Source organism: Chryseobacterium sp. (genome assembly GCF_029240215.1).
Taxonomy (GTDB): Bacteria; Bacteroidota; Bacteroidia; order Flavobacteriales; family Weeksellaceae; genus Chryseobacterium.
Genome location: NZ_JARBTK010000005.1, coordinates 115,343 through 173,013, shown reverse-complemented (window position 1 = coordinate 173,013; position 57,671 = coordinate 115,343). Strand labels below are relative to the sequence as shown.

Below are 57,671 nucleotides of genomic sequence, written 5' to 3'. Positions count from 1 at the left end.
AAGAAACTCGATATGGTTGCACGACTTGGCGGAAACTGGTATTCGAGAAATAATGAAAACAATCTTTTTGAAGTTCCGAAACCTTTGGTTACAAAAGGGATTGGTTTTGATCTCCTTCCTGATGCTATAAAATACAGCAAAGTATTCACAGGAAACGATTTGGGAATGCTTGCCAACGTGGAAGTTTTACCTTCAGAAACTTGTCATGATGATGAAAATATTCATCTTGAAGCTCAGAAATTTTTGCTTGAAAGTAAAATTGAAGAAGCTTGGAAATTATTAATCAGATAAATTTCAAAATTAAAAGGAGTGAAAATTTTCACTCCTTTTTTATTCTTAATACCAGACTTTTAGTAACAACATTTCCAACGTCCTTGAGAATCTACCACTTCTGTACCTAAATTAGGCGGTGCGCAGGGAGGTACAACACATCCACCTTGTCCATTACTAAAATAATTATCAAAGCAACCACTTAAGTTACATTGTAAAACCTTATCTCCTCCTGAAATGTTTTTTTGTGCTTCTCTGCTTAATTTTTGAGCATTTTTTAAGTTTAATTTCTTCATAATAAATTTGTTTTGGTATTTGTTTAACGTATTGACTAAATTATTAAAAATAATTGAAAATCAAGTCAGATTACAAATGTTTTTCCCAAATGATTGAAAAATAAATATTTTTAATTTATTCATTCACAATTTTATCATTAATAAACCCAATACATTTCTCAACCACAGCATTCAAATCTACAGGCAAATTATCTTCTATCCACGGTTCTTTGGCACCGAAAACATGATTTCCATTTTCGATTAAAAATAATTCTGAATTGGGATGTAAAATATGAAGATGTTCGGCATTTTTCATATTCACACCTTCATCATTTGTTCCATGAATAATTAAAACATGAGCTTTTGCCATTTCCATTGAACGCTCAACATCAAAACGGTGTTCATTATTTTTAAAATCTTCATAAAACTGATAATAATGTGGCATTTCCTGTTTTGTTCTTGCATTTTCTACATAATAAACCCCTTTATTTTTCCACTCTTCAAGACCGTCACCTTTTGGGAATCTTTCTAAAGTATCTACACTTGCTAAAGTGATCAGAGCGTTGATCCTTTCATCTTCACAAGTTTTCACGATAGAAACCCCTCCGCCTCTGCTGTGACCCATCAAAATAATTTTCTGATCATCAACTTTCGGGTCTTTTGTAAAATGATTGATCACAAAACCCAAATCTGAAAGTTCTTTTGAATAATTATTTTCACCAAAAGCTTTCAGATCATCAAATTCTGTTGGATTTACAATTGTGGTTCCGTTGTGCGAAAAATTAAATTTAACAAAGAAAAAACCTGCTTCCGCAAGCTTTTCCGCCATTAAATTCCACGCACCCCAATCTTTGTAGCCTTTATAACCGTGAACGAAAATCACCAAAGGAAATTTGCCATCAGTTTCAGAATAAAATGCATCGGCAAGAAAATCTTTGGTGTCGGGATTTGAGAGTTGTATGTTGAGGTTTTTTGTGATGTTCATATTTTTTTATGTAATGTTAATATCCATTTTTTGTCATTCCGGAGGAATCTAGATTATTTTTTAAACTAAAATTGCTGCTTAGATTCCTACGGAATGACAAACTTTACGCATAATCAGTAGAACATTAAACAATTTTTTCAGCTTAAAAATAGGATAAATAGAATTAAACACAAAGTAAAATCTTATTTTTGCGGTATGTTGGATTTAAGAACGGTTACAGTAATACGATACATTCTTCCTTTGAGAGAAGGTGGTTCGCTGCCTGCTTTGGCGGAAGCTGATGACGATTTTAAGTATGTTTTAAAATTCCGTGGTGCCGGTCATGGAGTAAAAATGCTGATTTCCGAACTTTTAGGAGGAAAAATCACAGAAGCCTTAGGCTTAAAAATTCCAGAGCTGGTTTTTGCAAACCTCGATGTAGATTTCGGAAGAACGGAAGCTGATGAAGAGATTCAGGATTTGCTTAAATTTTCTGAAGGTCTCAACTTAGGTTTGCATTATCTTTCAGAATCTATTGCATTTGATTCAAGCATTAAAGTTGATCCGCTTCTCGCTTCAAAAATTGTCTGGATGGATGCATTTATCACCAATATTGACCGTACTTTCAAAAATACAAATCTTTTGATGTGGCATAAAGAATTGTGGGTGATTGATAACGGTGCATCATTTTATTTTCATCATTCGTGGCAGAATTTTGATACGGCTGCAAAAACGCCTTTTAAATATGTGAAAGATCACGTTTTATTACCTCAGGCGACAATGCTTGATAAAGCGGAGAAGTTTGCCCATGAAGTTTTAAATGATGAAATTTTCAGAACAATTGTTAATCTGATACCTCAAGATTGGCTGCATTGGGACGATGCTGAAGAAAGTCCGGATGAAATTCGTGAAGTGTATTTTAACTTTATGAAAACACGATTAGAAAATTCCCAAATCTTTGTAAACGAAGCCAAAAATGCAAGAAGATAAAATATACGAATACGCCGTAATACGCTTGGTTCCAAAGGTTGAAAGAGAAGAATTTTTCAACATTGGGTTGATTATGTTTTCTAAAAAAGAAAAATATATCAGAGTAGAATTTTATTTATGTCCGGATAAATTCAGGCTGATCAAAAGTAAGCTAGATTATGATGACATCATTCAAAATTTAGAAAGTTTTCAGAAAATTGCCAACGGAGCCAAAGATGGCGGTCCTGTTGCACAGATGGATATTCCAGACAGGTTCCGCTGGTTGACGGCGGTGCGAAGTGCAGTAGTGCAAACTTCAAGACCTCATCCGGGAAAATCTAAAGACCTGGAGAAAACTTTTGGTAAACTTTTTGAAGAGTTAGTAAAATAACACCTTTTCAAATTTATTTATGAATTTATCAGCTAACAACACTCATATCTGCAGGTTTTTTATAAACCTGTTTTTTATTCTCTTCATTTCAACATTCATCTTTGCACAAAAGCCAAAAAGTGAACTTCTGCAAGAAAAAACTGAAGTCACTGAAGACGTCAGTTATAAAAAGGATGGTAAGGGAAATTCTATTTTACTCGATATTTACCGACCTAAAAATTCTTCACAAAAAAAACTTCCGGTTGTCGTCTATCTTCACGGTGGAGCTTGGGTAGAAGGTGATAAATTGATAAATGCTGATAATTATATAGAAAAAACAATTTTAAAACTTGTAGAAAAAGATTTTGTCGTCATCAGTGCCAATTATCGTTTGGTGCGTGAAGATATTCATTTCCCCGGTCCTGTGGAAGATACCAAAGATGTCGTGAGATGGATTCGGAAAAGTGCCGAACAATACGGATTTGATCCTGACAATATCGGTTTTTGGGGAGTTTCTGCAGGTGCTCATCTTTCTCTTTTATCGGCTTATACTGAGGATAATGAGTTTATAGGCGATCCTGAACTTTCGAAATATTCAGGAAAAGTTAATTATGTGGTTGATAATTTCGGCCCAACTGATATGAACAGACTTCTTCACACAAGAGCCCCAAAACCTTTACTTTTTATTGTCGGTTTAATTTCAAAAAAAATAATTGATATCCGAACCAAACTGGCAAAAGGAATCACCGGTTATGATATCAGAACTAACAGAAAAAAAGTGATTGAAGTTTGTAAAACAATTTCACCGCTTAATTATACTGAGCATACGGTTCCAACCTTAATTTTACATGGAAACAAAGATAAAATTGCCCCAATAAGACATTCGAAAAGGCTAAGAAAAATGCTTAAAAAAAACCAGACCGAAAACTCTTTAATTGTCGTTAAAAAAGGAGATCATGGTTTTAAAACTACCGATGTTACTTATCAGAATGAACTAAATGACGCAATGGTCAGTTTTATTATTGCCCACAAAAAATAAATCCGTTTTTCTATTAATCGTTAAAAAAAGCAATTTTAATATTCAGGAATTAACTAATTACAATTTTGCACATCTAAAAATCATAATTAAAACTAATTCCATATGAATCTTAAAAATTTACTTTCAGCTTTTATAGTTTCTATTGTGTTTGTATCCTGCAGTTCGGATGATTCTGCAGAGCAACCTCAACCACAAAATCCGGAAACCACAGAGTCTATGTATTTTCCGCCATCCAACAGCAATGACTGGGAAACAAAATCTATCAGCAATTTGGGCTGGAATCAATCTAAAGTTCAGGACTTACTGAATTATCTTCAGACTAAAAATTCAAAAAGCTTTATGATCCTTCAAAACGGAAGAATCGTGATGGAAAATTATTTTGATTCTCACACTTCCACATCCACATGGTATTGGGCAAGTGCAGGAAAAACCTTAACCTCAACTGTCACAGGAATTGCTGAGCAGGAAGGATTTATCAACATCAATAATAAAGTTTCAGATTACATCGGAAACGGCTGGACAAGCGAACCCCTCGCCAAAGAAAATCTGATCACCTGCAAAAATCTCTTAACCATGACTTCCGGACTTGATGACAGTTTGGGAGATGATGTAACCCCTGCTAACCTTCAGTATAAAGCTGATGCAGGAACAAGATGGGCTTATCACAATGTGTATGTAAAATTGCAGGATGTCGTTTCGCAGGCTACAGGAAAATCATGGTCTGAGTATTTTAATGTAAAACTGAGAGACAAGATCGGAATGACCGGAAGCTGGGTTCAAAGCGGAGACAACAGTGTTTACTGGAGCACAACGAGAAGCATGGCCCGTTTCGGATTATTAGCTTTAAATAATGGAAACTGGAATGGTTCTCAGATCATCAATACGAATTATTTCACTAATGCAACCAGCACATCTCAGAACATTAACCTTTCTTACGGCTATTTATGGTGGCTCAACGGAAAAACGAGCTATCATATGCCACAATCTCAATTACAGTTTCCGGGAAAACTTATTCCGAACGCTCCTGATGATATGTACTGTGCTCTGGGTAAGAATGATCAGAAAATATATGTTGTTCCAAGCAGAAAAATAGTAATTATCAGAATGGGAAATGCAGCGGATAATGTAAATCTTGCACTTTCTGATTTTGATGATGTTTTATGGCAAAAAATAAATGCGGTTATTAATTAAAAACTATCCATTTTAATTTCATTATTTTACAAAAAAAACAGATTTAAAGTTCATTATAAAAGCAAATATAGTTTCATAAAGAAGCATAAAAATAAATATTTAATTTTCAGTGAATTAAATAATTAAATAACTCAAATAAAAGAACTTTGCTAAATTGATATACATATTATTAAAATTTATTCTTAAAATAAGTACCTTGGTCAAATCTTTAAATTATTTTCAAAGAAAAGATTAAATAACCCAATATTTATTCATATAAAAACAAAAAATAATATGGAATTTCTAAATGGAATTAATGCATTGACATTGGTATTCACTTCGATACTGATTTTTGCAATTGCGTACCGCTTTTACGGAATTTATTTAGCCAATAAAGTGCTGCGTTTGAACGACAAAAACACAACTCCCGCACTGGAATTTGCAGACGGTAAAGATTACGTTCCAACCAACAAAAATGTACTTTTCGGACATCACTTTGCCGCAATTGCTGCAGCAGGACCTTTAGTCGGACCTGTTTTGGCAGCACAGTTCGGATATTTGCCGGGAGCAATGTGGATCTTAATCGGGTGCGTTTTAGGAGGCGGAGTTCATGATATGGTGGTACTTTTTGCTTCAGTACGACATAAAGGGCAAAGTTTAGCAACAATTGCCTCAAAAGAAATCGGAAAAACCACAGGAACAGTTGCCGGTTTTGCTATTTTATTTATTTTAATTTTAACTCTTGCGGGACTTTCACTTGCCTGTATCAATGCAATGCATGAAGCATCTTGGTCATTATTTACAGTGGTCATTACAATGCCGATTGCTATTATTATGGGATTAATAATGCGCTACAGAAAAAATTCGGTGACGTTTGCAAGTATTTTGGGAGGTATCTTATTGATTGCAGGAATCATCGGCGGACACAGTCTGATGCAGAATGAAACGATGAACAATATGTTTTCGTGGGATCTTACAACAATCTCCATTGCTATTCCTTTATACGGATTTTTAGCTTCTGTACTTCCGGTTTGGTTGCTTTTGGTTCCGAGAGATTATCTTTCAACATACCTTAAAATCGGAACGATTATTATGTTAGCAATTGGTGTGATATTTATTCACCCGACTGTACAGATGCCTGCTTTGACGGAATTTATTCACGGTGGAGGTCCCGTAATTGGAGGTCCGGTTTTACCATTCATTTTCATCGTTATTGCTTGTGGAGCTATCTCAGGCTTTCACGCAGTCATTGCAACGGGAACAACACCAAAAATGCTGAATAAAGAAAGAGAAATTCTTTTTGTAGGTTACGGTGCAATGCTTGTTGAAGGTTTTGTAGCCTTGATGGCATTAATTGCTGCATGCACATTAATGCCGGGAGATTATTTCGCAATCAATACTCCGAAAGATACTTATGACGCATTCTTGACTGCGCATCCTTCGCTACACGGAGTTGACATTAATTATTATTCAGAAAAAATAGGAATTGATCTTCACGGAAGAACTGGTGGAGCCGTTTCGCTTGCAGTAGGTATGGCTCATATTTTCAATAAAATTCCTTATATGGATCAACTGACTGCTTATTGGTACAATTTTGCGATCATGTTTGAGGCAGTATTTATTTTGACTGCGATTGATGCAGGAACAAGAGTCGGAAGATTTTTCTTACAGGAAATGCTGGGTTCTGTCATTCCAAAATTCAATGATAAAAACTGGATTCCCGGAATTATTATCAGCAGTTTACTATTTACTTTTGCTTGGGGATATTTAGTCTTCACTGGAAATGTAAGCAGCATTTGGCCATTATTTGGAATCAGTAATCAGCTTCTCGCAGCTTGTGGATTGATTGTCTGCACAACGATGCTCATACGTCTTAATCGAGGAAAATATGCACTTTGCTCAGCAATTCCGGGAGTTTTTATGGCAATCATTACTTTCTGGGCAGGCTATATTCAGGTTACAGATATTTATATTCCGAAAGGACAGTATTTACTGGCAAGTTTGGCTGTTGTTGCGATGGTTTTAATGTTGATTGTATTCGTAGGAGCTTTTAGAAAATGGTATCAATTGCTGCAGGTTAAAACTTCACACACTGATTTCTATGGTGAAACGGTGAAAGAATTAGTAGAAAGATAATTTAGATTAATACAATACATAAAACAGGCACAATATTAATTGCGCCTGTTTTGTTTTTAAGCTTTTTTAAATTTTAAAAATTCAATTTTTCTTAAGTTTCTCAACCCTCTTAATTTCATTTAAAAGTAACGGAAAAGCAGGATGAGCCATTCCGCCATGATCGAAACCATCAAGTTCGTATAAAACTGTTTCTTTATGACCTTTCAGCTTCATCATTCTCCACATGTAAGCATTTTCTTCATATCTTCCAAGTAATTCTTTCTCACGATCACCAGTTATTAAAAGTAAAGGTGGTGCATCGGAACGGATAAAATGAAGTGGTGCCATATCATCAATTCTTGCATCCAATTCATCAATTCCTTTTTCTTTTCTCGTTGTAAAATGAGAAATCATTTGTCCGCTGAAAGGGATAATTCCGGCTAATTGATTGGCATCGATTTTATACTTATTTAAATAAGATTTATCCAAACCAACCATGATGGCAAGATAACCTCCCGCAGAATGTCCGGTAATAAAAATTAACTTTTCACTTCCTCCGTATTTTTTGATATTCTTAAAAACCCAGGCTGTTGCAGCGGCTGCATCTTCAATATATTTCGGAGCATTTACTTTTGGTGACAATCTGTAGTTTACACCAATCACGGCAACTCCTTTATTTTTTAATTCTTCGGGAATATCTTTTTGTCCGCCAGTCAATCCGCCACCGTGAAACCAAATTATTGTCGGGAAATTCTTTATATTTTTTGGAACATAAATATCCAAAACACATCTTTCATTAATATAAGCATCTGATTTGTTAGTTTGCTCATCGTAATAATGAAGATTGGAAATAGTTTGATATTCCTGGGAAAAAAGTGGATATGAAATTATTGTGATAAAGAGAAAGATAAGAAACTTTTTCATTTTAAATATTTTGGAATTTAAAGATATGAATTTATAAAAAAACAGACTTTATGAAAAAGTCTGTTTGATAATTTATGATGAAATTTTTAATCTTAAATCTTCGTCAATTTAGCATATTTCAAGATCAGATTCTTCTCGCCTTCGTGTAAGAAAACAACTTTCGCTTTGATATTCTGCGGATCGGTTCCATCCAGGAATTTCACTTCACCGATTCCAAAACGGTCGTGTCTCACTTTATCTCCTACTTCAATATCCTGTGAAGAAGCTCCACTCGGATTAATGATTTTTGCTGTACTTACGGGCTTTAATTTTCTCGGCTCTGCAATCGGCTTATCATTTTCAGACTTAGAAATCGTTTTCTTTTCAATTTTTTTAAAGCTTTTCATTTCAGAAGGATGCTCATCAAAAATATTGGAAGTAATACCTGCATTGTTGATAAATCTTTTTTCGATCGCCGGATTTAAAAATTCAATATACTCTTCATTAACTTCACTTAAAAATCTTGAAGGTTCTGCATCTGTAATTTTACCCCATTGAAAACGGGAAACTGCATATGAGAAAAATGCCTGCTTTTCAGCTCTCGTTAATGCAACATAAAATAAACGTCTTTCTTCTTCCAAATCTTCTCTTGTCGCCGAACTCATGAAGCTCGGGAACAAATTTTCTTCCAAACCAACCAAATGAACGACTGGAAACTCCAGACCTTTTGAAAGGTGAATCGTCATCAAAGAAACCATATCTTCTTCATCATCTTTTCTTTGAGTGTCAGCAGAAAGTGCAATGTTTTCAAGAAAATTCGGTAAACTCGGGTCTCCATCTTCAATTTGCTGCTGCTCTTCGATGAAACCCTGCATTGAGTTCATCAATTCCTGAACGTTTTCTACTCTTGAAATTCCTTCCGGAGTTTGATCGTCTTTTAAAAATTTAATCAAACCGCTTCGCTTTGCCACTTCCATTGCAACACTGTAAGCTGTTTCTGTTTTAAGCAACACCTTAAATGCTTGGATCATTGACCAGAAATCGCTCAATTTAGTTAAAACGCCATTATTGAATTTCAATTGCGGAGCATACATTCCTAAATTGTCTAAAACTTTTGAAACCGGAATATTCTGCGAATCTGCAAAAACGATCAATTTATTTTGAGTCGTTTCACCAATTCCTCTTGTCGGATAATTGATGATTCTCATCAAAGCTTCAGAATCATTTTCATTGACTAAAAGGCGAAGATAGCCGATGAGATCTTTTACTTCCTTTCTTTGGTAGAAAGACAAACCTCCGTAAACTTTATATGGAATATTTTTACGCCTTAAAGAATCTTCGAATGCTCTAGTCTGAGAATTGGTACGGTATAAAATTGCAAAATCGCTGAATTTTTTCTGCTCTCTGTTTCTTAGTTCCCAAATATTTCCGGCTACGAAATTGGCTTCATCAGCATCAGAAAGTGAACGGTAAACCTTGATTTTTTCGCCTTCTTCATTTTCACTGAAAACATTTTTCTTAAACTGTTGCAGGTTTTTCGCAATCACAGCGTTAGCAGCATTCACAATATTTTGTGTCGAACGGTAATTTTGCTCCAATGAAACCGTCACTGCATCCGGATAATCTTTTTTAAAATTTAAAATATTGTAAATATTTGCACCACGGAAGGAATAAATCGACTGCGCATCGTCTCCTACCACACAAATATTTTCAAATTTTGAAGCTAAAGCTTTCACGATTAAATACTGAGAGTGATTCGTATCCTGGTACTCATCCACCAGAATATATCTGAATCTGTCCTGGTATTTTGCCAAAACTTCCGGAAATCTCGTTAACAATTCGTTGGTTTTCAACAATAGATCATCAAAATCCATTGAACCATTTTTGAAGCATGCTTCTACATATTTTTCATAAATTTTCCCGATAAATTTCATGTTGGCTTTTTCGTCAGCTTCTATTAATTCGGGATTGTTGTAATATGCTTTTACGGTAATCAGGTTATTTTTGTAATTGGAAATTCTTGCCTGAACTTTTTTAGGTTTATATAAATCTGCATCGATATTCATGTCTTTTAACACTTTTCTGATAACATTCAGAGCATCCTGCTGATCGTAAATCGTAAAGTTGGAAGGATAACCCAAGTAATGCGCTTCACTTCTCAGAATTCTTGCAAAAACCGAGTGAAAAGTTCCCATCCAAAGGCTTCTCGCATTGCTTTGACCCACCACTTTGGCGATACGTTCTTTCATTTCTTTTGCCGCTTTGTTGGTAAAGGTCAACGCCAGAATATTGAATGGATCTACGCCATTGGTAATCAAATGAGCGATACGCATCGTGAGCACACGCGTTTTTCCGGAACCGGCTCCTGCAAGTACCATCAGAGGTCCTTGTAAAGTGGTAACGGCTTCATATTGTGGTTCGTTGAGTCCTTTCAGATAATCCATACGGCAAAAAAAATTTGGGAACACAAAATTAGTGTATTATAAGGAGAATTCAAATTATCAATGTAAATGTTCAGAATTAGAATTTCAGTATAATTTCTTTAAAAATTTAAACAAAAAAATCAGCAAAAAAAATTCTGCTGATTGACTATATTGTAAGCTTTAAATTTATTTAGCGTAAGTTTTCAATCTGTCTACCATATCACCCAAATCGAAAGGTTTTGCAATAAAAGCATCTGCTCCTGCTTCTAGGGCTGATTGCTCTAATCCACGGCTCGCTGACATAATCAAAACCGGAATGTCTTTCAAATTTTCATCGGCTTTGATTTCTTTGCATATATCTCTTCCGTCTTCCCCGGAAAGCCACATATCCATTAAAATAACATTGGGTTTCGAATCTGCATTCAAAGTTTTCAGCATGTCTGAACCTTTATAAAATTTTTCAATCTCAAATCCTTCAAAATCCAGCATCATCTCTATCGAATCAACGATTGCAGGACTGTCGTCTACCACTAAAACTTTTGTTGCGTTAGGCATTTTGTTGTACTTTTTTACTTTTGGGGATTTCGAAGCAAAAATCAGACCCTTTTTCTTCGATTGATGACACGTAAATACGACCTCCTGTACGTTTGATGATCTCGGAAGATATATAAAGTCCCAAACCAAGTCCGGAAATTGTATGCTCTTTCGAACTGCTTACTCTGTAATATTGTTCAAACACCTTATTCTGTTTATCTTCGGGAATACCAATCCCGAAATCTCTAACGCAAAATTTGACATTGTTTCCGATCAGTTGAGTCGAAACGATCACTTCATCTGCATCGGGAGAATATTTTACAGCGTTACTTATAAGATTGCTCATGACTTGCGAGATCCGATGTCGGTCAGCAAAAACATTTCCTACCTCGGAATGATGAAAAGTGATTTTGTGTCTTGCAGTCATTTGCTGTTCGACAACAATCTCTTCTGCCAATTGATCGAAATCAAATTCAGATTCATTGAGCTGAATCTTTCCGTTCTGAATTTTTGTTACATCAAGCAAATCGCTGATCAGATTGGTCAGCAAATCAATCTGGTCATCCATTCTTCGGGCAACCTGTGCATTTTTGAGATCATTTTGTCTGACAAGATTTTTCTCGATAAACTGAGTATAAATTTTTAAACTCGTCAAAGGCGTTTTCAGTTCATGACTTGCAATTCCGAGAAAATTATCTTTCTGTGTCTGCAATTGTTTAAAATCATCAATATCGGTAAAAGTTCCGATCCACTGTTTGATGTTTCCGTTTTCATCATATGCGGGAACTGCCCTTCCCAAAAACCAGCGGTATACTTCAGGATGATCTGGATCTAAAAACTGATACTCCATTTCGAAAGATTTTCTCGTTCTCAGGCTTTCTTCCCAAACCACCATGACTTTCTCATAAACTTCAGGATTGATAATTCTTTTGATACCATCTGCCGGATCTTCATCTCTTTCAAAGCCTGTATATCTGTACCAGTTGTCATTCATATAGGTTATCTTGCCATCTTTGTCACAAGTCCATACGAACTGAGGCATAGAATCGGCGAGATCTCTGAACTTTTCTTCCCTTTCCTGAATTTCCTTTCTTGCACGAACCAAATCTGTAATATCAACCGCTACATTATAAATGGCATAGACTTCACCTTTTTGATTTTTTAAAGGCTTGTATGAAAAGTTGAAATAATACGTCTGAAGTTTTCCGTCAACTACCAAATCTACACGATCTTCTGTTGCAGTATAAGTTTTTCCGGTTTTAAAAATATCTTTAAGAATACCTATAAACGGCTGCCCTTCGAGCTCGGGCAAAGCATCTTCAAGTTTCATTCCTATCACAGAAGCATCTTTCCCCCATGTTTTGAGCATAAGGTCATTCGCAAGTTCTATATAAAGATCTTCTGAACGATAAATTGCCGTAGAATAGTCTGAGTTTTTTATTAAATCTTCAAAACGGTATTCACTTTCTTTCAACTTCCGTTCAGATATGACCTGATCTGTCATCTCTGTAGCAACTACACTTACCCCGATAATTTTTTTATCATCATTATAAACCGGCGAATAAATAAAGTCGAAAAAATGTTCTTCCAGATTCCCGAATTTTTCTAAAAAAATGGAAAGCTTATTACCTTTAAAAATTTCTCCTTTATGATATACATTTTCGAAGATTTCCACGAAACCCTGAGACTTGATTTCCGGAAGAACCTCAAACAGCGGCTTGCCAACAACGGAGGCATCTCTTCCCCAAAGCTCTATAATCTGAGGATTGGCATTCTCTATGATAAGATCATCACCTATCAGCAAACACATTGCTACAGGAGCTTGGCTGAATAAAGTGATCAATGATTCCTGTGAAACATTCTGCTCTAAAAAACTTTTCATGAAGTCTGTGTAATTGCGATTTAAAATTAATTCTAAAAATGAAAGAATTTTATGATTGAAATCAAATTCAGATTCCAACTTTTAAAACTACAAAATTTTCTTAAAAATCTGTAACATTTAATGTATTTTTGGCACTAATTGACAAAACAATTTCTATTTATGAAAAAACGACTTCTTAGTGCTGCAGCAGCTGCTTTTTTTGGAGTAATGCTAAATGCACAACAAATCAAATTCGAAGAGTATGATTTACCAAACGGTTTACACGTAATTCTTCATCAGGATAATTCTGCACCGGTAGTTACAACAGGGGTAATGTATCACGTCGGAGCAAAAGACGAGGTAATAGGAAGAACTGGTTTTGCTCACTTTTTTGAGCACCTTTTATTTGAAGGAACTCCAAATATCAAAAGAGGAGAATGGTTTAAAATTGTATCTTCCAACGGAGGACAAAACAACGCAAACACTACAAACGACAGAACGTATTACTATGAAACTTTCCCGTCAAACAACGAGCAGTTGGGGCTTTGGATGGAAGCTGAAAGATTACGCCATGCGGAAATTAACCAAATCGGTGTAGACACACAAAGAGAGGTTGTAAAAGAAGAAAAAAGATTGAGAATGGATAACCAGCCTTACGGAAATCTTTTCACAACAGTACAGAAAAACCTTTTCACCAATCACCCTTACAACTGGCCTACAATTGGCTCTATGGAAGATCTGAACGGTGCTAAATTAGAAGAATTCAAAGCTTTTTATAAAAAATATTACGTTCCGAACAACGCAACTTTGGTTGTAGCAGGAGACATCAAACCTGAGCAGACTAAAAAATGGATTCAGGAATATTATGGTGGAATTCCTAAAGGAACTGTTTATCCTAAAAACTTCCCGAAGGACGCTCCTATCACTCAGGAAAAAGAAGTAACAGCTACAGATCCGAACATTCAGCTTCCTGCTTATGTTTTCGCATACAGAACTCCGGCTAACAAAGAAAAAGATGCTTATATTCTTGATATGCTTTCTTCTTACTTAAGCAGCGGAAAATCTTCAGTTTTATACAAAAAATTAGTAGATCAGGAGAAAAAAGCGCTTCAGGTACAGGCTTTCAACCAAGGTCTTGAAGATTACGGTATTTTTGCATTCTTTGCGATCCCGATGGGAGCTACAACGAAGCAGACTTTGCAGGCAGATATTGATGCTGAAATCAAAAAACTTCAGACAACATTAATTTCTCAGGAAGATTATCAAAAACTTCAGAATCAGTTTGAAAACCAGTTTGTAAATGCAAACTCAAGCATTCAGGGAATTGCTGCTTCATTGGCAACAAACCACGTGTTGATGGGAGATACCAATTTGATCAATAAAGAAATTGACATCTACAGATCGATCACTAAGCAAGATCTTCAAAATGCTGCTAAAAAGTATCTTAATCCTAACCAAAGAGTAATCATTAATTACGTTCCTGAAAAAAAATAATCATTGAATAGATTATTAGATATTAGATTTCAGATAAAAGACTTTTCAACCCGTTTTTTATTAATCTCAATAAAATGATCAATTTAAATAAAGGATTATTAAAATTAAATTTTTACAAATGAAAAAGCAATTAACATATATAGCAGTAGCATTTTTATTCACAGGAATGCTTTCTGCACAAAAAATTGACCTTAATGCAATGCCGAAACCGGGACCAACTCCTGTGATCAACATTGCCCAGCCAAAAACTTTTCAGCTTAAAAACGGCTTGACCGTAATGGTGGTTGAAAACAACAAATTACCAAGAGTAAACATGAGCCTTTCTATGGACAGACAACCTTATTTCGAAGGTGATGTTGTAGGAGTAAGCGAGATCATGGCAGATCAGCTTGGTAACGGAACAACGACTTTAAGCAAAGACGAATTCAACAAAAAAATAGATTTCTTAGGAGCAAACTTAGGTTTTAATACCGGAGGAGCCTCTTCTAATTCACTTTCAAAATATTTCCCTGAAGTTTTAGGTTTGATGGCAGATGCGATTATCAATCCTAAATTTTCTGCTGACGAAATTCAAAAATCAAAAGAAAGATCTATTGAAGGAATTAAAAGTGAAGAAAAAAACGCTTCTGCTATCGCTTCAAGAGTTTCTAACGCTTTGATCTACGGAAAAAATACTTCAAGAGGAGAATTTGAAACGGTAGAATCTGTAAACAAAATTCAATTAGCTGACGTTCAGAATATTTACAAAAAATACTACGCTCCGGATAATGCATATTTGGTAATCGTAGGTGATGTGAAATTTGATAAGGTAAAACCATTGGTTGAAAAAGCATTCAGCAACTGGAAAAAAGCCAACACAACTTTCGCACCTCTTGAACCTGCTTCTAACGTTGCTAAGACAGAGATCAACGTAGTAGATGTACCTTCTGCAGTGCAATCTGTAGTTTCAGTAGGAAATATCAACACGTTGAAAATGAAAGACTCTAATTACTTCCCTGCTACAATTGCCAATTATATTCTTGGTGGTGGTGGTGAAGCCAGGCTTTTCATGAATCTTCGTGAGAAAAACGGATTTACTTATGGTGCATATTCAAGCATGAACGCAAGCAAATATTCTCCTGATTTCTCAGCAGAAGCAAGCGTAAGAAATGAAGTAACCGACAAAGCAGTAAAAGAATTCATGAATGAAATCAACGGAATTTCTACTGTGAAAGCTGACGAATTGGCAAACGCAAAAGCTAAATTAAAAGGAAGCTTCATCATGTCACTAGAACAGCCTGCAACCATCGCAAGATTTGCAGTAAGTCAAAAAGTGAATGATCTTCCTGCTGATTTTTATACAAATTACTTAAAATCAATTGATAAAGTAACTGCTGCAGATGTTTCAAACGCTGTAAAAGCTACTGTTTTACCAAACCAAAGCAGAATTTTCATCGCTGGTAAAGCGTCTGATATATCTGAAGGTTTAGAAAAATTAGGTTATCCTGTAAAATATTACGATACGGATGCAAATCCTGTTGCAAAACCAACTACTCAGAAAGTTGATGCAAGCGTAACGGTTGCTTCTGTTGTAGATAAATACATTACAGCAATCGGTGGAAAAGCAAACTTAGCTAAAGTTTCTTCTTACACGATGACAGCTTCAATGTCTATGCAAGGTCAAACTATTGATTTTAAAACGACAAAAGCTCAGGGAGGGAAAGAACTTCAAATTGTCTCAATGGGAGCAATGACTCTTCAGAAACAAATGTTTGACGGTAAAACTGGATATTCTGAGCAACAAGGACAGAAAGTTCAGATGACAAAAGAAGAAATCGCTGACAACCTGAAAAATACTGAACTTTTTGAAGAGTTAGGTTTTGCTAAATCTGCTGATTACAAATTAGCCGGAATTGAGAAAATTGGCGGAGAAGATTCTTATGCAATCAAAACTACCGACAAAACTTATTATTACAGTGTAAAAACTGGTCTTAAAACCGGAGAAACTGAAACTGTAAAAGCTCAAGGTCAGGAAATGACAGTTCCTACTGTGTATTCTAATTACAAAGATGTTGCAGGTGTGAAAATGCCTTACACAATCACTGTAAATCAGATGGGTATGGATATGACAATGAACGTAAAATCTTATGAAGTAAATCAGGCAAAAGACACTGATTTCAAATAAGAAATACACATATCATAAAAAAGCGGCGACAATTGTTGCCGCTTTTTGTTTTTAGTGAAATCTTTATTTTGCGGTTCTGTAAAAAAACATTAAATTTGCCCATTCAAAAAGATATTAGAATTAATGGATACTATATTTACACTATTGATGGTTCTTATTATGATTGCCAGCATTTTATTGGTAATCGTTGTTATGGCTCAAAACCCTAAAGGAGGCGGCCTTTCAAGTACATTCGGAGGTGCATCTTCTGCACAGTTTGGAGTACAGAGAACTAACGACTTTATGGAGAAGTCTACATGGACTTTAGGAGCGGTAATCATCGTTCTAATCTTAATCAGCGTAGTTGTTACAGGGAAACCTAAACAGGCTGCACCGGTAATTCCAACAGGTCCTACAAAAACTGAAGCTCCTGCTAAACAAACAGCACCTGCTTCTAAAACTACAGCTCCGGTAAATGTTCCGGCTACCAAATAAGAAATTATTTTTCAAGATAAAACAAAAGCAACTCAATCAATTGAGTTGCTTTTTTATTTGAGTTTGATAAGCTCTATTTTGTGTCTTAATCTTAAACCTGCTTTCAGAAATGAATATTGCAAGGGTTTTGCTTCACGGTAATATTTATCTATAAAAATCTGCATCGCTCCGTAAAATCTTTCGAGGTAAACTTCATCTTTTATGGTGCTTTCGCCTTTGTGATGTAAGATTGACACTTTGCCGTAATAATAATTCTGATAGCCATTTTTCAATAAAGTATAGCACAAATCGATGTCTTCACCATACATGAAATACTTTTCATCAAGTCCGCCTACTTTCTGATAAATTTCTTTTTTAACAAGAAAAAAAGCACCTGTGATGACTTCAATTTCTGCAATCTCAAATTCATCAACATCATTTCGATAATATGATTTTGAATTTTTCTTTTTAAAATTAGTAAACAGTTTTTCAAAAGAATTAAACATATCGGGAACTGAACGTTTGCTTTCAGGTAAAAAATTTCCGTTGGCATCGTGCATTCTTACACCAAGACAGCCGAAATTGTTTTTAGAATCAGCAAAATTTAAAATTTCATTTAAATAAAAACCTTCCAGTTCTGTATCGGGATTTAGGATCAAAAGATATTCTCCTTCTGCAGTTTGTATTGCTTTATTATTGGCTTTGGCAAAGCCTTCATTTTTTTCGGATGCAATAAATTTCACGTTTGGAAATTCCGGAATGAGATCACCCCACGAAGTGTCGGTAGATTTGTTATCAATCACAATAACTTCATAATCGGTTTCCTCTGCATATTTCTGAATAGAAAGAAGACAGTTTCTCAGGAGCTGAGTCACATTATAATTAACGATGATGATCGAAAGTTTCTGAGTCATTTTTAATCCTTTTCGTTATATGGAAGCCTGTTGGTGATTGATCTTCCGAGAGAAATTTCGTCAGCATATTCCAATTCGTCGCCTACAGAAATTCCTCTTGCAATACTCGAAAACTGAATGCCTGAATTCTTGAATTTCTTGTAAATGTAATAAGCAGTAGTATCACCTTCCATCGTTGCACTCAGAGCAAAAATAAATTCTTTGGCATGACCTTGCTGTAACTTCTTTTCGATACTTGGAATATTCAACTGATGAGGTCCTACTCCTTCCATCGGAGAAATTTTTCCGCCCAAAATCAAATATTTCCCTCTGTATTTTCCTGTATTTTCTATAGCAATAACGTCACGTACATCTTCAACGATACAAATCAGTTCATCACTGCGTTTATCGTTGCTGCAGATTTCGCAAATATCAAAATCGGAAAAGTTGTGGCATTCTTTGCAGTATTTGATTTCATTCACCAGATTGATGATAGAAGTCCCTAAACTTGTCGCTCTTGAATTGGGTTGTTTAAGTAAATGAAGTGCTAAACGCAAAGCCGTTTTCCTGCCAATACCCGGAAGTCCGGAGATTTCTTCAACTGCTTTTGCCAATACTTTACTTGGATAATCCATAAGGCAAAAATAAGAATTATAGTTGAGAGTTTTGAGATCGAAATATGTAGAAACAATACATTTTGATTTCAATTTTTCTTTTTAATTCTTTAATGTTTTCATCTTTAAATTATATAAAACCGTTATCTTTGATCAGCAAAATATTAAACAGAAAAAAATAAACTTAATGGCACTTAACAACCTCAATTATCCTCTGGATTTCAAATTCAAAATCACCACTTTAGCCAGCGACTTCAACATTACAGACAGACAAGGAAGCTCTGTAGCATATGTTCGTCAAAAAATGTTTAAACTGAAAGAAGACGTGATTGTTTTCAATGACGAAAGCAAAACCAAAGAGCTTTTCAGAATTCAGGCAAATCAATGGATTGATTTTAATGCCTCTTATTCTATTAAAGACACCATCGGAAAAAACTTCGGGAGATTAGCCAGAAAAGGAATGCGTTCTATCTGGAAATCGACTTATGATGTTTTGGATGAAGCTGATCAGGCTAAATTTACAATTACTGAAGACAATGCCTGGGTAAAATTTTTCGACGGAATGGTTGGTGAAATTCCGATTATCGGAATGTTTACAGGATATTTTTTAAATCCGACTTACACAGTAAAAGGCATTGATGGCAAAGAATATTTTAAGCTAAAAAAAATGCCGTCGATGTTTGGAAGAAGATTCCAGCTTGACAGACTTATTGATATTGATGACGAGGACGAAAGTTTGGTAGTTTTATCTTTATTAATGATGGTTCTGCTTGAGAGAGCAAGAGGATAAGCACAAAGTAAAGCGTTCAATTTTAAATAAATTTCAACAGATGAAATATCTTATTATCTTCTTTTCAGCATTATTATTAGTAGCCTGTAAGAAGGAGAAAGAAAACGTCTCAAATACAACTCCGACTGATTCTCTGAAAGTAGTAAAGGATTCTGTAAAAACAGATTCTACATCTGCAAATGTTTTGGTTGATGTATTTCCTTTTCCGAAAGAGATCAAAGAATGCTCTTGTTATTTTGCTAAGAACAAAGCAGATTTTGAAAACGAAAAATACATTTACGCCGATGATGCAGGAAAAACAGCTTACATGAAATTAGATGGTAAAAGACTCGCAATGAACCTCTTGTCATCAAGCGATATGGAAGCAGATGAAGAACTCACCAAAGAAATTGAAAATGAGAATTATAAAATTTCTGTAAAGGGCAAAAAAATAAAAAACGAAGAAGTGCTACTGTTTGAAGGAACACTTACTATTACAAAACCCGATGGCAGTGTTATCACAATGCCGATTTACGGTGAATGCGGATGCTAAACAGTTTCTAGCTTGCTTCTAACAAAAATAATGCTCCTGAATTTCGGGAGCATTTTTAATTTCGTAATTTTGATAAAAATAAATTTTATGGAACTATCAAACATAGAACCGCAGATCATTTGGAAGAATTTTTCCAAGCTGAATGCTGTTCCAAGACCATCAAAAAAGGAAGAAAAAGTAATTGCTTTTATCAAAGAATTTGGTGAAAATTTAGGTTTAGAAACTACGGTGGATGAAGTGGGAAATGTAATCATTAAAAAACCTGCAACCGCAGGAATGGAAAACCGTAAGTCGATTGTTCTGCAGTCGCATCTTGATATGGTTTGCCAGAAAAATAACGATGTAAATTTTGATTTTGAAACAGAAGGAATCAAAATGGAAATCGACGGAGACTGGGTAAAAGCAAAAGGTACAACTTTGGGTGCCGACAACGGTTTGGGAGTTGCCACAATCATGTCAATTCTTGAAAGTTCAGACATTCCTCATCCAGATCTGGAAGCTCTTTTCACCATCGATGAAGAAACAGGAATGACAGGAGCTTTAGGTTTAAAACCGGGACAGTTGACCGGACAAATCCTTTTAAATTTAGATACAGAAGAAGATGACGAAATCGACATCGGGTGTGCAGGTGGAATTGATGTAACAATAAGCCAATCATATGCTACAGAAACATCGAAAGGGCAAATCGTAAGAATCGAAGTAAAAGGTTTGCAAGGCGGACATTCCGGAATGGATATTCATAAAGGTTTTGGAAATGCCAATATAATCTTAGGGAGAATTCTTTATAAAGGTCTGGAAAATCAAAATATTCAGCTGATTTCTGTGGATGGCGGAAGCTTGAGAAATGCGATCCCGAGAGAATCTGTAGCACTTATTTCTGTAAGAAATGCCAATGAATTTATCGAGCAGGTAAGTAATGGGCTTAAAAAAGAAATTTTAGAAGAATTTGCTTCGATTGAAGCGGGACTTCAGATCAATATTGAAAACTCTACAAATTCTGAAAAGGCAATTTCTGAAGAAGATTCAAAGAAAATCATTTTGGTTTTAAAATCTCTTCACAATGGTGTTTACAGAATGAGCCCTGATGTAGAAAATCTTGTGGAGTCTTCCAATAATGTCGCAAGAGTAGAATTAAAAGGCGGGAATCTTAGAATTTTAAATCTTTCAAGATCATCCGTTGATTCATCAAAAGATTCTGTTTCGGAGCAATTGAAATCAGTTTCAGAATTGGCAGGAATGAATGTAGAATTCAGCGGGTCATATCCAGGCTGGAAACCAAAACCAGGTTCTGAAATTGTACTGCTGATGGAGAAGATCTATACAGAAAAATTCACAGAAAAGCCTCATGTTGTAGCTTGTCACGCAGGTTTGGAATGTGGTATCATCGGAGCCAACTATCCCGAAATGGAAATGGTAAGTTTTGGACCTACTATTAGAGGAGCTCACTCTCCTGATGAAAAGGCAAACATCCCTTCAGCACAGAAATTCTGGGCTTTTCTGAAAGATATTCTAGCGAATATTCCACAAAAATAAAAGAATAAAATATCCAAAGTCTTTTGATTTTGGATATTTTAATTAAATGATCCTATTTCATAAAATTACACTTGCTTAGATTCCTCCGGAATGACAAACATTGTGATAATTAGTAAAATCATTTGAGATATTTGTGTTTTTAAATACCAAAAAATTAAAATAATGAAAAGTATTACCGTATTCTGCGGATCGAGTTTTGGCTCGGAAGACATTTATAAAGAACAGGCAACTTTACTCGGACAGACTTTAGCCAAACAAAATATACAACTCGTTTATGGAGGTGCCAATGTCGGATTGATGGGTGCAGTTGCAGACGGGGTTTTATCTGAAGGCGGAAAAGCGATCGGCGTTCTTCCACACTTTTTACAATCAAAAGAAATTGCACATAAAGATCTTACAGAACTCATTCTCGTAGAAACCATGCACGAAAGAAAAACCAAGATGAACGACCTCTGCGACGGTGTAATTGTTCTTCCGGGCGGTTACGGAACTTTGGAAGAATTTTTCGAAATGATTACCTGGGCACAGCTCGGACTCCATAAAAAACCTATTGCTATTCTGAATATCAACGGATTTTATGATGATTTGATTAAAATGGTTCAGATAATGGTTGACAAAGGATTTTTAAAACAGATCAATCAGGAAATGCTTTTGGTGAGTGATACTATTGATGGGGTTTTAGAAAAAATGAGAAATTATAAAGCTCCGACGGTTGGGAAGTGGATTTCTAAGGAGGATGTTTAAATCCTTTATCTTTTAATAATAAGTATTTGACTTTTACAATTCATTTCCTTAATAAAAACTCAACTATGAAATATATTTTTACAGAAACAATTGAAAACTACTTAAATGAAAAGAAGAAAAATTATGGTAATACAAACTTCGCAATTAAATTTAAAGATGGTTTTCTAAAATCCATTGAAAGCAATATTTTAAATTCAAATCAATATAAAATAAAATCTTCCGTTGGCGGTGGTAATTGGGCAAATATTCCTTGATTGCTATTTTTGATAAGTTAGTAACTACTACCGCACAAAATGGCTATTATCCTGTTTTTCTTTTCAGAGAAGATATGACAGGTTTCTATCTATCTTTAAATCAAGGTGTTACTGAAATTTCTAAAACATACAAAAAAAGAAAAAAAGACGTTTTACAAATTAGATCTGAAAATTATCGAGCAAAAATAACTGTTAAGAATGATTTTAATTTAAAAAAAATTGATTTAAAACTTTCAAATAACCAACTACCAGCAAAATTGTATGAATATGGTAATATATATGCTAAATTTTATGATAGTAAAACTATTCCTGAATCTGATACTTTAATTAATGATTTAAATTATTTTTTAAGTATTTATCAAGAATTAATTTATAATGATAATGAAGAAATTAATGACATCTCGTCTAATAAAGTATTAGAGCACAAAAAATTAAAATATCATTATAGAATTGAAAGAAATCAGAGTATATCTAATAAAGTAAAAAAGATAAAAGGATATGTATGTGAAGCTTGTAATTTTGATTTTACAAATAAATATGGAGATCTTGGTCATGAATTTGTGGAAGTTCACCATTTAATTCCAATTTCTAGTTTAGATCCTGGTGAAGTTGAAATGGATTTAGTTACTGACTTCGCCACTTTATGTAGTAATTGTCACAGGATGATACACAGACTTGAAGATCCAAGTAAATTAGAAGAGCTAAAGCAATTAATAAAAAATGAATAAGATTAATATAAAAAAATAGAACTCCCGAAAATTGTTTTTTCGGGAGTTTATATTTTAAAGCTAAAAATTTCCTAAGGATAAGGAGCAATCGCCACCTCAAGACCTTCCATCGCATCTGCAATGTGAAGCTGACAACCCAATCTGCTGTTTGGCTCTACATGGAATGCTTCACCAAGCATAGCATCTTCCTCATCGCCCATTGGTTCAAGTCCCGGATCTTTAATGACGTAAACCTGACATGAGGCGCACATTGCCATTCCGCCGCAAACTCCGATGGTTCCTTCCTCTGCCAATTCGTACGAACGGATAATTTCCATCAGGTTCATTGACATATCTGTAGGAGCTACGATATCGTGGGTTAAACCTTCCCTGTCAGTAATTCTTATATTTATATCACTCATTTTTCTTGATGTTGTTAGTTGTTGGTAATTTGAAAAAATTTGCTGTAAACCGACAACCAAAATCCAAAAACTAAATTAATCTATTTTCTTCACAACCGCTTTCTCAGCTTCCTTACGGCTTCCGTCGAAACCGTCTACTCCACTTACTGTGGTATATTTTAAAACGTATTTTTTACCCGGATTTAATCTGTTATAAACACTTTGACACATTAAAGTCGCCTCATGGAAGCCACACAGAATCAACTTTAGTTTCCCTGGATAGGTGTTAATATCACCGATTGCATAGATTCCTTCGATATTGGTCTGATAATCTAAAGCGTTGTTGACAACAATGGCATTTTTCTCAATATTCAGTCCCCACTGAGCAATTTCTCCCAACTTAGGAGTCAACCCGAATAATGGAATAAAGTAATCTGTTTCAATATCAAAAGCTTCCTGACCGTCAACCTGAACTGTGATTGCCTCCACTTTTCCGTCCCCTTTTATAGCAGTAACTTCTGCAGGAGTAATTAATTTAATTTTCCCCTGATTTTTCAGATCCTGAACTTTTTCTACAGAATCCAAAGCTCCTCTGAACTCATTTCTTCTGTGAATTAATGTCACTTCACTTGCAACATTTGATAAGAAAACGCTCCAGTCAAGTGCAGAATCTCCGCCTCCCGCAATTACAACTTTTTTGTTTCTGAAATGTTCCGGCTCTTTTACGAAATATTCAAGACCTTTTTCTTCATAATCAGCAACATTCTCCATTGTTGGTTTTCTTGGTTCAAAAGTTCCCAATCCTCCTGCAATTGCAATCGCTTTACATCTGTGAACCGTTCCTTTGTTGGTGACAACTTCAAACCATTCATCATCCACTTTAGTATAAGAAACTGCAGTTTCCCCTAAAGTAAAACCAGGTTGAAACTGTTTAATCTGTTCCATTAAATTATCTACCAATTCACCTGCATTTACAGACGGATAACCAGGAATATCGAAAATAGGCTTCTTAGGATACAACTCTGCCAATTGTCCTCCAGGTTGAGGAAGAGCATCGATGATATGGCATTTCATTTTAAGCAAACCTGCTTCAAATACAGCAAAAAGTCCCGTTGGTCCCGCCCCAATAATCAATATGTCTGTCGTTATCATAATATAAAGATAATTTAATTGTATGTAGCTGCAAATTTACTAATTTTAATGCGAAGCATATTTAATTGAACTTAAATAAAAAACTGAGATTTATCAAATTCCCTACCTTTAAAACCTGCATTTTAATTGGCAGTGTTTTTGTAAAAATTTAAATTATGAAGAAATTATTTTATATAGCAGCGATATTTGTTTTCTTTTCAGGTAAAAGCCAGATCACAAATATTAATGATGGAGAATCTTTAACACTCCGAATTCACTACGGTTTTCTGACCGCAGGATCGGCAAACCTTACAGCAAAGAAAACCAACTATAAAGGCGTTCCTCACTTATATGTAAAAGGGACAGGACAGACAACCGGTGCAGTGAAAGCTTTTTTTAAAGTGGAAGATTTATATGAAAGCTACATCAATATGCAGACAGAGCTGCCAAGTTACTATGTAAGAAACGTAAAAGAAGGAAGCTATTCTCAACATTTGCAGACCGTTTTCAATCACGACAACAATACTTTGGTTTTAACGGATAAAAAAACACCTGCAAATGGTTCCAAAACCATAAAATCTGTAAAAGGTGTTCAGGATATGCTTTCATGCTTTTATTTTTTAAGAAGTAAAACTCCCGCAGAACTGAAGACCGGTACTGTTTTTAATATGAATGTGTGGATTGATGATGAGATGTTTCCTTTTCAGCTTAAAGTAATAGGAACTGAAAATTTAAAGACAAAATTCGGAACTATCAATGCTCTGAAAATTATTCCATCTGTAAAAAGCGGAAGAGTGTTTAAACAGAAAGAGGGTGTTACAATGTGGGTATCAAATGATGCAAACCATATTCCGCTGTTGCTGAAAGCTGAATTGGCTGTAGGCTCTTTAAAAGCAAGTATTGATAATTATAAAAATGTAAAATATCCTTTGAAATTTGTAAAATAATTGCAATTATAATTTAAATAAAACTTGATAAAAAAACAGAGCGGCTTCTTTGCAGAAGCCGCTCTTAAAATATTAAGGTTAATTATAGTAAAGTTTATTATTTGACAATCATTGAAAATTTGAATAAAAAATTCAGCTATCTGAATTTCTCCTGTATCTGTCACAGAGCATAAGAGCTCTGCGACTATACTAAGGATTACAACAGTTGTGTTTTTAGAATCTTCTAAATCATTTAGGGTTTGAGTATGATTTACAAAGCCTTTCAACTCTTGTAAAACAGCACTCTGTATTTTTCATTTGTGTTTCTACCTCCCCAAATTAAAATTCTACAGTTTCAATATTAATTTTTTTTCAAAATATCATTATGTTTATGAAAGATTAAATAGTAACATTTATCTTGAGACAAAAATACTAACATATCACTATATGATTACTTAAAATCATATAGATAAATGTCGCATTGATTGTAGATATTTATCTACAAAATTTAAAATGATTATTTGAATTAAGAAAAAATTCAGATAGGAACTTTAATGATGTTCTTTAACTAATTCAATCAGTTCCACAATATTTTCAACTTTCAATTTTTCGAATATGCGTTTTTTGATTGTACTTACGGTATTTTGTTTAAGATCAAGAAGGTTGGCAATTTCAAGGTTTCCATAACCTTTAGCATACAGCTCTGCAATCTGTAATTCTCTTTCTGCTAGAACAGACAGGGGATTAATAAGTTTTTGATCTCTAAAAGAATTCATCAGTAAAGCCTGGGTTGCAGCAGAAATATACTCTCCTTCTTCTTTTATTTTGAGAATAGCCCTTTTTATCTCTTCTTCTTCACTCAACTTACTTAGAAAGCCGTTTGCTCCGGCGTTGATGAATTTAAGAGAATGCGTACTTTCATCAATTCCTGTAAAAATAAGGATTTTCGTTCCCGAACGTATTTTTTTTATTTCCGGCAGAATATTAAGACTATTTCCATCAGGAAAATGAGCATCAATAATGGCAATATCAATGGGGTTTATTTTTATTATTTCCAGTGTCTGCTGTAGATTGGAAGCATGAAAAACTACATGCTCCAAAAACAAATCTTCCAATAGAAATGCAACTCCCTGTCTTATGAGGCTGTGATCATCCGCAAGAAGAAAGTTGACAGAAGTGCTATCTAAATGATTCATTTATTGATCTTTAAATTAAGAGAAAAAGAAACAGTTGTTCCTTCATTGAACTCACTTTCAACCGAAATATTGCCTGAGTATAGTTCCACAAGTTCTTTACACAGGCTCAAACCAAGACCTGCACCCAGATTTTCAACCTCATCAGAAATAACTCCCTGATAATAAGGTTCAAATATTTTTTCTAGATCTGATTTTGAAATCCCAACACCTGAGTCTGTAATATTCGTTACCAAAGCAACCGTATTTTCATCAACAGGTTCTGCTGAAGTTCTTACGGTAATCTCTCCGTTTTCTGTAAATTTATTAGCATTACCAAGAATATTCATAAAAAGCTGATTGATTTTTGTGTTGTCAGAATACACTACAAGATTCGGATTGATGTTTTTATGAATGATAAATTTGTTATTTCTTGTCTGAATATAAGGTTCTATTGAGTTTAAAATTGAATCAATCTCGTTGCTAAGATTAAAAACGACAGGGATTAATTTATTTTCAACATGCTGATTTTTGGTATATTCAAGAATCTGATTCGCCTGCATCAACAAAGTATTATTGGTAAAGCTTATTGACTTTAAATATTCTTTAATGCTTTCATCAGTAGTTTTCTTATTAATTCTGTTGATGAAAATTCCGATGATTTTCAATGGTGACCTCAGTTCGTGGCTCAACATCCCAAGAATTCTGTTTTTGAAATTTAAATTTTCTTTGATCTGTCTGTTCGCAGCATTCAGTTTTCTTTCATAAATAAATGCTATTCTCGTAAAATACATGATCAATATAGAAACGATGAACATCAGAATCATTAGTCCCAAAACCAGATACATCCTGATGGTATTACTTTCCGAATTTTGGTCTGCATATTCTTTTTCAAGATCAGCTTTAGAATCTTTCACGGCAAATTCATAAACATTCATCAATTCATTACTGTAGACCAAAAGATGATTAAAAGTTGTATAAAGATTGGTACTGTTGGTGTTGCTATTATTTTGCTTTTTGATAATATTATATTGTATCTTCTTAACTTCCTTAGAATAATGATTATTAACCAGATTCATCACACTGTCTAATTCCGTCTTCATCCTTGTAGCCATGGGTGTTGTACCGTTTTTCACAGTTACAACTATACTGTCTTTTCGTACGTTTTCTTTTCCTGCGATTGCATCTCCCAAACGTCCGAATAATCCTTTCTTTTTTATAGTATCTGTGTAAGTCTTTTTCTGTACTTCAAATTTATCAAAGTTAAAATCGTACTCAAATCTTTTGAGTTTGGGCATCTGATCACGGATTTTGAGATTTGAATTTGTTGATAATTGAGAAGTCGAATCAACAAGAAGCTTTAAATTCTTCACTTCTAAAGTATCTTTTTTAAGTGATATCAGAATATTTTTCAGTTTCGGATTTTTATATCTGAAATGATTGATACTGTCTAATTTTTTTGTAAGTCTGTTTATAGAATTAAAGTAAGATTTTAAATATTCATCATCATTGCTGATTACATATTTCTGAAAAAAAACCTGTGCATTCACAAGTTCTTTTTTCGAGGCATCTGTAAGATTCTCAAGTTGACGAAGTTCTTTTAACTGGTTTTCGATAAAAGTTAAATTTCTCCGGCTGACAAACTCGTTATAAAAAAAACCTGCTATGGTAATCTGTATTAATAAAATACATGAAATAAGAGAATAAAGAACAATTTTTCTCAACCTAAAATTCAACGTCTTTTTAAACATTCTTTGTGTAAATTATTCTTATAAAAGTAATAAAAAATTCCTGTAAAAAATCATTTTACAGGAATTCTATTTATTTAATTATAAATTGATTATAATGTCTTAAATTGTTCTAGTGTTCTTTTATCATTTTCGAAGAACATCCTGATATCGCTCATTTGGTAAAGAAGCATCGTAATTCTCTCAATACCCATTCCGAAAGCATAACCGGAATATTTTTCAGAATCTATATTTACGTTTTTTAAAACTGCGGGGTCTACCATTCCGCAACCCATAATTTCAAGCCATCCTGTTCCTTTTGTAATTCTGTAATCTGTCTCAGAATTTAGTCCCCAATACACATCAATCTCTGCACTTGGCTCTGTAAAAGGAAAATATGAAGGTCTCATTCTGATTTTTGACTTCCCGAAAAGCTCTGTTGTAAAAAACTGAATCGTCTGTTTCAAATCTGCAAAACTTACCTTTTCATCAATATACAAACCTTCGATCTGATGGAAAATACAGTGCGAACGAGAAGAAACTGCTTCGTTTCTGAAAACTCTTCCCGGAGACAAAATTCTGATCGGCGGCTGGTTTTCTTCCATATAACGGATCTGAACCGAAGAAGTATGTGTTCTTAAAAGAATATCAGGATTCTGCTCGATAAAAAAAGTATCCTGCATATCTCTTGCCGGGTGATATTCCGGTAAATTAAGTGCCGTAAAATTATGCCAGTCATCTTCAATCTCTGGTCCGTCTGCAACAGCAAAACCGATCGATTTAAAAATATCGATAATTCTGTTTTTTACTAAATTGATCGGATGTCTTGATCCTAAATCTAACGGAAAAGCAGGTCTTGTAAGATCTTCTTTTTCAAGAACAACAGAAGACTCGGAAGAGTTTTTAAAATCCTCCAGTTTTGCTGCAACAGCCTGTTTCAAAGAATTGATCTTTTGTCCGAAATCTTTTTTCTGATCGTTGGGAATGGTTTTTAATGTTTCATAAAAATCATTTAAAACTCCTTTTTTACCATTATACTTGATTCGGAAATTTTCAATTTCATCTTTGGATGTTGCGCTGAAGTTGTTTACTTCGATCAGTAATTCTTCTATCTTTTCTGTCATTATATTAACCCTTTCAAAAATGTATCTGCAAAAATAAGGTTTTCCAATTAAAAAAGTTTTGAAATTATCATAAAAAAATCTGCCTTTTCAGACAGATTGTAATATTTTTTGTGAAAATCACTTTTTCATTTTTCTTATAAAGCGAATGAGGAAATAAATTATCACCACCAATAATCCACATATGAGAAATGGCGCCAAAGAATATCCAAAATCATAAGTTCCTTCGTAAGAATTCATTTTAAATTATTTTTTTTCTAAAGCTTTTACATTAATCTGAAGAGTCACCTCATCTTTGATCACTCCATTTTCAGCAGGACTTTGAAATTTCACTCCAAACTCTTCTCTCATAATATCTTTAGGTTCCGTTGCAATGCTCACCATTCCTTCGTTTACAGAAACATTTGCTTTAAATTGAATAGGTTTTGTAATTCCTTTTATCGTTAAATTTCCATCCAAAAGTGTATTATAATCACCTTCTGCGGATGGAGTTACTTTTGTGATTTCGTAAGAAGCAGTCGGGAATTTTTCTGTTTCAAAGAAATCTCCGCTTTTCAGATGACCGTTTAGCTTTCCTAATTGATCTGCATCATCTTTTAAATCTACAGAAGTAAGAGAATTCATATCTGCAACAAATTTTCCACTTTCTAGTTTCCCGTCTTTTACAGTAACATCTCCGCTTTCAAAAGTTATCGTTCCAAAATGACTTGTATTTTCAGATTTGAAAACTTTATAACCCTTCCATTCTACCTTGCTGTTTAAAGTATCAAGCACATATTTGTTACCGTCTTTTGTGGTTGTAACATCACTACTCTCACCCGTTACAGGTTTTTCTTTCTGGCACGAAACTAATACAGCTGCAAAAAGCACAGGAATAGCAAGGGAAAATAATCTTCTTTTCATATTGTAAGGTATTTTTTTAAAGATTTAGAGATCGCATCTGCTTGTAGCAGGATAAAATTTCTCTGATGATGCGATTTTTTTATAATAATTTTAACGTTATGCTAAATTACTAAAAATATGCCAGTCTAATGTAAAACCACTATTTTTGTATAATGCTATTAGAGATAAACAACTTACATTTTTCGCATACCAAAGAAAAAACTTTGTTCCAAAATTTCAATCTCAAACTGGGTGAAGGAAAAACAATTGCATTAGCAGGAGAAAGTGGTTGCGGGAAATCTACTTTACTGAGTCTTATCTACGGACTTCTGAATTGGGAAGAGGGCGAGATCACTTTTGAAGGTAAAAAACTGATGGGCCCTAAAGGAAATCTTGTTCCAGGAGAAGCCGAAATGAAATTTGTTGCTCAGAATTTCGACTTGATGCCATATGCAACTGTAGCCGAAAATGTGGGGAAATTTATTTCAAATATTAATTTTGCAAAGAAAAAAGAGACTGTGAATGAGCTTTTGGATGTCGTTGGGCTATCGGAGTTTGCAAATGTACTGCCAAAAAACCTGAGTGGCGGACAACAGCAGAGAGTTGCCATTGCAAGAGCACTTTCAGTTTTACCTAAATTACTTTTACTGGATGAACCTTTCAGTCATCTTGATTTTGCACGTAAAATTGAACTTCGAGAAAAGCTTTTCCGATATGTAAAAGATAAAAACATTTCTCTGATTATTTCAACGCACGAACTTCAGGACATTATTCCGTGGCTTGATCAGATCGTGATTCTGGAAAATGGAAGATTGATACAGAATGACAATGCTGAAGAAACTTACAAAACCCCTTATAATATATATGTTGCTAAACTTTTTGGTGAGGTCAATATTTTTTCAGAAACCGAAAAATCTGAGTTTGGAATTTCAAATTTTGCCTATTATCCACATCAGATAAAAGTTGCAGATCATGGTTTTGATGCAGAAGTTTCGGAAAGCAGATTTGCCGGAAATCATTATTGGAATAAGATCATTTCTAAAGGTAAAGAGATCATCATTCATACCGATAAAGTATTGGAAGGAAGTTTAAAAATTACTTTTTAATTTAAAAATTAACATTTTATTCAGACTCTCAATGTTAGTTTGTGGATAAATTTAATTTAAATATCTTTCTGATTATCAAGCTATTTAATACATTTGTTATTACAACAGCATAAGGAAACTTTTGGTCAATTTTCTTCCGCCATTGAGACTGAAATTAGCATTTTTTCTCCTGCAATCAAGTTTCTGGAAGATAACACTGTCCAATCTTTTCCTTTTTTTATGAAAAAAATGCGTCCGAATGGGAACGCATTTTATTTTTTTAAAAGAAATATTTCTTAAGCCTTTTTTACAAATTCAGACTTCAGTGCCATAGAACCAAAGCCGTCAATTTTACAGTCGATATTATGATCGCTTTCAGGTCTTAGACGGATATTCTTTACTTTGGTACCTGCTTTCACCGGTTTCGGAGCACCTTTTACTGGAAGATCTTTCACTACAACTACAGAATCTCCATCCTGTAACTCATTTCCGTTAGCGTCAAAAATTTTCCCCGAATTATCATTTTCGGCAGCAGTTTCTTTTGGATTCCATTCATAAAAGCACTGAGAGCAAACCATCAAATCATCCTGTTCATAAGTAAACTCAGAACTACACTTCGGGCAAATAACTACATCACTCATATTTTTAAATTTTTGCAAAGATAATTTTTTTGAATTATAAGTTTCAAATTGAAATTGAGTAAAAAGAAATTCATTTTATAACAGATTAAATCTTAGTGATCTTGAAATTAAATTCAAAAACCAACATTAATATAAGTCATACGCATAAACTCTTAACTCTCAACTTAAATTCGTATTTTTGCAAGTTCAAACAGCATACTGCAACAATGGAATTAATACACAGAAACTTGGCCATCGGAATTCACGATGCTTTACAAGAAACTTTTTTTGAGAAAAATAAATACGCCGATAAAGTAATCGAAAGACTTTTAAAAGCTCATAGAAAGTGGGGAAGCCAGGACAGAGCAGTTGTTTCTGAGATTTTCTACAACATCATCCGTTGGAAAAGACGCCTTGAATATTATATGGGTGAAAGTGTAAAACCTGATAATGTCTATAAATTAATTGTTGCTTACTGTCTTTATAGCAAAACCAACTACAAAAGATTTGAAGAGTTTGAAGGCATCAAAATCGCTGACATTACTACAAAACTGAAAAAAGGAACAGTTCCTACAAAATCTATTGAATATTCAATTCCTGAATGGCTGGCTGAAACTTTAGAAAAAGAACTGGGCCCTATCTGGGAAAAAGAAATGAAGGCTTTGAACGAGCAAGCTCCGACAGTTTTAAGAGCAAATTCGTTGAAAACCTCAGCAAAAGAACTGATTGCAGATCTTGCGGTTGAAAACGTAGTGGCTTACACCGTAAAAAATTATCCTGATGCAGTGCAGTTAGAAGAAAAAAAGAATGTTTTTCTTACCAGTGCATTCAAAGACGGATTGTTTGAAGTACAAGATGCAACTTCTCAAAAAATCGGATATTTTCTTGATGTAAAAGAAGGTCAGAGAGTGGTTGACGTTTGCGCAGGAGCAGGTGGAAAAACACTTCACTTAGCAGCATTGATGGGAAACAAAGGTCAGATTATTGCTTTAGACATTTACGAATGGAAATTGGCTGAATTGAAGCGCCGTGCAAAAAGAGCCGGAGCTCACAATATTGAAACCCGTATGATTTCTGACAACAAAGTGATCAAACGTCTTCATGAAACTGCCGACAGACTTTTGATTGATGCGCCATGTTCAGGTTTGGGAGTTTTAAAAAGAAATCCTGACAGCAAGTGGAATTATTCTAAAATTCTTAAAAAAGGCGGAAAAATGGTGTATGCTACATGCTCAATTCTTCCATCAGAAAACAACGAACAGGTTGCCGAATTTTTGAAAAACAACCCTGATTTCAAATTGATCAAAGACGAAAAAATAATGCCAAGTCAAGGCTACGACGGATTCTATATGGCTCTTATTGAAAGATTGGCTTAAATTTATTTAAATATAACATACAAACTACTCTATTTTTGGAGTAGTTTTTTTTAGTAAACTAATGCAAACATTTACCTTTGTAAAAACCATCATTACATCATGATAAGAGCATTATTCATCAGTTTTTTTATTTTTTCATTTGCTTTAAACTTTGCGCAGACCTACGAAATTCAATACACAAGTTCGTACAACGGAAAAACTCAGCCCAATCAAAATCCTGTAATTGTTTGGGTGAATGAGAATGAAAATTACATTTTAAATACCAAAACCAAAGAACAAAAAAACGATTATCCGTTTGAAATCAGTAAAATAGAAAAACCTTCAAATACGATCATTTCTTACGGATTTTTAAAACCCGGAGAAATCATATCAACTTCTGATGCAGAATCGGTGAGTAAACAAAGCTTTGAATTCACTTCTGAAACTAAAAAAATCTTAGGCTACAACTGTAAAAAAGCAGTCACAAAAATAAATTCAAACACTATTGAAGTTTGGTACACAAATGATCTCAAACTGAAAGGCGGACCCTCGAGCCTCGGACAAAATTTAGGTTTGGTCTTAGAAATCGAACGAAACGGAAATTCTGCAACGACTGCAACTTCATTAAAAAAGATCAAAAAATCAGGCATCGAAAACATCATCAACAAGCCCATAACAACCACAGATCTTTTGAGTTATAAAGATTTACTCTGGAAAAGCAGATTCACCACTTTAAAAGTCTTTGAAAACGAAATCATTAATTTCTCAGATCAGTCAAAATCTGATGAAAACATAAAAAGATTTGCCAACGGAACGATCATTTTAAAGAAAATCAAATTCCCGAAGATTTCTGAGGGTGAAAATGTTTTTGTGGAACTGAAACAGCAATCCAACGGTGATGCTTACGACAGAACCGGAACGGTATTTTTTATTCCGGAAAACAAATCACAATCATTTTTTGATGGACTGGAAAAAGGCGTAAAAACACTTCCCCTTTTTGAAAACGGAAACGGCAAACAATATTTCGGAGTTATCTCTAATGAAAAGTATCAGCCGGCGATAGAGCTGATGAGATTTTTTACAGCTTTCGGAATCAATAAGTTTAATAATTTAGAACTAAAAGATAAGACCTGGCAAACTGTAAGTCCGTTTCGACAAGACATTACCGAGTTAAAACCTTCTCTTTCGGAAAAAGAAATCTGGATCGGAACTTTTATAGGAAATTACGATAAGGGTGGCCATAAAGTAAGGTTAGACATTACCATTCATAAAAGTGATCAGATTGTCAACAAAAACAATCAGGTCATTTCACTTTTTAATACGACGAATATTATGGAAATGGCGGGACAGGATTATGCAACGATGTTTGATAATGAAAAAGGACTTTTTGTGGAATTTAATTTAGAAAAAAACCTTAAAAATGCTCAGTTAAGATATATCACAACCGGACATGGTGGCTGGGAAAACGGTGATGAGTTTATTCCTAAGGTAAACTCTATTTATCTGGATGGAAAAATGACATTCTCTTTTACACCCTGGAGAACCGATTGCGGATCTTACCGACTTTATAATCCCGCTTCAGGAAATTTTCCTGACGGACTTTCGTCTTCTGATCTCAGTCGATCAAATTGGTGTCCGGGAACGATAACCAATCCGAATTATATACAATTGGGAGATTTAAAAGCAGGAAAACATACCATTCAAGTAAAAATTCCTCAGGGAAAACCGGAAGGAACGAGCTTCAGCGCATGGAACGTTTCCGGTGTTTTACTGGGTTCTGAATAAAAACAAAACCTCCTTGCAATATTATTACAAGGAGGTAAAAACACAAATGATGAAAAAAAATTATTTCGAGCAACAAAGGAATGAAAAATATTTGAATTATTAATTATCATACATCAATATTTTTAAACTTTTTTTGTTTTTGCTCATTCATCAGGTAAATCAGACCATGAAAAATATCAACCACACACGTAGTAAAAACCAACACACAAATAACATTTTAAACCAATTAATGCTATTTAATTTAAAATATAAACTTTAATTAAATTTTTATTTTAAAATTTGTACATATAGTTTACTTTTGCTTCAAATAAAAATAACATGTGTGGAATCGTATGCTTGTTTGATGCCAAACAACAAACTGAAATATTAAGACCTCAAGTCTTGGAAATGTCTAAAAAGATCCGTCATCGTGGACCGGACTGGAGTGGTGTTTTTCAAAATGAGAAAGTTTTATTTTCTCACGAAAGACTTGCCATCGTAGATCCTACTTCCGGAAAACAACCTCTATTTTCTAAAGACGGAAAAATTGTTTTAGCCGTAAACGGAGAAATCTATAATCACCGTGAGCTAAAAGAAGAATTTCCGGATTATGAGTTTCAAACCAAATCTGACTGCGAAGTTATTTTAGCCTTGTATCAAAAATACGGAAAAGATTTCATCGAAAAATTAAATGGAATTTTCGCCTTTGCCCTATACGACATCGAAAACAACGTTTATCTGATTGCCCGTGATCATATGGGAATTTGTCCTTTATATCAAGGTTGGGACAAAAACGGAAACTATTATATCGCATCTGAACTAAAAGCTTTGGAAGGAGTCTGTAAAAAAATTGACACTTTCCTTCCGGGACATTATGTGTACAACATTGAGGGAACGGAGCTTCAGCAATGGTACAAAAGAGACTGGGAAAGTTTTGATGCAGTAAAAGATAACGTTACAGATATTCAGGCGATCAGAAAAGGATTGGAAGAGGCGGTCCACAGACAATTGATGAGTGATGTTCCTTATGGAGTTTTGCTTTCAGGTGGGTTAGATTCATCGATAATTTCTGCAGTTACTGCAAAATACGCGAGACAGAGAATTGAAAGTGGCGACACTCAGGAAGCTTGGTATCCGAGATTGCACAGTTTTGCAGTTGGCTTAGAGGGTTCTCCAGATTTGGCGGCAGCAAAAAAAGCAGCGGAACATATCGGATCGGTTCATCATGAAGTTAATTTTACCGTTCAGGAAGGTTTAGATGCAATCCGTGATGTAATTTATCACCTGGAAACTTATGATGTTACGACAATCAGAGCTTCCACACCGATGTATCTTTTGGCAAGAGTGATTAAATCGATGGGAATAAAAATGGTCCTTTCAGGTGAAGGTGCAGATGAATTGTTCGGTGGATATTTATATTTCCATAAAGCTCCGAATGCAAAAGAATTTCATGATGAAACGGTAAGAAAACTTGGGAAACTTCATCTTTACGATTGTTTAAGAGCCAACAAAGCATTGATGAGTTGGGGAATTGAAGGCAGAGTTCCGTTTTTGGATAAAGAATTTATGGATGTTGCCATGAACGTAAATCCACAGGATAAAATGATCAGCAAAGAAGAAGGAAAAATCGAAAAATGGGTTTTGAGAAAAGCTTTTGAAGATCTTTTACCAGAATCTATTGCATGGAGACAGAAAGAACAGTTCTCTGACGGAGTCGGATATTCATGGATTGACACACTGAAAGACATCGCAGAAAAATACGTAACTGATGAAATGATGACGAATGCAAAATTCAGATTTCCTCTAAACACACCTCAAAATAAGGAAGAATATCGTTATCGGACGATTTTCGAAGAGCATTTCCCAAGTGAAACTGCAGCTGAAACCGTACCTTCTGTACCTTCTGTAGCTTGTTCTACTCCTATCGCATTAGAATGGGATGAAGCTTTTAAAAAAATGAATGACCCAAGCGGAAGAGCCGTAAAAGTACACGGAACGTCTTATTAAAATCAATAAATTTATCAATCCTGTATTCGTACAGGATTTTTTCTTGAATAAAATCAATAATATTTGGATAATTTAACTAACTATTAAACTTATTATCTAATAAATAATTATATTTGAAAAATTAAAAAAATCTTTGCTGTAAAATGAAAAGAAACATTACTATTTTATTTGCTTTACTATCTGTAAGCTTCGCTTTTGGACAAGGTAAATATGGAAAATATCTTAATTCTAAAAAGCTGGCTCTTACCTATAAAAGTGTAAAACCTGCTGAGAAAGATGATTACTATCAGCAATATTATTGGTTAGTAAAAGCTGAACAATTAAAAACATTTCCTCACCTGAAGGATATAAAGCCTGTAGTTCTTTACAACTTTGTAAAAAAAGTAAACCCGCAAAATCCTACAAAAAAATTGGATGACAGAGGTAAAGAATTAAGAAAAACAGCAGAATTATCTCTGGATCAATATTTTAAAAACAAAAACTTCCAAAACAACCAGGTATTACTGTACAATTTGGAAACTTATGTAGATCCTTCTCAAGGTGAATATTTCACTAAAGTAGATGCTGAAAAAATTAAAGAACTGGTACCAAAAGAATTTTTCGGTTTTGCTTCTTTAAACAAAAAGACAATGGAAGAAACCAACTATTATCTTTGGGTTGACAAGAAAAAAGATGAGTTCAAAATTGTAGATATCATTCCAAGCGAGAAAGACAAGAAGTTTTACGCTTCTCTGAAACAATATTTGCCAAAATACAAATTCGAGAAAAAGTATATGCCGACTGTGAAAAAAGGAACTAAAGCTGATAAAACAGACAAAGATTTCTTCTACATCATGCCATTTGAGCGAAACGTAGACAACATCGAATACAAAACGGATGATTTTGAAACATTCACACTAAGTCAGGTAAAAAGAGAAGGCGAAGCGTGGATCGGAGTAGAAAAGCCAAGAAAATAAATAAGAAAGTCCTGTGAAATGTCACAGGACTTTTTTATTTTTATACAATGCCTACAAAAATCTCTACAAGACAAACCGTAAAAAAAGTTCTTCCACTGATTCTGGCGACTGCAATCTTTATGCAGATGCTCGATTCCACCATCCTGAATACTTCACTACCTTCTATTGCAAGAGATTTAAAGGAATCTCCGCTGAATATGCAGAATGCAATTATCAGCTATGTTTTGACATTGGCTGTCTTCATGCCCGCAAGCGGATTTTTGGCAGACCGTTTTGGAACCAGAAGAGTTTTTATTTTTGCTCTTGTACTTTTTAGTTTAGGCTCGGTATTTTGTGCACTTTCTCAAAATCTTACCCATTTGGTAATCTCAAGAGTAATTCAAGGAGTTGGCGGAAGTCTGATGACACCTGTTGGAAAATTGGCTTTAATCAAAACATTTGAAAGAAACGAATTGCTGAAAGCAATGAATTTCGCCATCATTCCAGCTTTGATCGGACCGGTTTTAGGTCCTTTGGTCGGAGGTTATATGGTTGATTATCTTTCATGGCACTGGATTTTCCTGATTAACATTCCGATTGGATTATTAGGAATTATTTTAGGTTTAAAATATATGCCCAATTACAATTCACGGGAAACCGACTTTGACCTTAAAGGTTTTATGATTTTTGCGGCAGCCTCTCTCCTGCTTTCAATTTCACTTGAACTATTCGGAGATATGCAGAATATCACGCCGGTTTTATTAGTTTTTATTTTGGGATTTTTGTTCCTGTATTATTATTACCGACATGCAAAAAAAGGTGAAAATCCTATTTTCCCATTAAATTTATTTCAGGTTCGTACTTTTAGGGTGGGAATTGTAGGCAATCTTGCAACAAGGCTAGGAATCAGTTCGGTTCCACTCTTGCTTCCTCTGATGATTCAGATTGCATACGGTCAATCGGCAGTCACTTCTGGTTGGATTATTGCTCCGATGGCCCTCACAGCAATGTTTGGAAAATCTTCAGTCCTTAAAATTTTAAATAAGTACGGCTATAAAAGAACTTTAATGGTCAATACATTCATCATCGGCATTTTAATTTGCTGTCTAGCCATTCCGGATATTCACTCATCTTTGTTTTGGTTTATTCCAATCATTGCCATTTTAGGATTTTTCAACTCGATCCAATTCACTTCAATGAATACGATTTCTATTGCAGATTTACGGAATTTCCAGACCAGTAGCGGAAATTCTTTAATCTCTGTGAATCAGCAGTTAGCGATCGGATTCGGAATCGCATTCGGTTTAATTGTTCTTAAAATTTACGAAAATAGCCCTGAACTTATCCGACATGAAACTCACAATGCATTCCGATATACATTTCTTACAGTAGGAATTTTAACGATTTTATCAAGTTTAGTTTTCAGAAGACTCCACACCTTTGATGGCAGAAACATGCGATCATCTGAAGAATAAAAATTCATCCAACTCCAAAACACTCAAACCCTCCCATTTTACAATTCAAACTCAAAAAATTCACTACTTACCACACATCAATGTAATTTTAGTCTCACTGTTCTAATTTTGTTTAAAATTAAAACAAACATATTATGACAACTAAAAAAGTAGAAATCGTAATTCCACCAAAACCTGCGCATTTTGTAGGTGACGGTTTTAGGGTGCATAATTTTATTCCGAGTGTTCAGAAGCTCGATATGAAAAGAATGGATCCTTTCATTATGCTGGATTATAATTCTAAATTTCATTTTAATCCTTCCGAAACCCCAAAAGGTGTCGGTGTTCATCCGCACAGAGGTTTTGAAACCGTAACAATCGCCTATCAGGGAAAAGTGGAACATCATGACAGCGCAGGTGGTGGCGGAATCATCGGTGAAGGTGATGTACAATGGATGACCGCAGCAAGTGGCGTGCTTCACAAAGAATATCACGAGAAAGAATGGTCTAAACAAGGCGGAATCTTCCAGATGGTTCAGCTTTGGGTAAATCTTCCTGCAAAAGATAAAATGAGCAAACCGAAATATCAGGCGATTTCAAATTCAGAAATGAAGAAAGCAGATTTAGGTGAAAACGGATTCATTGAAATTATTGCCGGAGAATTTGAAGGAAATAAAGGTACTGCATTTACATTCAGTCCGGTCAATCTGATGAATGCAAAATTAAAATCAGGCGGAAAAGCAAACTTTAATTTCCCGGCAAATTTTAATACTGCTGCATTAGTTATTGAAGGAAACATCATTGTAAATGGTGAAGAAAAAGTTCCAACCAACAATTTTGTTTTATTTAAAAATGAAGGCGAAAGTTTTACTATTGAAGCAACAGAAGATTCCATTATATTAATCATCAGCGGAGAGCCGATCAATGAACTAATCTTTCCTCACGGGCCATTTGTAATGAATTCCAGAGAAGAAATCATGCAGGCTTTTGAAGATTTCAATACCGGAAAATTCGGGTATCTGGAAGATTAAAACATAGCCATTAATTTAGAAGTATGTTTGTCATTCCATAGGAATCTAAATTCAGAGTTATCATCAACATTGAGATCCTTCCAGGATGACAAACTAAACGCTTAAGTATGAAAATTTAATTCACAAACATAAAATATAAAAAATCATGAAACCAGAATTTGAAAACATCCCGTTAGTAAAAAACGAAGAAAAAAAGAGATTCGAAATAGAATACAATGGTCATTTTGCATTTATCGACTGTAAAGAAACAAGTCAGCAAATTGCTCTCATTCACACAGAAGCCGAACCTGAATTAGCAGGAACCGGAGCTGCTGCAGCCGTAGTTGAAAAGACTTTGATTTATATCGAAGAAAGCGGAAAAAAACTTCTTCCTTTCTGTCCTTATGTTTTCGCTTTTATCAGAAAACATCCGGAATGGAAACGTATTGTTGACGAGAGATTTGAAGGGTATGACAAACTTTAAATTTACGCAAACAAGCATCAGCATTGGAAATATTTGATTACATTAGCTTATCTGAAAAACAAAAACCAAATCTATCATGTCAAACATCGGACTTATTATAGAAGAAAAATCAGCAGATATAGGAAATTTTTTGGTGGGGAGACTTTTGCCTTTCCGTGAAAAAAGAGCAGTCGGACCTTTCGTATTTATCGATCACATGGGACCAGCAGAACTGAAAAATTATCAAAATTTAGACGTTCCGCCACATCCGCATATCGGACTTTCAACTTTAACTTATCTATTGGAAGGTTCTATTTTCCACAGAGACAGTATCGGAAGCGCACTTGAAATAAAACCTGGCGCAGTCAACTGGATGACTGCCGGAAAAGGCGTTGTACACTCGGAAAGAACTCCGGAATATTTGAGAGAAACCGACAAAAGACTTCACGGATTTCAAATCTGGGTAGGACTTCCGAAACATTTAGAGCAAAGCGAGCCGACTTTTAGCCACATCGAAGCAGATGAACTTCCGGTTTGGGAAGAAAACGGAGTTCAGTATAAATTAATCGCAGGTGAAGCCTTCGGAAGAAAATCTCCGGTTCCGGTTCACAGCAAATTATTTTTTATTGAAATTAAAACTAAAACGGCTCAGAAAATAAGCATCGGACAAGATCTTTATGGAGAAGCTGCAATGTATGTTCTTGACGGAACCGTAAATATTGAAGATAATAATTACGGATCAAAACAATTGCTGATCGCCAAAAATACTCAACTTTGTGAGTTTGAAATGAGCGAAAATGCGACTGTTTACCTTTTCGGAGGCGAACCTTTTGATGAAGAACGTTTCATTTTCTGGAATTTTGTGAATTCAGATAAAGAACTGATTGATCAGGCAAAAGTAAACTGGAATGACCAGAATCACGAAGCTTTCCCATTAGTTCCGGGAGATGAGAATGAATTTGTTCCGCTTCCGAAAGCAATTTTAAACCGAAAATAAAACAAAAAGTAAAGCCACTTTTTGTACAAGTGGCTTACCTTTTTTGAAAAAAAATTAAAAGATTAATTCTCTCTTTGAGCTTCAGAAAGTTTCGTAATAAAATCTGTCCAAAGTTTAGAATCTTCAGGGGTCATTTTAGACGACCAGGAAGCGTGTTGTGCAGTCCATTCCTGTGATTTTGCAGTAAGTTCCTGGCTTCTTGCTACATCTCCGGCTTTTGAAGCTGCAGACATTTCAGAAACCATTGTTGCGTATTCACTTGCAAACTGCTGAACTTCCGGGTTACTGAATTTTGGGACTTGTACTCCATCAACAGTAACACCAGATCCGTTCGAAACTTTTTCTTCCGACGCAACAGAATTTTCTGTTTTCGGGCTCTCAGTTTTTGAGGCTTCTTCTTTTTTGCATGCTGTAATGCAGATTAGCACAACAGCACCCAACATGAGGATAGTTTTTTTCATAAATATTTGATTTTATCTGTATTACAAATATAATTTAATTTATGAATAATTTAAACAAAAATATATTTAACATAAAATTATTCAACAAAACTAAGCATAGCATAATAAATCAATAAAGCAATTATTCCATAATAACAAATCTTTACAAAATAGGAGCAATAATGACTGTATCATTAAATTAAACTTAATTGAATAATAATCAGCTACCCAAACTCTTTATATATTTGAGTACAGTTTTATGTAATGTCCTTATTTTAAATTAAATTTTGATTAGTTTTATAAAAAAATAACAATGAAAATATTAGCATTTGCCGGAAGTACATCCTCCACATCCATCAACAGAGAATTAGTAAAATTTGTTCTGAAAAGTTTTCAGGAAAACGAAATCAATTTTATTGACCTTAATGATTTTTCAATGCCTGTTTTCTCAGTTGATCTGGAAAAAAAAGGTTTTCCCGACGAAGCACATCATTTTTTGAAGCAAATTGAAGAATGTGATGTGATTATCTGCTCTCTCGCCGAACACAACAGATCGTACAGTGCAGCTTTTAAAAATATTTTCGACTGGGCTTCAAGAATCAATGTAAAAGTTTTCCAGAACAAACCGATGCTTTTAATGAGCACTTCTCCTGGTGGTTACGGTGGCGGAAACGTAATGAATACTGCGAAAACGTTCTTCCCGCAATTTGCGGCTGATGTAAAAGAAACTTTTTCCTTATCTAAATTTTACGAAAACTTCGATTTGGAAAGCGGTGTGATCAATCCGGAAATGCTGAAAGAATTAAATAAAAAAATTGAAAGTTTTAAAAATCAGACTAAATCTTAAAGATTATGGAAACACATAAATATTCTAATGGCAACATTAATGTAATATGGCAGCCTCAAAAGTGTATTCACGCCGGAATTTGTGTAAAAATGCTTCCAAATGTTTATGATCCGAAGGCACGACCTTGGATCAAGGCAGAAAACGCAACTTCTGATGAACTAAAAAATCAGATCAACCAATGCCCTTCCGGTGCATTAACTTACGAATTAAAAACTGAAAAATAATGGCTGTAACTGTAAAAGCGAGTTTAGGTAAAACAAAATATTATACAGAAGTCGTTGCAGGTGACAATAAGCTGATCACCGACGAACCCATTGATAAAGGCGGAAAAAATGAAGGATTTAATCCTTTTGAAATCCTGGCAACTTCTCTGGCAAGCTGTACTGCTGCAACGCTGCGAATGTATATTGAAAGAAAAGAATGGGACGTAGAAAGAATTGACGTAGAGGTAGAACTTGAAAATTTCCCACTCACAAAATTGGCAGTTTTTAAAAGAAATATTAGTTTTGAAGGGCAGGGTTTAAATGAAGATCAACTGAAAAGACTTCACGCAATTGCAGATGCCTGTCCGGTACACAAAATTTTAACCAACCAAATAGAAATTCAAACCAAATTTTCATAATATGATAGAAGTAAAACAAAACAACGACGAAAAACACGGAAGCTTTGAAGCTTTAATAGACGGAAAAAAAGCAGGATTAATGACCTATACTTGGGCAGGTGAAGAAAGATTCATCATCGACCACACTGAGGTAGAAGAAGAATATAACGGAAAAGGCGTTGGAAAAGAAATGCTGGTCAAAGCTGTAGAATTTGCCAGAGAAAACAGTAAGAAAATCATCCCGCTTTGTCCGTTTGCTAAGGCGACATTTCAAAAAAATGAGGATTTGCAGGATGTTCTTTAATTAAATTAAAATAAAATTTTGACATAAAAACCTTTCGGCTTTCAAATGCTGAGAGGTTTTTTTTTCGTACAATATAGAATATAATTTATTAAAATTATTTATCTCATAGCTTGAGCTGATTTATTGTTGATTTGAAGTTGCAAGATCAGTTAGAATAAAAAATAATATAGATTTAAATCTGATAAATAGATTTGAAAATCAAAGGTAATTCCTCAATCCCCAACTTCTTTCTTCCCTCTTTCCAAAAAAAACTATATTTGCTGAAATTTAAAATTTCAGAATGAATACAGGAACTGTCCTTTTGCTGTTTGTTTTTGTTTACTTCGTCGGTCTTTTGGTGATCTCATATTTTACGAGCCGGAATTCTGACAACCAATCGTTTTTCATCGGTAACAAAAAAAGTAAATGGTGGCTTGTTGCTTTCGGTATGATCGGAACCAGCTTAAGCGGAGTTACTTTCATTTCCGTTCCCGGAACTGTCGGGAAAATGACCGGAAGCGAATATATTTATGGCGGATTTGAATATTACATGATGGTAATCGGGTTTTTCATCGGATATTTTATTGTTGCGGCAATCCTGCTTCCACTCTATTATAAGATGAATCTGACCTCTATTTATACTTATTTAGGAAAAAGATTTAACGTAGAAGCACATAAAATTGGTTCAGTATTTTTTATCGTTTCGAGAGCGATCGGCGCAACTGCGAGATTGTATCTTGTTGTCAATGTATTACAAATATTTCTATTGGAAGGTTTAGGCGTTCCGTTTTGGCTGACTGCGATGGTACTTTTGCTGATGGTACTTCTCTATACTTTTGAAGGCGGTGTAAAAACAATTGTAATTACCGATACTTTGCAGACTTCGTTTATGATCATTAGTTTGATTGCGTGTATTGTTTATATTTTATCAAATTTAAATCTGTCTTTTGGCGAAGCTTATACTATTTTAGGCGAAAAAAACTACACTCATTTTATTAATTTTGATCCCAATTCCAAAACATTTTTCCTGAAAACCATCTTAGGCGGAATTTTCATTACCATTGCAATGACTGGTCTGGATCAGGAAATGATGCAGAAAAATATCTCTGTAGACAATCTCCAGAATTCTAAGAAAAACATGCTGACTTTCGCAGGAACTTTACTTTTCGTCAATCTTGCATTCCTGTTTTTAGGAGGCTTACTTTATCTTTTTGCTTTGCAGAACGGTGCCGGATATTCACAAATCACAAATATTGTCGACGGGAAAGAAGTCGTTTCAAACATTTTCGGATTTAAAGATGCTGCAGGAAATGTGAAAAACATCATGGGAGACGATTTGTTCCCTGCTTTATCGCTTAACGGATATTTTCCAATGACGATTTCCGTTATTTTTATCATCGGGTTGATTTCGGCATTATTCCCATCCGCAGATGGAGCATTGACAGCCGTTACCAGCTCGTACTGTGTTGATTTATTAAATTTAAATGAAGATAAAACCAGAACAGAAAAACAGAAAAAACATCTTCGAATGAAGATCCATTTGACATTTACTGTGGTTTTCTTTATTTTGATTATGGTCTTTAAAGCGATGAATGACAAATCGATCGTTTATCTGATCATGGAAATTGCGGGTTATACTTATGGACCGCTTTTAGGGCTTTTTGCCTTCGGAATTTTCACCAAATTTAAAATTTCAAAGAAATATTCAATTCTTGCAGTAACACTTTTGGCTCCGGTTCTTACTTATTTAATTAACTATCTTGTAACAACTTACACCGATTACAGAATTGGTGTGGAACTGATTATTTTAAATGGTTTGCTGACGTTTATCGGGTTGTGGCTGGTGAAGAATAAGAATTATTTGAAGTTGGTTTAAGTTTGGCTTTACAATAACCCAAGAATCAACGAAAATAATTTTATAAATAAAATCCGGGTTTGAAATCCGGATTTTTGCATTTCCGTAAGCCAGTAAAAAATTGTAGATTTGCGTGCAAATAAATCCTATAAAATGAGTAAAAGTATTGAAGAGCTGAAATCTCTTACTACACAAATCAGAAGAGACATTTTAAGAATGGTTCACGCTGTAAATTCAGGACATCCTGGTGGAAGTTTAGGCTGTACAGAGTATTTCACAGCACTTTACGGTAAGGTAATGAACTATAATTTACCATTCACAATGGAAGGTAAAAATGAAGATCACTTCTACCTTTCAAACGGACATATTTCGCCGGTTTTCTATTCTACTCTGGCAAGATTTGATTTCTTTCCGGTAGCTGAATTGAAGACTTTCAGAAAATTAGATTCAAGATTACAAGGTCACCCAACCACTCACGAAGGTTTGCCGGGAATCAGAATTGCTTCAGGATCTTTGGGTCAGGGACTTTCTGTTGCTCTTGGTGTTGCTCAGGGTAAAAAACTAGACGGTGACGATTCTTTGGTATACACGCTTCATGGTGACGGAGAATTACAAGAAGGTCAGGTTTGGGAAGCATTGATGTATGCTGCAGCTAAAAAAGTAGATAATATCATTTCAACAATTGACTATAACGGACAACAGATTGACGGAAGCACAGAAAATGTACTTTCATTAGGAAATCTTCATGCCAAATTAGAAGCTTTCGGATGGATCGTTTTGGAAGAAAAAAACGGAAATGACCTTGAAGCGGTAATTGCAATTCTTGAAAGAGCAAAAACTGAAACAGGAAAAGGAAAACCTGTTGTAATCATTCTTCATACAGAAATGGGTAATGGCGTTGATTACATGATGGGAAGCCACGCTTGGCACGGTAAAGCTCCGAACGACGAGCAGCTGGATACGGCTTTTAAACAATTGTACTTAGAAGCTCCGGCAGATTATTAATTATAAGTAATTGGTAATAAGTAATCTTAATTAATAATTAGTAAAAATGAAACCGTAAGGTTACATGATTCTATAATAAAAATTAGAAATCCTCATGAAATATACATATACAGAAAAAAAAGATACACGTTCAGGATTCGGGGCTGGTTTGGCAGAATTGGCTGACACAAACCCGAATGTGGTGGCACTTTGCGCAGACCTTATCGGTTCTTTAAAAATGGAAAAATTCATCGAAAAAGCTCCTGAAAGATTCTACCAGGTTGGTATCGCCGAAGCAAATATGATGGGATTGGCTGCAGGTTTGAGTATTACGGGAAAAATTCCTTTTACGGGAACTTTCGCTAACTTTTCTACTTCAAGAGTTTATGACCAGATACGTCAGTCTATCGCTTATTCCGGAAAGAATGTTAAAATCTGTGCTTCTCACGCAGGTCTTACTTTGGGTGAAGACGGCGCAACCCATCAGGTTTTGGAAGACATCGGAATGATGAAAATGCTTCCCGGAATGACCGTTATCAACCCTTGTGACTACAACCAGACAAAAGCTGCAACTTTAGCTATTGCTGACTTTGAAGGTCCTGTATATTTAAGATTCGGAAGACCTGTAGTTCCTGTTTTCATTCCTGAAGATATGCCTTTCGAAATCGGTAAAGGTATTCTTTTACAGGAAGGAACTGACGTAACGATCGTTGCTACGGGCCACCTTGTCTGGGAATCTCTGGTTGCAGCTGAAGAGCTTGAAAAAGAAGGAATCTCTTGCGAAGTAATCAATATCCACACGATTAAACCTCTTGACGAAGAAATCATCTTAAAATCAGTCGAAAAAACAGGAAAAATAGTTACTGCTGAAGAGCATAATTATTTAGGTGGTTTAGGTGAATCAATTGCCGGAATGTTGGCAAGAAAAAGACCTACAAGACAGGAATTTGTAGCAGTAAATGATACGTTCGGAGAATCTGCGACTCCTACTGAGTTAATGAAAAAATATAAAATCGATTCTGCGGCTGTAATTGAAGCAGTGAAGAGAATTTTAGCATAATACATTTCATTTGAAATGTATTATAAAAGCATCCAAATTGGATGCTTTTTTTTGTTCTTTAATTGAATTTAAAATTTAGCAATTTTTATTTTAATTAATCTTTAACAACTTTGCATATTATGTATCGCTCCTACGGAGCTCAATATTTTTATACTTCTTTATTGCTACGAACGTTTTTGCTCCTCTGGAACAATATTTACGTGTGATTTCATTTTAGAACTAAAAAACCGAACGGTTATAAACTTAAGCTAAAGTCATTTCGAATGGTTTCCTTAAAAAGAAAAACGGACTAAAGCCCGTTTCTATTGACATTTTAAATATTTTCTTTTGATCGAGGCTCAGCTTAATCCTTAACAGCTTCAATACAATTTTAATGGTTCAAGAAAATTTGAAATTCATTATCTAAAAAACTTCCACTTCGGAATAATCGCCAACATACCAAAACCCGTGAAAAGGAACAGATTAGTTACGTCAGAATACAAGAATGTGGATAAGTAATAGTTGTGCATAAAAAAGTGAAAAACCAGCATCAAAGGAAACAGAATGATGCCTATTTTTCTGTAAAAATACATCAGCGCAATTCCTGCAATCATTAAGATATCTATCGAGAAAATAAAGTAGAAATATCCGGAAGGAATATTCAGGGTTTTATGCTGTAAATATTCATCAAAATCTAACCCGACTCCCATCAAAGTAAACAATAGCAGAGCAGCTAAAGCCAAAATAAAACCCCATCCTTTTTTCGGATCTTCATCAAAATAACTGTATTCTTTATATTGCTTTTCCATAATGCAAAAATAAAGAACTTATGAATTACTTCATAAGTTCTCTGGTATTTATATCGTCTAAAATTTGATTAAATCGAGATCGCATTGATCAGTCTGTTTTTGTCACTTAAGAATTCTTCCATAGAAATCATACTTTCAGTTCTCATTACATCCTGAATATCATCTATCTGATAAATGATCTTTTTCGCATCTTCAGTATTTTTAGCTTTTACTTTACAGAAAATGTTATATTTTCCTGAGATAACGCTAGCTTCTACTACGTTTGGAATTGTTCCTAACTCCTTCAAAACCTCTTGAGTGCGGTTTGATTTTGTTAAAAGGATTCCGATAAAAGCTGTAAAATGGTAGTCTAACTTACCATAATCTAAATTAAGAGATGATCCTAAAATAATACCTGCATCTTCCATTTTCTTCACCCTTACGTGTATTGTACCTGCAGATACATCCATCTGCTTAGCAATTTCTGTAAAAGGCATTCTTGTATTTTCTACTAAGAAATCAAGAATTTTCTTGTCTATTTCGTCCAGTTGATAGTTCATATAGTGAAATTATATTTTTCCTAAAAAATCGATAAATTTTTTACAAAATTAAGAAAAATAAATTAACTAGGAAAAATATATTAAAGATTAACAATAATTAACACATATGACAAAAATCATTCAAAGATTCAGATTATTTAACCTTCGATTTTACGGAATCTGTTTTTATTTCATTATTAACAGGCACCTGCTTTTTATCTTTTTTCTTCTTTTTTGAGAAAGAATCGAAGCTTCTACTCCATACAATACCGCCCCCATAAGCTTGATTCGCAGAACCGTTTGTACCTACAGTACCTACACCCATTCCTATATTGGTTGGTTTTGAGTAACCTCTTAACAGCAATGTACCGTCATTCTTTTTAGAAATATCGTACTCTATAGTTCCTTCGCCTGAGAGATAATTTGTTTCTGTAGCATCAGTTTTGTTTAAAGGAATACCAAGGCCTGTTTTAACTGTAATTCTGGGAGAAAGATCAAAACTTACTCCGGCGTTTGCACGATCACCAATATTAGAATTCTGATCGGCTTTCACATAATTCAAATCAATCTGAAATTCATTACTCATTGTATTAAGCACTGATCCAAGCTGTTTCAGGATCATGTTATACCCTGAAGATTCTGCTACATTACTTGCATTAAAAGTTACCCCACCCGTACTCGATTCATTAAACATATTCAGCAGAAGTATTGAACTAAACTGTAAAACATTTTCGCCTTCAGTCTGATTTATTTTTGCCGCCAAAGTTTCCTTAACCTGGCTCGAAACATCTAAAGCAGTAACATTAAGATCTATTTTCGGATCAGTCAGCGTGTTGGTAATTTTGGTCTGAAGCAAAATACTGATCGGCTGAAGTTGTCCCATATTTAAGTACGCTCCTGCATTCGAAACCATTCTCACATAATTTGCTGTGATATCAAGCATTGGCTTCATCGCATCACCGTCCCATCGTATACTGCTGTTTTTCTGGATCTGGAACGTTCTGTTCAGGATCGCTTTAGAAACAAAAGTTCCGCTTTCTACCATGTATGCTCCGTTCATAGCGATATTTCCCTGTCTTCCCATCTGGAATCTCAGATCATCTGCAATTCCTTTTACGGTAATGTTCCCTACATCATCACCCACCAATACATTTACTGTAGTTCCTTTGTCAACATCAAGACTGAAGTCAATATTCATATTAGCTCCTGATTTTTTCTTGTCTTCTAATGTTACAAGACCGTCTTTTCCTTCTTTCAGGAATCTCAGCATTTTAAATTCTTCAACATTTGAAGTAGAGCTTGAATTGAAAGTAAATGTACTTCCATTCAAAGCTTTCATATTCGGTGTAGATAAATTTAAGGCTGAAACGGGACCGTCAACGTACAAATCACCTTGCCCGTAAATTCTTCCCCAGAAGAGATCATATTCTTTCTGGGTAGTATTCAGCATCAATAAATTATCAGCTCTCATTACAAGGTTGACTCCCATTGAGGATAAAGTTTCAAACTGTATCGCCCCGGAAATTGTTCCCTGTGAATTTGATCTTCCATCATGCACTCCGATATTGTTAAGGATCGCCAAACCTTTTGAAAGTGGGATCACGGTATCATCAAACGAATAATCTACACCCGTAAACAGAAGTTTCAGACCAAATTCCTTTAAGCCTATATCTCCACTGTAATCTAAATTTTTCAGAGTTCCGTTGATTTTTAAATCTCCGGTTGCTTTTCCTCTTAAATTTCCAAAAATAGTCTGTACAAATTGTTGGGTAAATGCCAAATCAAATTCACGAAGTTCAGCCGTCAAATCAATTGTGGGAGAAGCTGTGTTATTATTGACCGTTCCCGTTAAATGTAGGTTATTATTCCCTATTACTCCAGCAGAAGTCACTTTTACGTCTACATCATAAACATTAAGTGAATAGCCATTGACAGCAGAAATCGTAAGATCTCCCATGTCATTTCCATTCATCATAATATCGTCAACAGTAAGATCCACAAGAGGCTGCAAAGTGTTTTTATCCATCTTGATCTTTACGCTACCATTGGCCAGTCCTTTGATATCCATAGGATTTCCACCAGCTTGCATTTCCAAAAGTTTTTCAATTGCAAAATCCTGAACTTCAGCATCTACATAAAAATCTTTGGCAGATTTGAATATGGATTCATTGATTAAGAGTGAACTATTATCTGAATAAATCCTGAGGTTCTTCACCTCAAAATCCTGAGTTTTCTTTCGATAGCTTATATAATGATCAAGCTCAGAGCTCGTATCAATAGTCCATTTCACATGATTAAAATTAACTTCAGTCGGCTCAAATCTGAAAATATAATCTCCATCCGGATTTGTTGACTGGTTAAAATTAACTGCATAACTTTTCAGATTATCATCAAGCTCATCTTCAGGACTTCCATGTTTGAAGGTTGTAGCGATTCTCAAAGTTGTATTGTTCTCATTCTTTCCGGTGAGAAGAATGTGTTTCAGAATATTTTTATTGTACTCTACTCTTTTGATTTTTGCATAAAGCTGCTGATCAAGATTTGCCGTGTTAATTCTCACCACTACACTATCAACTAAGGCACTGTCTCTCGTAATAACATCTCTTTCATTGATTTTATAATCAGGATTTGCATTCGCCAAAGCCATATCTGCATCCGTAATTTCCTCTTTCTTAGTCATTACATATTTCAGTGATTCGGCATCAAGATTTAAAATTAAATTATTTGAATTTCCGTCATACTCACCTTCAACTGTTGCTCCTTGAGGAAGTTTCAGATCCGGCATAAAATAACTTACCAAGCCTTGTTGAACATCAAAATTCATGGTGAAATTTTGTCCGCGGTACAGTTTTCTTGGTGGTGGACCTACTAAAATTTTACCTAACCCATTTTCCACCATTCCTGCCAAATCAGCAAGATTATATTTACCTGAAATTTTACCATTTACAGCACCTGGAGCATCTACATCAATTACGCGGTTTCCACCCTCTATAAACGTTTTTATCTTAGCATTAGGAATCTGATAACGTTGTGTAGCAGTTGCAAAACTGATATTATTCGCCACGACGTCAAGATTTAAATCATTCACGTTCGTCATCGACATTTTTCCATTTACCTGACCGCTTACGATTTGGCTTCCGGGTTTGTCGGTGAAATAATTCATATTCAGATACGTGACATCTGCATCAATATTTGCAGAAATTCTTTTAGTGCTAAAATCAATCAGACCTTTTATAGTTGCTTTTGCCTGTTCATCATTAATTGTTATTAAACCATTATATTTTCTGTGATCAAGCAAACCATCCAGATTCAGATTATTGATTTCCTTATTCATGATATCAAGACTTGAAATCTGAGATTTTGTCCTGATGCGCATTGTATTGACATCAAAACTCTGCCCATCAATATTAAATTTCCCAGAAATCAGACCAACCGTTTTACTTTTTGTAATGACCGATGTATTTAAATCTTTTACTTCTGCGTAACCTTTATACTTAGGCATTGTGGTACTGAAATCTGTTAATGAAAAATTGGAAATCTTTGCCTGTCCGATTCCCGTCATCAGATTTCCGGAAGAAACATAGACTTGTTTAGGATTTACTTTTACATCTCCATTATATTTTAATTTCCCAAAGTCATCAGCGAAATTTTTAATTTTCTTTGAAATGAAATTCGGCATCATGGCTTTCAGATCTTTATAGGTAAAATCTGCTGAAAGATTATTGGTTTCAATCAAAAAATTACCTTTTAGCAAATTGGTAATATTCATTTTCTGAGTGGCTATATTTACCGAAGGATTTCTGATCAGGAAATTATCTAAAGTAAACCTATTCAGCGGACCAGCCATTTTTCCGCTTATATTAAATGGAACATAATTGTCCCAATTGGTTACAAAATAAGAGATATCGTAACCGCTCAACTGACTTCCAAGCTTGAGATTCATATCCCATTTTACTTTATTGGTAAAATCTGCCCAAGAACCTTTGTTTAAATTAAATTTAATATCTCCCTGCAGAAGCGAATGATCGGTATTTAAAGTTAAATCTTTCAGAAAAAGAAAATCTTCCGTCATCGAGAAATCTGTAGAAAATGTTTCCACAAAATGTGCTTTCCCCCATCTTTTGGTTGTGAACGTGAAATTATTGATCGTAGCATTAATGTTGGCTCCGTTTACTTTTAATTTGGGGGCAATCAGATTGACATTGGTTGCAGTCAACCATTTCCCGGGCTCTCCGGGAGAATTCTGATTGACAATAGAAACTTTTGAATCTAAAATTTCCAATCTTGAGTTTAACTGAAACGGTGGTTTTGTGGGATCTTTTTTCTTCCCACTGTCAAAAAGCTGTGTAAACCGGATGAAATTTGAAATACTGTCGCCTTTATAGGTAATGACTTTTATATCTGCATCTTTCAGAGTCAGCCCGTTAAAACTTAAAGAATTGTTTTTTCCGATATTGGTTGCCAAAGAAAACCAGTCTGAATTAGCTTTGAACTCTCTAGCTTTAATGAAATCTAAATTTTTATAATCTCTTATTCTTAAACCTTTAATCGTCACATCACCGAAGAAATCAACCTCTACACTTTCGGTAGACATTTTTGCTTTAAAATCCCTGTTGACAATCTGTAAAGCCTTATCTGCAGCCCATCTTTTGGTCACCGGAAGATTAATTGCAATAAAAACAAAAGCTACAATACCAAGAACTGTCCAGAAAAAAATGAGCAAAAGTTTTGCCCACCAAGAATAGCTGGTTACGTCTTTTGCAGCTTGTTTACCAAATTCCTGAGCAGTATCTATCGGATGATTTATGGCATCAGAAGCAAGCTCAGAAGCCTCTTTTACAGTCTCCTGAACATTATCAACCGTCTTTTGTACCTGATCTCCTAAGTTTTCAGCTACTGATTTTTTATGCTCATTTTCGTTATTATTCTCTAACTTTGCCATTACTATGAGTGACTCTATAATTTTAGGTATCGAATCGTCTTGTGACGATACTTCATCAGCCATTATCAAAGGAAATTCTATTCTTTCAAACATTGCCGCAAACCAGGAAATCCATAAAGAATATGGAGGCGTGGTTCCTGAGCTTGCGTCACGAGCTCATCAGCAGAATATTATTCCCGTAGTAGAAAAATCCTTTACCAAAGCAAATATACAACAAAATGCAATCTCTGCCATAGGCTTTACCCGCGGTCCCGGACTTTTAGGATCTCTTCTCGTGGGAACTTCTTTTGCTAAGTCTCTGGCTATGAGTTTAGACGTTCCTTTGATAGAGGTCAATCACCTTCAGGCGCACATTTTGGCACATTTCATCGACGATGCAAATCCTGTGCCGCCAAAATTCCCTTTCTTGTGTCTTACTGTAAGTGGAGGACATACGATGATCGTTTTGGTAAAAGATTATTTTGATATGGAAATCATCGGAAAAACCATCGATGATGCTGCCGGTGAGGCATTTGATAAAATCGGAAAAATCTTTGATCTTGATTATCCGGCAGGACCAATTATCGACAGATTGGCGAAAGAAGGAAATCCTGATGCTTTTAAATTTAACAAACCAAGATTAGAAAATTACGACTACTCTTTCAGCGGAATCAAGACCTCTGTTTTATATTTTATTCAGAAAGAAGTGAAGAAGAATCCTGATTTCATTAAAGAAAATATGAATAATCTTTGTGCTTCGGTACAAAAATGCATCATTGAAATTTTAATGAATAAATTGGAAAAAGCTGCGAAAGATTTAAACATAGAAGAAGTTGCCATCGCAGGCGGAGTTTCTGCCAATTCAGCTTTGCGAAAAGCAATGCAGGACAACAACGAGAAACTGGGATGGAACATTTACATTCCTAAATTTGAATATACAACCGATAATGCAGCAATGATAGCGATGGTTGCCCAGCTAAAATTTGAACGTGGAGAATTTACCGATTTAAGAACAACTGCAACCTCAAAATATGATTTATAAAATCACGACTTAAAATAAAGATCTACAGATGAAAATATTATTAGAAGAAAAAGTACTGGGAACGCAATCTAAAAAGAACTCAAAATATTATTGGGTTTTAGAAACCATTACAGGAAAAAATGAAGTTACAGAAAAATCTGAAGACGAAGATTATATAATGATAAGTTCAGAAATTGGATATGTTCAAAATGTAAAGGAAGAGATTGCAGAAAAAATCAACTCAGAAAATGTATTTAGCTTTCCTTACGAACCCAAAGAAGGGGATTATTTATCCATCAAAAATAATTTAAGAAAAAACGAATATCTGAATTTAATTTTTATGAATAACAGATGGATTGAAGAGATTTACGCTTGTTCATACAGAGATTGTGAAGGCGATATTTATTCCACGATAAAAACCGGAGTGGCATTTTTAAGCGATAATGAGATTACGTTTTAAAACAATATTTTCTATGAAACTTTTTTTTGGAGAGATAAATAACGGAACAGCAATCATCAACGACGAAGAACAACAACATATCGTAAAAGTTCTCCGCATGAAAGATGGTGAAGAAATTCATGTAACCGACGGAAAAGGCAATCTTGCTTCCGGAACATTGATCATTGAGGGAAAAAAGGCAGGAATTGAAGTTTCAGAAATTAAAGCTCACACATCAGATTTCAATCCGAGACTTCACATTGCGATTGCTCCGACAAAAAATATTGACCGCATTGAATTTTTCGTTGAAAAGGCCGTAGAAATGGGAGTTTCTGAAATAACGATTCTTCAGACCGAAAAAACAGAGCGTAAAAACCTGAATATTGATAAGATCAGAAAACAGGCGATTGCAGCTTCGAAGCAAAGTCTGAGATTTCATTTTCCTGTAATTAATGATTTAATTAAACTATCCGATTTTCTTAAAAATATAGATTCAGAAAGTACTTTTGTCGCACACTGCAACGAAAATTTAGAAAGAATTAATTTACATAATATTCCAAAATTGGAAAACTACACTTTTCTGATTGGTCCTGAAGGTGATTTTTCAGATAAAGAAATTTTGTTTTTAGCAGAAAAAGGAATTAAAGCGGTTTCATTGGGAATTCAGAGATTACGAACAGAAACTGCGGGAGTTTTTGTGGCAGCCTGGAATTATAATAAGATGATTTAATCTTTTTTATCTTTTCCTTTAATTATTGGCCATGTTATCCCGATATGACCTGTATTGATGGGCAAACTTTCAGCTTTTGCCAATCTGAAATTGTAACCGATATAAAACTTACCACCCCAACCGCCAATTCCAAAATAAGGCATTATTCTTGGGACAAATTTTTCAAAATTTGTCTGAAGCTGTATTTCAGTACCAAAAGTGAATCCTGCTCCAACACTGATTCCAACCTTGGGAGCGACAAAAAAATCATATTTATTACTCAGGCTGAAATCACTTCCAATATAATAAACTTTTGAACCGCCGTGATGACCGCCATACTTGAAAACCTTAGCATAAGCCAATTCTATTGTATGCATTTGTCCGGCTTTCCAGGTTTCTGTATTGTCTTTTGCATCGCCGGAAAAATGATATCCTACCAAAAATGCAGGATAAATAGAGGTCTTCATATTTCCTCTATTATAAAATATCGAATCATTTTTCGATTGTGAAAACAAACATTCTGAAAAAAACAGAAATAAAAGAGGCAATAATCTCATTATAATGATTTAAAATTTTAATAATAACTTTTAAAAAGTCAAATTATTATCCCTCAGATACTTTTCAAAAATCTGCTCACCGCTTCTGATCGAATTTACAGTCCAACGGATTTTCATTCTCAATAATTTCTCTTCGTTAAGTTTATAATCAATACCAGATTTCATCAGTTTTTGCTTCAATTCATACATACAAAGTGAAGCGGCAACAGAAACGTTAAAACTTCTCGTAAAACCATACATCGGAATCGCTAAAGTTTCATCTGCAAAATTTAAAATCTCCTGAGAAACACCTTCCATCTCAGTTCCGAAGACTAATGCAATCGGTTCTGTAATTTCATATTCGGGAAGCATTTTTGCATTATTTTCTAAAGAAACGACAACGATTTTGTAACCTTTATCTTTAATTTTTTGGAATGATTCCATATTTCGGGGAAGCTTTTCTACTTCAACCCAAGTGTCGGCTCCTTTTGTTACTTTGAGGTTCGGTTCGAAATTATTTTCTTCCTGCAAAGCAACCACTTTATGAA

The 57,671-nt window shown here is 34.7% G+C and carries 56 protein-coding genes (2 of these 56 running past the window's edge); 35 read left to right on the top strand and 21 right to left on the bottom strand.

Annotation, left to right across the window (positions count from 1 at the left end; translation table 11 throughout):
- Positions 1-291 carry the end of a flavin reductase family protein gene (locus K0R77_RS12545; RefSeq protein WP_300352799.1) on the top strand. The gene continues 531 nt to the left of window position 1, outside the view, so the window shows 291 of its 822 coding nt (coding positions 532-822); its start codon lies beyond the left edge, outside the window; it ends in the stop codon at positions 289-291.
- Between the two features lie 59 nt (positions 292-350).
- Here the strand turns inward: K0R77_RS12545 and K0R77_RS12540 are convergent, their stop codons facing one another.
- A complete protein-coding gene (locus K0R77_RS12540) occupies positions 351-566 on the bottom strand; it encodes a hypothetical protein (protein ID WP_300352796.1) in 216 nt (71 codons plus the stop codon).
- Positions 567-681: 115 nt separating this feature from the next.
- Positions 682-1,530: an alpha/beta fold hydrolase gene (locus K0R77_RS12535; protein ID WP_300352794.1), complete on the bottom strand. Its 849-nt coding sequence runs from the start codon at positions 1,528-1,530 to the stop codon at positions 682-684.
- 195 nt (positions 1,531-1,725) lie between these two features.
- Between K0R77_RS12535 and K0R77_RS12530 the strand changes: the two genes are divergently transcribed.
- The 5 genes from K0R77_RS12530 (at position 1,726) to K0R77_RS12510 (ending at position 7,193) form a co-directional block, all read left to right on the top strand.
- The gene (locus tag K0R77_RS12530) at positions 1,726-2,499 is read left to right on the top strand and encodes a HipA family kinase (protein ID WP_300352791.1); all 774 of its coding nucleotides are present in this window, start codon (positions 1,726-1,728) and stop codon (positions 2,497-2,499) included.
- The gene (locus K0R77_RS12525) at positions 2,486-2,869 is read left to right on the top strand and encodes a DUF3037 domain-containing protein (RefSeq protein ID WP_300352788.1); all 384 of its coding nucleotides are present in this window, start codon (positions 2,486-2,488) and stop codon (positions 2,867-2,869) included. Before K0R77_RS12530 ends, K0R77_RS12525 begins: the two co-directional genes overlap by 14 nt.
- A 19-nt stretch (positions 2,870-2,888) precedes the next feature.
- Positions 2,889-3,887 carry an alpha/beta hydrolase gene (locus tag K0R77_RS12520; protein ID WP_300352785.1) on the top strand — a complete coding sequence of 333 codons (999 nt, stop codon included), beginning with the start codon at positions 2,889-2,891 and terminating at the stop codon, positions 3,885-3,887.
- A 102-nt stretch (positions 3,888-3,989) separates the two neighbouring features.
- The gene (locus K0R77_RS12515; RefSeq protein WP_300352782.1) at positions 3,990-5,078 is read left to right on the top strand and encodes a serine hydrolase; all 1,089 of its coding nucleotides are present in this window, start codon (positions 3,990-3,992) and stop codon (positions 5,076-5,078) included.
- Between the two features lie 273 nt (positions 5,079-5,351).
- Positions 5,352-7,193, top strand: a complete 1,842-nt coding sequence (locus tag K0R77_RS12510) for a carbon starvation protein A (protein ID WP_300352779.1) — start codon at positions 5,352-5,354, stop codon at positions 7,191-7,193.
- A gap of 81 nt (positions 7,194-7,274) precedes the next feature.
- On the opposite strand, the gene K0R77_RS12505 is transcribed toward K0R77_RS12510, so the two are convergent.
- From K0R77_RS12505 to K0R77_RS12490, 4 genes are all read right to left on the bottom strand, one after another.
- Positions 7,275-8,096 carry an alpha/beta hydrolase gene (locus K0R77_RS12505; protein WP_300352776.1) on the bottom strand — a complete coding sequence of 274 codons (822 nt, stop codon included), beginning with the start codon at positions 8,094-8,096 and terminating at the stop codon, positions 7,275-7,277.
- A 92-nt stretch (positions 8,097-8,188) separates the two neighbouring features.
- On the bottom strand, positions 8,189-10,519 hold the full coding sequence (locus K0R77_RS12500; RefSeq protein ID WP_300352774.1) for an ATP-dependent helicase: 2,331 nt from the start codon (positions 10,517-10,519) through the stop codon (positions 8,189-8,191).
- 165 nt (positions 10,520-10,684) lie between these two features.
- Positions 10,685-11,053, bottom strand: coding sequence for a response regulator (locus K0R77_RS12495; RefSeq protein WP_300352771.1), 369 nt, complete (start codon positions 11,051-11,053; stop codon positions 10,685-10,687).
- Positions 11,046-12,914: a PAS domain-containing protein gene (locus tag K0R77_RS12490; protein WP_300352769.1), complete on the bottom strand. Its 1,869-nt coding sequence runs from the start codon at positions 12,912-12,914 to the stop codon at positions 11,046-11,048. Before K0R77_RS12490 ends, K0R77_RS12495 begins: the two co-directional genes overlap by 8 nt.
- A gap of 159 nt (positions 12,915-13,073) precedes the next feature.
- Here K0R77_RS12490 and K0R77_RS12485 point away from each other — a divergent pair, with 159 nt between their 5' ends.
- From K0R77_RS12485 to secG, 3 genes are all read left to right on the top strand, one after another.
- Complete coding sequence (locus K0R77_RS12485; RefSeq protein ID WP_300352767.1) at positions 13,074-14,387, top strand: pitrilysin family protein; 1,314 nt, start codon at positions 13,074-13,076, stop codon at positions 14,385-14,387.
- Between the two features lie 118 nt (positions 14,388-14,505).
- A complete protein-coding gene (locus K0R77_RS12480; RefSeq protein WP_300352763.1) occupies positions 14,506-16,551 on the top strand; it encodes a pitrilysin family protein in 2,046 nt (681 codons plus the stop codon).
- Between the two features lie 123 nt (positions 16,552-16,674).
- A complete protein-coding gene (gene secG / locus K0R77_RS12475) occupies positions 16,675-17,025 on the top strand; it encodes a preprotein translocase subunit SecG (protein WP_300352760.1) in 351 nt (116 codons plus the stop codon).
- Between the two features lie 53 nt (positions 17,026-17,078).
- On the opposite strand, the gene K0R77_RS12470 is transcribed toward secG, so the two are convergent.
- Both K0R77_RS12470 and recR read right to left on the bottom strand, forming a co-directional pair.
- Positions 17,079-17,918 carry a glycosyltransferase family 2 protein gene (locus K0R77_RS12470; protein WP_300352757.1) on the bottom strand — a complete coding sequence of 280 codons (840 nt, stop codon included), beginning with the start codon at positions 17,916-17,918 and terminating at the stop codon, positions 17,079-17,081.
- 2 nt (positions 17,919-17,920) lie between these two features.
- A complete protein-coding gene (gene recR, locus K0R77_RS12465; RefSeq protein ID WP_300352754.1) occupies positions 17,921-18,532 on the bottom strand; it encodes a recombination mediator RecR in 612 nt (203 codons plus the stop codon).
- A 166-nt stretch (positions 18,533-18,698) separates the two neighbouring features.
- On the opposite strand from recR, the gene K0R77_RS12460 reads away from it, so the two are divergent.
- The 6 genes from K0R77_RS12460 (at position 18,699) to K0R77_RS12435 (ending at position 23,092) form a co-directional block, all read left to right on the top strand.
- Positions 18,699-19,301 (top strand): hypothetical protein, encoded by a 603-nt coding sequence (locus K0R77_RS12460; RefSeq protein ID WP_300352751.1) that lies wholly within the window; start codon positions 18,699-18,701, stop codon positions 19,299-19,301.
- A 40-nt stretch (positions 19,302-19,341) separates the two neighbouring features.
- Complete coding sequence (locus tag K0R77_RS12455; protein WP_300352749.1) at positions 19,342-19,833, top strand: hypothetical protein; 492 nt, start codon at positions 19,342-19,344, stop codon at positions 19,831-19,833.
- Positions 19,834-19,920: 87 nt separating this feature from the next.
- Positions 19,921-21,366: an aminoacyl-histidine dipeptidase gene (locus K0R77_RS12450; RefSeq protein WP_300352746.1), complete on the top strand. Its 1,446-nt coding sequence runs from the start codon at positions 19,921-19,923 to the stop codon at positions 21,364-21,366.
- A gap of 162 nt (positions 21,367-21,528) precedes the next feature.
- Positions 21,529-22,110, top strand: coding sequence for a TIGR00730 family Rossman fold protein (locus K0R77_RS12445; RefSeq protein WP_300352743.1), 582 nt, complete (start codon positions 21,529-21,531; stop codon positions 22,108-22,110).
- Positions 22,111-22,175: 65 nt separating this feature from the next.
- Positions 22,176-22,364 (top strand): DUF3578 domain-containing protein, encoded by a 189-nt coding sequence (locus tag K0R77_RS12440; RefSeq protein WP_300352740.1) that lies wholly within the window; start codon positions 22,176-22,178, stop codon positions 22,362-22,364.
- Entirely contained in the window at positions 22,346-23,092 is a 747-nt protein-coding gene (locus K0R77_RS12435) for a DUF3578 domain-containing protein (protein WP_300352738.1), read from the top strand. The genes K0R77_RS12440 and K0R77_RS12435 overlap by 19 nt, the downstream gene beginning before the upstream one ends.
- Before the next feature lie 71 nt (positions 23,093-23,163).
- Here K0R77_RS12435 and K0R77_RS12430 read toward each other — a convergent pair whose 3' ends face one another.
- Positions 23,164-23,493 carry a ferredoxin gene (locus K0R77_RS12430; protein WP_300352735.1) on the bottom strand — a complete coding sequence of 110 codons (330 nt, stop codon included), beginning with the start codon at positions 23,491-23,493 and terminating at the stop codon, positions 23,164-23,166.
- 75 nt (positions 23,494-23,568) lie between these two features.
- The gene (locus K0R77_RS12425) at positions 23,569-24,624 is read right to left on the bottom strand and encodes an NAD(P)/FAD-dependent oxidoreductase (RefSeq protein ID WP_300352733.1); all 1,056 of its coding nucleotides are present in this window, start codon (positions 24,622-24,624) and stop codon (positions 23,569-23,571) included.
- A gap of 155 nt (positions 24,625-24,779) precedes the next feature.
- Between K0R77_RS12425 and K0R77_RS12420 the strand changes: the two genes are divergently transcribed.
- Positions 24,780-25,550: a DUF3108 domain-containing protein gene (locus K0R77_RS12420; RefSeq protein WP_300352730.1), complete on the top strand. Its 771-nt coding sequence runs from the start codon at positions 24,780-24,782 to the stop codon at positions 25,548-25,550.
- 530 nt (positions 25,551-26,080) lie between these two features.
- Here K0R77_RS12420 and K0R77_RS12415 read toward each other — a convergent pair.
- The 4 genes from K0R77_RS12415 to K0R77_RS12400 form a co-directional block, all read right to left on the bottom strand.
- A complete protein-coding gene (locus tag K0R77_RS12415) occupies positions 26,081-26,725 on the bottom strand; it encodes a response regulator transcription factor (protein ID WP_300352727.1) in 645 nt (214 codons plus the stop codon).
- A complete protein-coding gene (locus tag K0R77_RS12410) occupies positions 26,722-28,452 on the bottom strand; it encodes an ATP-binding protein (protein ID WP_300352724.1) in 1,731 nt (576 codons plus the stop codon). The genes K0R77_RS12415 and K0R77_RS12410 overlap by 4 nt, the downstream gene beginning before the upstream one ends.
- An 89-nt stretch (positions 28,453-28,541) precedes the next feature.
- Entirely contained in the window at positions 28,542-29,552 is a 1,011-nt protein-coding gene (gene pheS / locus K0R77_RS12405; protein ID WP_300352721.1) for a phenylalanine--tRNA ligase subunit alpha, read from the bottom strand.
- A 243-nt stretch (positions 29,553-29,795) separates the two neighbouring features.
- Positions 29,796-30,452 carry a YceI family protein gene (locus tag K0R77_RS12400; RefSeq protein ID WP_300352718.1) on the bottom strand — a complete coding sequence of 219 codons (657 nt, stop codon included), beginning with the start codon at positions 30,450-30,452 and terminating at the stop codon, positions 29,796-29,798.
- A gap of 152 nt (positions 30,453-30,604) precedes the next feature.
- Between K0R77_RS12400 and K0R77_RS12395 the strand changes: the two genes are divergently transcribed.
- Positions 30,605-31,537, top strand: a complete 933-nt coding sequence (locus tag K0R77_RS12395; protein WP_300352716.1) for a sulfate/molybdate ABC transporter ATP-binding protein — start codon at positions 30,605-30,607, stop codon at positions 31,535-31,537.
- Between the two features lie 275 nt (positions 31,538-31,812).
- On the opposite strand, the gene K0R77_RS12390 is transcribed toward K0R77_RS12395, so the two are convergent.
- Entirely contained in the window at positions 31,813-32,157 is a 345-nt protein-coding gene (locus K0R77_RS12390; protein ID WP_300352713.1) for a zinc ribbon domain-containing protein YjdM, read from the bottom strand.
- Positions 32,158-32,363: 206 nt separating this feature from the next.
- Here K0R77_RS12390 and K0R77_RS12385 point away from each other — a divergent pair, with 206 nt between their 5' ends.
- From K0R77_RS12385 to K0R77_RS12350, 8 genes are all read left to right on the top strand, one after another.
- A complete protein-coding gene (locus K0R77_RS12385; protein ID WP_300352710.1) occupies positions 32,364-33,512 on the top strand; it encodes a class I SAM-dependent methyltransferase in 1,149 nt (382 codons plus the stop codon).
- 99 nt (positions 33,513-33,611) lie between these two features.
- Positions 33,612-35,276, top strand: coding sequence for a GLPGLI family protein (locus K0R77_RS12380; protein WP_300352707.1), 1,665 nt, complete (start codon positions 33,612-33,614; stop codon positions 35,274-35,276).
- Between the two features lie 318 nt (positions 35,277-35,594).
- The gene (gene asnB, locus K0R77_RS12375) at positions 35,595-37,262 is read left to right on the top strand and encodes an asparagine synthase B (RefSeq protein ID WP_300352704.1); all 1,668 of its coding nucleotides are present in this window, start codon (positions 35,595-35,597) and stop codon (positions 37,260-37,262) included.
- Positions 37,263-37,405: 143 nt separating this feature from the next.
- Positions 37,406-38,218: a hypothetical protein gene (locus tag K0R77_RS12370; RefSeq protein ID WP_300352701.1), complete on the top strand. Its 813-nt coding sequence runs from the start codon at positions 37,406-37,408 to the stop codon at positions 38,216-38,218.
- A 47-nt stretch (positions 38,219-38,265) separates the two neighbouring features.
- Entirely contained in the window at positions 38,266-39,672 is a 1,407-nt protein-coding gene (locus K0R77_RS12365) for an MFS transporter (protein ID WP_300352698.1), read from the top strand.
- A gap of 134 nt (positions 39,673-39,806) precedes the next feature.
- Positions 39,807-40,682 carry a pirin family protein gene (locus K0R77_RS12360; RefSeq protein WP_300352696.1) on the top strand — a complete coding sequence of 292 codons (876 nt, stop codon included), beginning with the start codon at positions 39,807-39,809 and terminating at the stop codon, positions 40,680-40,682.
- Positions 40,683-40,827: 145 nt separating this feature from the next.
- Positions 40,828-41,145 carry an N-acetyltransferase gene (locus K0R77_RS12355; RefSeq protein ID WP_300352692.1) on the top strand — a complete coding sequence of 106 codons (318 nt, stop codon included), beginning with the start codon at positions 40,828-40,830 and terminating at the stop codon, positions 41,143-41,145.
- 76 nt (positions 41,146-41,221) lie between these two features.
- Positions 41,222-42,121 (top strand): pirin family protein, encoded by a 900-nt coding sequence (locus K0R77_RS12350; RefSeq protein WP_300352689.1) that lies wholly within the window; start codon positions 41,222-41,224, stop codon positions 42,119-42,121.
- Positions 42,122-42,183: 62 nt separating this feature from the next.
- On the opposite strand, the gene K0R77_RS12345 is transcribed toward K0R77_RS12350, so the two are convergent.
- On the bottom strand, positions 42,184-42,582 hold the full coding sequence (locus K0R77_RS12345) for a hypothetical protein (RefSeq protein ID WP_300352686.1): 399 nt from the start codon (positions 42,580-42,582) through the stop codon (positions 42,184-42,186).
- 292 nt (positions 42,583-42,874) lie between these two features.
- Between K0R77_RS12345 and K0R77_RS12340 the strand changes: the two genes are divergently transcribed.
- The 7 genes from K0R77_RS12340 to K0R77_RS12310 all read left to right on the top strand — a co-directional run bounded on the left by K0R77_RS12340 (position 42,875) and on the right by K0R77_RS12310 (position 48,191).
- Entirely contained in the window at positions 42,875-43,408 is a 534-nt protein-coding gene (locus tag K0R77_RS12340) for an NADPH-dependent FMN reductase (protein WP_300352683.1), read from the top strand.
- A gap of 5 nt (positions 43,409-43,413) precedes the next feature.
- Positions 43,414-43,632: a (4Fe-4S)-binding protein gene (locus tag K0R77_RS12335; RefSeq protein ID WP_300352680.1), complete on the top strand. Its 219-nt coding sequence runs from the start codon at positions 43,414-43,416 to the stop codon at positions 43,630-43,632.
- Complete coding sequence (locus K0R77_RS12330; RefSeq protein ID WP_300352677.1) at positions 43,632-44,030, top strand: OsmC family protein; 399 nt, start codon at positions 43,632-43,634, stop codon at positions 44,028-44,030. The genes K0R77_RS12335 and K0R77_RS12330 overlap by 1 nt, the downstream gene beginning before the upstream one ends.
- 1 nt (position 44,031) lies before the next feature.
- Positions 44,032-44,313 carry a GNAT family N-acetyltransferase gene (locus K0R77_RS12325; RefSeq protein ID WP_300352676.1) on the top strand — a complete coding sequence of 94 codons (282 nt, stop codon included), beginning with the start codon at positions 44,032-44,034 and terminating at the stop codon, positions 44,311-44,313.
- A gap of 280 nt (positions 44,314-44,593) precedes the next feature.
- Positions 44,594-46,168, top strand: a complete 1,575-nt coding sequence (locus K0R77_RS12320) for a sodium:solute symporter (RefSeq protein WP_300352673.1) — start codon at positions 44,594-44,596, stop codon at positions 46,166-46,168.
- A gap of 132 nt (positions 46,169-46,300) precedes the next feature.
- Positions 46,301-47,152: a transketolase gene (locus tag K0R77_RS12315; RefSeq protein WP_300352670.1), complete on the top strand. Its 852-nt coding sequence runs from the start codon at positions 46,301-46,303 to the stop codon at positions 47,150-47,152.
- A gap of 94 nt (positions 47,153-47,246) precedes the next feature.
- A complete protein-coding gene (locus K0R77_RS12310; protein ID WP_300352668.1) occupies positions 47,247-48,191 on the top strand; it encodes a transketolase family protein in 945 nt (314 codons plus the stop codon).
- Between the two features lie 398 nt (positions 48,192-48,589).
- Here the strand turns inward: K0R77_RS12310 and K0R77_RS12305 are convergent, their stop codons facing one another.
- The 3 genes from K0R77_RS12305 to K0R77_RS12295 all read right to left on the bottom strand — a co-directional run bounded on the left by K0R77_RS12305 (position 48,590) and on the right by K0R77_RS12295 (position 54,439).
- Positions 48,590-48,979: a hypothetical protein gene (locus K0R77_RS12305; RefSeq protein ID WP_300352666.1), complete on the bottom strand. Its 390-nt coding sequence runs from the start codon at positions 48,977-48,979 to the stop codon at positions 48,590-48,592.
- Positions 48,980-49,047: 68 nt separating this feature from the next.
- Positions 49,048-49,518, bottom strand: coding sequence for an AsnC family transcriptional regulator (locus K0R77_RS12300; RefSeq protein ID WP_047446659.1), 471 nt, complete (start codon positions 49,516-49,518; stop codon positions 49,048-49,050).
- A gap of 133 nt (positions 49,519-49,651) precedes the next feature.
- Positions 49,652-54,439, bottom strand: a complete 4,788-nt coding sequence (locus K0R77_RS12295) for a translocation/assembly module TamB (RefSeq protein WP_300352660.1) — start codon at positions 54,437-54,439, stop codon at positions 49,652-49,654.
- A 4-nt stretch (positions 54,440-54,443) separates the two neighbouring features.
- Between K0R77_RS12295 and tsaD the strand changes: the two genes are divergently transcribed.
- The 3 genes from tsaD to K0R77_RS12280 are packed head-to-tail and all read left to right on the top strand — an operon-like array spanning position 54,444 to position 56,608.
- Positions 54,444-55,460: a tRNA (adenosine(37)-N6)-threonylcarbamoyltransferase complex transferase subunit TsaD gene (tsaD, locus tag K0R77_RS12290; protein WP_300352657.1), complete on the top strand. Its 1,017-nt coding sequence runs from the start codon at positions 54,444-54,446 to the stop codon at positions 55,458-55,460.
- Between the two features lie 28 nt (positions 55,461-55,488).
- The gene (locus K0R77_RS12285; RefSeq protein ID WP_300352654.1) at positions 55,489-55,899 is read left to right on the top strand and encodes a hypothetical protein; all 411 of its coding nucleotides are present in this window, start codon (positions 55,489-55,491) and stop codon (positions 55,897-55,899) included.
- A 13-nt stretch (positions 55,900-55,912) separates the two neighbouring features.
- Positions 55,913-56,608, top strand: a complete 696-nt coding sequence (locus K0R77_RS12280; protein ID WP_300352650.1) for a 16S rRNA (uracil(1498)-N(3))-methyltransferase — start codon at positions 55,913-55,915, stop codon at positions 56,606-56,608.
- Here the strand turns inward: K0R77_RS12280 and K0R77_RS12275 are convergent.
- Positions 56,605-57,054 carry a hypothetical protein gene (locus tag K0R77_RS12275; protein ID WP_300352647.1) on the bottom strand — a complete coding sequence of 150 codons (450 nt, stop codon included), beginning with the start codon at positions 57,052-57,054 and terminating at the stop codon, positions 56,605-56,607. The two genes, K0R77_RS12280 and K0R77_RS12275, sit on opposite strands and share 4 nt — an antisense overlap.
- 120 nt (positions 57,055-57,174) lie before the next feature.
- Positions 57,175-57,671 carry the 3' portion of an RNA methyltransferase gene (locus K0R77_RS12270; RefSeq protein WP_300352644.1) on the bottom strand. Its footprint extends 175 nt past the window's final position, so the window shows 497 of its 672 coding nt (coding positions 176-672); its start codon lies beyond the right edge, outside the window; it ends in the stop codon at positions 57,175-57,177.

Excerpts from the sequence above, each read along its gene's own strand:
- K0R77_RS12510 (WP_300352779.1), top strand. The coding sequence starts at position 5,352 with ATGGAATTTCTAAATGGAATTAATGCATTGACATTGGTATTCACTTCG.
- K0R77_RS12420 (WP_300352730.1), top strand. The coding sequence starts at position 24,780 with ATGAAGAAATTATTTTATATAGCAGCGATATTTGTTTTCTTTTCAGGT.
- K0R77_RS12325 (WP_300352676.1), top strand. The coding sequence starts at position 44,032 with ATGATAGAAGTAAAACAAAACAACGACGAAAAACACGGAAGCTTTGAA.
- tsaD (WP_300352657.1), top strand. The coding sequence starts at position 54,444 with ATGAGTGACTCTATAATTTTAGGTATCGAATCGTCTTGTGACGATACT.
- K0R77_RS12315 (WP_300352670.1), top strand. The coding sequence starts at position 46,301 with ATGAGTAAAAGTATTGAAGAGCTGAAATCTCTTACTACACAAATCAGA.
- K0R77_RS12415 (WP_300352727.1), bottom strand. The coding sequence starts at position 26,725 with ATGAATCATTTAGATAGCACTTCTGTCAACTTTCTTCTTGCGGATGAT.
- K0R77_RS12525 (WP_300352788.1), top strand. The coding sequence starts at position 2,486 with ATGCAAGAAGATAAAATATACGAATACGCCGTAATACGCTTGGTTCCA.
- pheS (WP_300352721.1), bottom strand. The coding sequence starts at position 29,552 with ATGACAGAAAAGATAGAAGAATTACTGATCGAAGTAAACAACTTCAGC.
- K0R77_RS12380 (WP_300352707.1), top strand. The coding sequence starts at position 33,612 with ATGATAAGAGCATTATTCATCAGTTTTTTTATTTTTTCATTTGCTTTA.
- K0R77_RS12530 (WP_300352791.1), top strand. The coding sequence starts at position 1,726 with ATGTTGGATTTAAGAACGGTTACAGTAATACGATACATTCTTCCTTTG.
- K0R77_RS12470 (WP_300352757.1), bottom strand. The coding sequence starts at position 17,918 with ATGACTCAGAAACTTTCGATCATCATCGTTAATTATAATGTGACTCAG.
- K0R77_RS12485 (WP_300352767.1), top strand. The coding sequence starts at position 13,074 with ATGAAAAAACGACTTCTTAGTGCTGCAGCAGCTGCTTTTTTTGGAGTA.
- recR (WP_300352754.1), bottom strand. The coding sequence starts at position 18,532 with ATGGATTATCCAAGTAAAGTATTGGCAAAAGCAGTTGAAGAAATCTCC.
- K0R77_RS12340 (WP_300352683.1), top strand. The coding sequence starts at position 42,875 with ATGAAAATATTAGCATTTGCCGGAAGTACATCCTCCACATCCATCAAC.
- asnB (WP_300352704.1), top strand. The coding sequence starts at position 35,595 with ATGTGTGGAATCGTATGCTTGTTTGATGCCAAACAACAAACTGAAATA.
- K0R77_RS12460 (WP_300352751.1), top strand. The coding sequence starts at position 18,699 with ATGGCACTTAACAACCTCAATTATCCTCTGGATTTCAAATTCAAAATC.
- K0R77_RS12390 (WP_300352713.1), bottom strand. The coding sequence starts at position 32,157 with ATGAGTGATGTAGTTATTTGCCCGAAGTGTAGTTCTGAGTTTACTTAT.
- K0R77_RS12360 (WP_300352696.1), top strand. The coding sequence starts at position 39,807 with ATGACAACTAAAAAAGTAGAAATCGTAATTCCACCAAAACCTGCGCAT.
- K0R77_RS12345 (WP_300352686.1), bottom strand. The coding sequence starts at position 42,582 with ATGAAAAAAACTATCCTCATGTTGGGTGCTGTTGTGCTAATCTGCATT.
- K0R77_RS12295 (WP_300352660.1), bottom strand. The coding sequence starts at position 54,439 with ATGGCAAAGTTAGAGAATAATAACGAAAATGAGCATAAAAAATCAGTA.
- K0R77_RS12410 (WP_300352724.1), bottom strand. The coding sequence starts at position 28,452 with ATGTTTAAAAAGACGTTGAATTTTAGGTTGAGAAAAATTGTTCTTTAT.
- K0R77_RS12430 (WP_300352735.1), bottom strand. The coding sequence starts at position 23,493 with ATGAGTGATATAAATATAAGAATTACTGACAGGGAAGGTTTAACCCAC.
- K0R77_RS12280 (WP_300352650.1), top strand. The coding sequence starts at position 55,913 with ATGAAACTTTTTTTTGGAGAGATAAATAACGGAACAGCAATCATCAAC.
- K0R77_RS12425 (WP_300352733.1), bottom strand. The coding sequence starts at position 24,624 with ATGATAACGACAGACATATTGATTATTGGGGCGGGACCAACGGGACTT.
- K0R77_RS12330 (WP_300352677.1), top strand. The coding sequence starts at position 43,632 with ATGGCTGTAACTGTAAAAGCGAGTTTAGGTAAAACAAAATATTATACA.
- K0R77_RS12520 (WP_300352785.1), top strand. The coding sequence starts at position 2,889 with ATGAATTTATCAGCTAACAACACTCATATCTGCAGGTTTTTTATAAAC.
- K0R77_RS12445 (WP_300352743.1), top strand. The coding sequence starts at position 21,529 with ATGAAAAGTATTACCGTATTCTGCGGATCGAGTTTTGGCTCGGAAGAC.
- K0R77_RS12540 (WP_300352796.1), bottom strand. The coding sequence starts at position 566 with ATGAAGAAATTAAACTTAAAAAATGCTCAAAAATTAAGCAGAGAAGCA.
- K0R77_RS12350 (WP_300352689.1), top strand. The coding sequence starts at position 41,222 with ATGTCAAACATCGGACTTATTATAGAAGAAAAATCAGCAGATATAGGA.
- K0R77_RS12320 (WP_300352673.1), top strand. The coding sequence starts at position 44,594 with ATGAATACAGGAACTGTCCTTTTGCTGTTTGTTTTTGTTTACTTCGTC.
- K0R77_RS12305 (WP_300352666.1), bottom strand. The coding sequence starts at position 48,979 with ATGGAAAAGCAATATAAAGAATACAGTTATTTTGATGAAGATCCGAAA.
- K0R77_RS12490 (WP_300352769.1), bottom strand. The coding sequence starts at position 12,914 with ATGAAAAGTTTTTTAGAGCAGAATGTTTCACAGGAATCATTGATCACT.
- secG (WP_300352760.1), top strand. The coding sequence starts at position 16,675 with ATGGATACTATATTTACACTATTGATGGTTCTTATTATGATTGCCAGC.
- K0R77_RS12300 (WP_047446659.1), bottom strand. The coding sequence starts at position 49,518 with ATGAACTATCAACTGGACGAAATAGACAAGAAAATTCTTGATTTCTTA.
- K0R77_RS12480 (WP_300352763.1), top strand. The coding sequence starts at position 14,506 with ATGAAAAAGCAATTAACATATATAGCAGTAGCATTTTTATTCACAGGA.
- K0R77_RS12500 (WP_300352774.1), bottom strand. The coding sequence starts at position 10,519 with ATGGATTATCTGAAAGGACTCAACGAACCACAATATGAAGCCGTTACC.
- K0R77_RS12440 (WP_300352740.1), top strand. The coding sequence starts at position 22,176 with ATGAAATATATTTTTACAGAAACAATTGAAAACTACTTAAATGAAAAG.
- K0R77_RS12505 (WP_300352776.1), bottom strand. The coding sequence starts at position 8,096 with ATGAAAAAGTTTCTTATCTTTCTCTTTATCACAATAATTTCATATCCA.
- K0R77_RS12535 (WP_300352794.1), bottom strand. The coding sequence starts at position 1,530 with ATGAACATCACAAAAAACCTCAACATACAACTCTCAAATCCCGACACC.
- K0R77_RS12275 (WP_300352647.1), bottom strand. The coding sequence starts at position 57,054 with ATGAAGACCTCTATTTATCCTGCATTTTTGGTAGGATATCATTTTTCC.
- K0R77_RS12395 (WP_300352716.1), top strand. The coding sequence starts at position 30,605 with ATGCTATTAGAGATAAACAACTTACATTTTTCGCATACCAAAGAAAAA.
- K0R77_RS12455 (WP_300352749.1), top strand. The coding sequence starts at position 19,342 with ATGAAATATCTTATTATCTTCTTTTCAGCATTATTATTAGTAGCCTGT.
- K0R77_RS12365 (WP_300352698.1), top strand. The coding sequence starts at position 38,266 with ATGCCTACAAAAATCTCTACAAGACAAACCGTAAAAAAAGTTCTTCCA.
- K0R77_RS12385 (WP_300352710.1), top strand. The coding sequence starts at position 32,364 with ATGGAATTAATACACAGAAACTTGGCCATCGGAATTCACGATGCTTTA.
- K0R77_RS12495 (WP_300352771.1), bottom strand. The coding sequence starts at position 11,053 with ATGCCTAACGCAACAAAAGTTTTAGTGGTAGACGACAGTCCTGCAATC.
- K0R77_RS12335 (WP_300352680.1), top strand. The coding sequence starts at position 43,414 with ATGGAAACACATAAATATTCTAATGGCAACATTAATGTAATATGGCAG.
- K0R77_RS12400 (WP_300352718.1), bottom strand. The coding sequence starts at position 30,452 with ATGAAAAGAAGATTATTTTCCCTTGCTATTCCTGTGCTTTTTGCAGCT.
- K0R77_RS12310 (WP_300352668.1), top strand. The coding sequence starts at position 47,247 with ATGAAATATACATATACAGAAAAAAAAGATACACGTTCAGGATTCGGG.
- K0R77_RS12370 (WP_300352701.1), top strand. The coding sequence starts at position 37,406 with ATGAAAAGAAACATTACTATTTTATTTGCTTTACTATCTGTAAGCTTC.
- K0R77_RS12355 (WP_300352692.1), top strand. The coding sequence starts at position 40,828 with ATGAAACCAGAATTTGAAAACATCCCGTTAGTAAAAAACGAAGAAAAA.
- K0R77_RS12285 (WP_300352654.1), top strand. The coding sequence starts at position 55,489 with ATGAAAATATTATTAGAAGAAAAAGTACTGGGAACGCAATCTAAAAAG.
- K0R77_RS12450 (WP_300352746.1), top strand. The coding sequence starts at position 19,921 with ATGGAACTATCAAACATAGAACCGCAGATCATTTGGAAGAATTTTTCC.
- K0R77_RS12515 (WP_300352782.1), top strand. The coding sequence starts at position 3,990 with ATGAATCTTAAAAATTTACTTTCAGCTTTTATAGTTTCTATTGTGTTT.